At 65.7% G+C, this 57,671-nt stretch carries 34 protein-coding genes and 1 riboswitch (2 of these 35 only partly in view); of the genes, 25 read left to right on the forward strand and 9 right to left on the reverse strand.

The window, feature by feature from the left end; translation table 11 throughout:
* The 4 genes from dop to prcA all read left to right on the forward strand — a co-directional run.
* Positions 1–380, forward strand: partial view of a depupylase/deamidase Dop gene (dop, locus tag CH266_RS13440; RefSeq protein ID WP_027497085.1) — the end only. It extends 1,120 nt beyond the left edge of the window; the window shows 380 of its 1,500 coding nt (coding positions 1,121–1,500); the start codon falls outside the window, past its left edge; it ends in the stop codon at positions 378–380.
* Between the two features lie 195 nt (positions 381–575).
* Positions 576–770, forward strand: a complete 195-nt coding sequence (locus CH266_RS13445) for a ubiquitin-like protein Pup (RefSeq protein ID WP_027497086.1) — start codon at positions 576–578, stop codon at positions 768–770.
* Positions 767–1,708, forward strand: a complete 942-nt coding sequence (prcB, locus tag CH266_RS13450; protein ID WP_094715417.1) for a proteasome subunit beta — start codon at positions 767–769, stop codon at positions 1,706–1,708. The genes CH266_RS13445 and prcB overlap by 4 nt, the downstream gene beginning before the upstream one ends.
* Positions 1,705–2,478: a proteasome subunit alpha gene (prcA, locus tag CH266_RS13455; RefSeq protein WP_094715418.1), complete on the forward strand. Its 774-nt coding sequence runs from the start codon at positions 1,705–1,707 to the stop codon at positions 2,476–2,478. The genes prcB and prcA overlap by 4 nt, the downstream gene beginning before the upstream one ends.
* A gap of 37 nt (positions 2,479–2,515) precedes the next feature.
* Here the strand turns inward: prcA and CH266_RS13460 are convergent, their stop codons facing one another.
* Positions 2,516–3,985, reverse strand: coding sequence for a bifunctional phosphatase PAP2/diacylglycerol kinase family protein (locus CH266_RS13460; RefSeq protein WP_094715419.1), 1,470 nt, complete (start codon positions 3,983–3,985; stop codon positions 2,516–2,518).
* Between the two features lie 76 nt (positions 3,986–4,061).
* Between CH266_RS13460 and pafA the strand changes: the two genes are divergently transcribed.
* The 7 genes from pafA to CH266_RS13495 all read left to right on the forward strand — a co-directional run bounded on the left by pafA (position 4,062) and on the right by CH266_RS13495 (position 12,859).
* A complete protein-coding gene (gene pafA / locus CH266_RS13465) occupies positions 4,062–5,420 on the forward strand; it encodes a Pup--protein ligase (protein WP_174557245.1) in 1,359 nt (452 codons plus the stop codon).
* A gap of 93 nt (positions 5,421–5,513) precedes the next feature.
* Complete coding sequence (locus CH266_RS13470; RefSeq protein WP_027497091.1) at positions 5,514–6,506, forward strand: helix-turn-helix transcriptional regulator; 993 nt, start codon at positions 5,514–5,516, stop codon at positions 6,504–6,506.
* Positions 6,503–7,498 (forward strand): helix-turn-helix transcriptional regulator, encoded by a 996-nt coding sequence (locus tag CH266_RS13475; protein ID WP_094622158.1) that lies wholly within the window; start codon positions 6,503–6,505, stop codon positions 7,496–7,498. Before CH266_RS13470 ends, CH266_RS13475 begins: the two co-directional genes overlap by 4 nt.
* Positions 7,499–7,583: 85 nt before the next feature.
* Positions 7,584–7,850 carry a Sec-independent protein translocase subunit TatA gene (gene tatA, locus CH266_RS13480; protein WP_027497093.1) on the forward strand — a complete coding sequence of 89 codons (267 nt, stop codon included), beginning with the start codon at positions 7,584–7,586 and terminating at the stop codon, positions 7,848–7,850.
* Positions 7,851–7,959: 109 nt separating this feature from the next.
* Entirely contained in the window at positions 7,960–8,931 is a 972-nt protein-coding gene (gene tatC / locus CH266_RS13485; protein WP_094715420.1) for a twin-arginine translocase subunit TatC, read from the forward strand.
* A gap of 27 nt (positions 8,932–8,958) precedes the next feature.
* Positions 8,959–11,733 carry a DEAD/DEAH box helicase gene (locus CH266_RS13490; RefSeq protein WP_094715421.1) on the forward strand — a complete coding sequence of 925 codons (2,775 nt, stop codon included), beginning with the start codon at positions 8,959–8,961 and terminating at the stop codon, positions 11,731–11,733.
* Positions 11,734–11,869: 136 nt separating this feature from the next.
* Positions 11,870–12,859 (forward strand): DUF4333 domain-containing protein, encoded by a 990-nt coding sequence (locus CH266_RS13495; protein ID WP_094715422.1) that lies wholly within the window; start codon positions 11,870–11,872, stop codon positions 12,857–12,859.
* Between the two features lie 6 nt (positions 12,860–12,865).
* Here CH266_RS13495 and CH266_RS13500 read toward each other — a convergent pair whose 3' ends face one another.
* Positions 12,866–13,843, reverse strand: a complete 978-nt coding sequence (locus tag CH266_RS13500) for a 5'-3' exonuclease (protein ID WP_032382133.1) — start codon at positions 13,841–13,843, stop codon at positions 12,866–12,868.
* Between the two features lie 27 nt (positions 13,844–13,870).
* Between CH266_RS13500 and CH266_RS13505 the strand changes: the two genes are divergently transcribed.
* Positions 13,871–15,001: a M24 family metallopeptidase gene (locus CH266_RS13505; protein ID WP_032382036.1), complete on the forward strand. Its 1,131-nt coding sequence runs from the start codon at positions 13,871–13,873 to the stop codon at positions 14,999–15,001.
* Positions 14,998–15,585 carry a nucleotidyltransferase family protein gene (locus CH266_RS13510; RefSeq protein ID WP_032382035.1) on the forward strand — a complete coding sequence of 196 codons (588 nt, stop codon included), beginning with the start codon at positions 14,998–15,000 and terminating at the stop codon, positions 15,583–15,585. The genes CH266_RS13505 and CH266_RS13510 overlap by 4 nt, the downstream gene beginning before the upstream one ends.
* Here CH266_RS13510 and CH266_RS13515 read toward each other — a convergent pair.
* Positions 15,582–15,995: a TIGR03618 family F420-dependent PPOX class oxidoreductase gene (locus CH266_RS13515; RefSeq protein ID WP_032365855.1), complete on the reverse strand. Its 414-nt coding sequence runs from the start codon at positions 15,993–15,995 to the stop codon at positions 15,582–15,584. The genes CH266_RS13510 and CH266_RS13515 overlap by 4 nt on opposite strands.
* 64 nt (positions 15,996–16,059) lie before the next feature.
* Here CH266_RS13515 and CH266_RS13520 point away from each other — a divergent pair, with 64 nt between their 5' ends.
* Genes CH266_RS13520 through CH266_RS13530 form a run of 3 tightly spaced genes read left to right on the forward strand, consistent with a single transcriptional unit; the run spans position 16,060 to position 18,826 of the window.
* On the forward strand, positions 16,060–16,818 hold the full coding sequence (locus tag CH266_RS13520; protein ID WP_032384442.1) for an SDR family NAD(P)-dependent oxidoreductase: 759 nt from the start codon (positions 16,060–16,062) through the stop codon (positions 16,816–16,818).
* Complete coding sequence (cbiE, locus tag CH266_RS13525; protein WP_230591722.1) at positions 16,791–18,083, forward strand: precorrin-6y C5,15-methyltransferase (decarboxylating) subunit CbiE; 1,293 nt, start codon at positions 16,791–16,793, stop codon at positions 18,081–18,083. The genes CH266_RS13520 and cbiE overlap by 28 nt, the downstream gene beginning before the upstream one ends.
* Positions 18,080–18,826: a cobalt-precorrin-6A reductase gene (locus tag CH266_RS13530; RefSeq protein ID WP_032382033.1), complete on the forward strand. Its 747-nt coding sequence runs from the start codon at positions 18,080–18,082 to the stop codon at positions 18,824–18,826. The genes cbiE and CH266_RS13530 overlap by 4 nt, the downstream gene beginning before the upstream one ends.
* Here CH266_RS13530 and CH266_RS13535 read toward each other — a convergent pair.
* The 3 genes from CH266_RS13535 to cobG are packed head-to-tail and all read right to left on the reverse strand — an operon-like array spanning position 18,809 to position 22,110.
* A complete protein-coding gene (locus CH266_RS13535) occupies positions 18,809–20,302 on the reverse strand; it encodes a precorrin-2 C(20)-methyltransferase (protein ID WP_094715423.1) in 1,494 nt (497 codons plus the stop codon). The genes CH266_RS13530 and CH266_RS13535 overlap by 18 nt on opposite strands.
* The gene (locus tag CH266_RS13540; protein WP_027497104.1) at positions 20,299–20,925 is read right to left on the reverse strand and encodes a precorrin-8X methylmutase; all 627 of its coding nucleotides are present in this window, start codon (positions 20,923–20,925) and stop codon (positions 20,299–20,301) included. Before CH266_RS13540 ends, CH266_RS13535 begins: the two co-directional genes overlap by 4 nt.
* 54 nt (positions 20,926–20,979) lie before the next feature.
* Positions 20,980–22,110 carry a precorrin-3B synthase gene (gene cobG / locus CH266_RS13545; RefSeq protein WP_094715424.1) on the reverse strand — a complete coding sequence of 377 codons (1,131 nt, stop codon included), beginning with the start codon at positions 22,108–22,110 and terminating at the stop codon, positions 20,980–20,982.
* Between the two features lie 31 nt (positions 22,111–22,141).
* Positions 22,142–22,371: riboswitch (cobalamin riboswitch) on the forward strand.
* A 20-nt stretch (positions 22,372–22,391) separates the two neighbouring features.
* Between cobG and cobN the strand changes: the two genes are divergently transcribed.
* From cobN to CH266_RS13560, 3 genes are all read left to right on the forward strand, one after another.
* Entirely contained in the window at positions 22,392–25,997 is a 3,606-nt protein-coding gene (gene cobN / locus CH266_RS13550) for a cobaltochelatase subunit CobN (protein WP_032391410.1), read from the forward strand.
* 18 nt (positions 25,998–26,015) lie between these two features.
* Positions 26,016–26,396 carry a PPOX class F420-dependent oxidoreductase gene (locus tag CH266_RS13555; RefSeq protein WP_027497107.1) on the forward strand — a complete coding sequence of 127 codons (381 nt, stop codon included), beginning with the start codon at positions 26,016–26,018 and terminating at the stop codon, positions 26,394–26,396.
* Between the two features lie 88 nt (positions 26,397–26,484).
* Positions 26,485–26,910, forward strand: a complete 426-nt coding sequence (locus tag CH266_RS13560; protein ID WP_094715530.1) for a VOC family protein — start codon at positions 26,485–26,487, stop codon at positions 26,908–26,910.
* A gap of 39 nt (positions 26,911–26,949) precedes the next feature.
* On the opposite strand, the gene CH266_RS13565 is transcribed toward CH266_RS13560, so the two are convergent.
* Genes CH266_RS13565 through CH266_RS13575 form a run of 3 tightly spaced genes read right to left on the reverse strand, consistent with a single transcriptional unit; the run spans position 26,950 to position 30,612 of the window.
* Positions 26,950–28,311 carry a metallopeptidase TldD-related protein gene (locus tag CH266_RS13565; RefSeq protein WP_094715425.1) on the reverse strand — a complete coding sequence of 454 codons (1,362 nt, stop codon included), beginning with the start codon at positions 28,309–28,311 and terminating at the stop codon, positions 26,950–26,952.
* The gene (locus CH266_RS13570; protein ID WP_094715426.1) at positions 28,308–29,834 is read right to left on the reverse strand and encodes a TldD/PmbA family protein; all 1,527 of its coding nucleotides are present in this window, start codon (positions 29,832–29,834) and stop codon (positions 28,308–28,310) included. Before CH266_RS13570 ends, CH266_RS13565 begins: the two co-directional genes overlap by 4 nt.
* 10 nt (positions 29,835–29,844) lie before the next feature.
* Positions 29,845–30,612, reverse strand: a complete 768-nt coding sequence (locus CH266_RS13575; RefSeq protein WP_032370548.1) for a TSUP family transporter — start codon at positions 30,610–30,612, stop codon at positions 29,845–29,847.
* Positions 30,613–30,629: 17 nt separating this feature from the next.
* On the opposite strand from CH266_RS13575, the gene CH266_RS13580 reads away from it, so the two are divergent.
* From CH266_RS13580 to CH266_RS13605, 6 genes are all read left to right on the forward strand, one after another.
* Positions 30,630–31,790: a sensor histidine kinase gene (locus CH266_RS13580; RefSeq protein ID WP_094715427.1), complete on the forward strand. Its 1,161-nt coding sequence runs from the start codon at positions 30,630–30,632 to the stop codon at positions 31,788–31,790.
* A gap of 16 nt (positions 31,791–31,806) precedes the next feature.
* On the forward strand, positions 31,807–32,463 hold the full coding sequence (locus CH266_RS13585; RefSeq protein WP_094715531.1) for a response regulator: 657 nt from the start codon (positions 31,807–31,809) through the stop codon (positions 32,461–32,463).
* 81 nt (positions 32,464–32,544) lie between these two features.
* The gene (locus CH266_RS13590) at positions 32,545–33,081 is read left to right on the forward strand and encodes an FxsA family protein (RefSeq protein WP_032387426.1); all 537 of its coding nucleotides are present in this window, start codon (positions 32,545–32,547) and stop codon (positions 33,079–33,081) included.
* Positions 33,082–33,098: 17 nt separating this feature from the next.
* Complete coding sequence (locus CH266_RS13595) at positions 33,099–34,694, forward strand: amidohydrolase (RefSeq protein WP_094715428.1); 1,596 nt, start codon at positions 33,099–33,101, stop codon at positions 34,692–34,694.
* A complete protein-coding gene (gene lnt, locus CH266_RS13600; RefSeq protein ID WP_094715429.1) occupies positions 34,684–36,261 on the forward strand; it encodes an apolipoprotein N-acyltransferase in 1,578 nt (525 codons plus the stop codon). Before CH266_RS13595 ends, lnt begins: the two co-directional genes overlap by 11 nt.
* A 636-nt stretch (positions 36,262–36,897) precedes the next feature.
* Positions 36,898–57,671, forward strand: the 5' portion of a protein-coding gene (locus tag CH266_RS13605; RefSeq protein WP_176457084.1) for a non-ribosomal peptide synthase/polyketide synthase. The gene runs 5,980 nt beyond the window's last position; only the first 20,774 of its 26,754 coding nucleotides appear in the window; the start codon lies at positions 36,898–36,900; its stop codon lies beyond the right edge, outside the window.

Raw genomic sequence — 57,671 nt, forward strand, 5'->3', positions numbered from 1 at the left:
AGCGTGAGGGCCTCGGCTGGTCCGCTCCGCGACTGCACCTGGTGGACCTGCAGTATTCCGATGTCCGCCTCGACAAGGGGCTCTACAACAGGTTGGTCGCCCGCGGTTCGATGGATCGTCTCGTGACCGAGCAGCAGGTTCTCGATGCGGTCGGCACACCACCCGACGACACGAGGGCCTACTTCCGCGGCGAATGCCTGCGCAAATTCGGTGCCGACATCGCCGCAGCGAGCTGGGACTCGGTCATCTTCGATCTCGGTGGCGATTCGTTGGTACGGATTCCGACGCTCGAGCCGTTGCGGGGAACGAAATCCCACGTCGGTGCCCTGCTGGAGTCCGTGGACAGTGCAGCGGAACTGGTCGACCAGCTCACCACCTGATCGTCCATGGCATTCGAATGGGTCGTTCGGCGGTGTCTTGCCAACCGGCGAGGTCGGACTGTCGGTAGGGTAAAGGTCCGTGCACTTTCGGCGGAACGTTCGGTAGCACTTGCACATCCACGCCGGTGCGCCTCGGATGACCCGGCGACCGTGCAGTAGATCTGTTTTCTCGATACACGGAGGAGGTCGGCGACTATGGCTCAGGAGCAGACACGGCGCTCGGGCGGCGGCGGCGACGACGAGGTCCCAGGCGACACGGGGGCCGGTGGCCAGGAACGGCGCGAGAAGTTGGCCGAGGAGACCGACGATCTTCTCGACGAGATCGACGACGTACTCGAGGAGAATGCCGAGGACTTCGTCCGCGCCTACGTTCAGAAGGGCGGCCAGTGACGGTGGATCGTTCGGACCCACGGTCGGCAGGCGACGGACCGGCGATTCCGCTGGGGTCCAGTAGCTCGTCCTTCTCCGACTACCTCCGGCAGCACGCCCCGCACCTGCTGCCGGAGAGCGGCCTCGCCGCGGACCTGGCGTCCCACGCCGCCAACGGCACCACCGACAAGTCCGGCATCGCTCCGCACGGGACGACGATCGTCGCCCTCACCTACGCGGGCGGGGTGCTGATCGCCGGTGATCGGCGCGCCACTCAGGGCAATCTGATCGCCAACCGGGACATGCAGAAGGTCTACGTCACCGACGAGTACTCCGCTGCGGGCATTGCCGGAACTGCGGGTATCGCAATCGAATTGGTTCGTCTGTTCGCTGTCGAACTCGAGCACTACGAGAAGATCGAGGGCGTGCCGCTCACCTTCAACGGCAAGGCCAACAAGTTGTCGTCGATGGTTCGGAGCAATCTGGGTGCGGCGATGCAGGGACTGGCTGCGGTGCCGTTGCTGGTCGGATTCGACATCGACATCTCCGATCCCGAGAGAGCCGGACGCATCGTGTCGTACGACGTGGTCGGCGGGCGTTACGAGGAGCGGTCGGGCTATCACGCGGTGGGTTCGGGCTCGTTGTTCGCCAAATCCGCGCTCAAGAAGTTGTATCGCCCCGGAATGTCCGAGGACGAGGCGCTTCGGGCTGCAGTCGAGTCGCTGTACGACGCCGCCGACGACGACTCGGCCACCGGTGGTCCCGATGTCACCCGCGGCATCTACCCGACGGCGGTTGCTATCACGAGCGTCGGTGCGGACGACGTCGCGCACGATCGCATATCGGCTGCGGCCAGATCGGTTCTGGCAGAACGAACCGAGAGCGCAGCACACACCGGCGGCACGGACCACCACACCCGAGCCGGCCAGGAAGTCAGCGAAGGGGGTAGCGCGCTATGACGATGCCGTATTACGCATCTGCCGAACAGATCATGCGCGATCGTTCGGAATTGGCGCGCAAGGGAATCGGCCGCGGCCGCAGCGTCATCGTGCTGGCGTATGCCGACGGGGTCCTGTTCGTCGCCGAGAATCGCTCGACCGCGCTGCACAAGGTCAGTGAGCTCTACGACCGCATCGGTTTCGCTGCCGTCGGCAAGTACAACGAGTTCGAGAACCTACGCAAGGCCGGCATCCAGCACGCAGACATCAAGGGATACACCTACGATCGACGCGATGTCACCGGCCGGTCGTTGGCGAAGACCTACGCCCAGGCACTGGGCACCATCTTCACCGAGCAGCTCAAACCGTACGAGGTCGAGATCTGCGTCGCCGAGGTGTCCCATCAGGACGAGCCGATGGCCACGCAGCTCTACCGCATCACGTACGACGGCTCCATCGTCGACGAACAGGATTTCGTCGTCATGGGCGGCACCACCGAGCCCATCGTGGCCGCGCTGAAGGATACGTACCGGTTCGGCCTCGGGTTGGCGGACGCAGTTCGTATCGCCGTCGACGCGCTCACCGCCGGTCCGACGTCGCCTGCGACTGCCGGTGCCGAGCCCGAGAAGAAGGTTCTCGAGGTGTCGGCCCTGGAGGTAGCCGTCCTGGATCAGGGGCGACCGCGTCGAGCGTTCCGGCGTATCGCTGGAGCTGCTCTGGCGGACATGTTGCCCGCATCGGCACCGTCCGCGACCGGCGACGGCTCCTCGGAGCCGGAGACTCCGCAGTAGTCCCCACACTTCGGATCGAGGTCGACGGCCTCGTGCTCTATCGCTTCCGGTAGAGCACGAGGCCGTTCTTGTCGCTGCTGAACTGGAATGTCGTGCCGTCTCCGACGACCTCGCCGTCGGCCGCGAGGGCAACCGGGGCACCGTCCACCTCGACGGTCAGTCGTTTCGCCACACTGCGCACGTAGGCAGGCGACGAGCCGAGCGTTCCGGTGATCGTCGCCCACAGCAGTCGTGTTCTCGATGCCTTGGGCTCCGACGGGAGAAAGCGAACATCGAGGGTGCCGGTATGAATGCTGCTGCGCGACATGGGAACTTGATCGATCGGATCGTAGGTACCGTTGCCGACGAAGAGCATCCACACCGAGTGCGGCACTCCGTCGAGTCGAATGTTCAGTGGCTCTGCAGCCGCGAGCACTCGTGTCATCGCAACCGCAGCGGCCGGCCACTTACCGATTCGCTTCTGCAGCTTCTGCCGTAACCGCACCGAGTCGGGGTAACCCCCGAACGTCGCGGTGTTGACGAACGACACACTGCGGCCGTCGACGTCCACCTCGGCGATGTCGACCAGTTCGGCGGTGCCCGCCTCGACGGCGGCGGCGGTGTCCTCGACTGCGGTCAGACCGGTGTCGCGAGCGAAGTGGTTGAGAGTGCCACCCGGAAACGCGGCGAGTGGCAGGCCGTTACGGGCGGCCGAGGCGGCGACGCTGACGACCGTGCCGTCGCCTCCACACACTCCGAGAGCACGCGGCGTCGTGTTCCGAATTCTCTCTTCCAGTTGCTCGTTGAAGTCCCTTTCGGGATCGGGTACGAAGAGGTCGGCGTCGGGGAGCTCGCGACGGATGGCGTCCGGTACCGCCTCCGAACCGTCACCGGATCCGGGATTGACCAGCACCAACAGTCCCCGTCCGCCCGGCAGTGCCTCGACCTCGACCGGCGAGCCGAGATCGGCGGGCTTCGCCGAACGCACGGCCCACCAGCGGCGGGTCGACAGCGCGACCGCCGAACCGAGCGCCGCTCCGGCGACGACATCGGTGGGCCAGTGGACGCCGACGTGAACCCGGGAATAGCAGACTGCTGCGGCGACCGGAGCCAGCAGCAATCCTGCCTTCGGTGATTCGATGGCGACCGCGGTGACGAAGGCGGCCGCGGACGCCGAGTGACCGGAGGGAAACGACGAGGACACCGGCGGGGCGAGCACCCGGCGCAGTACGGGAACCAGCTCGGTATCAGGCCTCGACCTCGGGAACACCGGCTTGAGCAGACCGTTCGCCACGGCGCTCGCACCCGCCACGGCGATCAGCCCCCGCACGCCGCCGCGTCGGGCCGAGCCACCGGCCGCGCCGAGAAGTGCGGCAGCTCCGAGCCACAGGCGACTGTGATCGGCGGCCGTGCTCAACGCGCGGAGCCCTGCATCCGCCCTGCTCGAGCGCAATGCCGCGCTTCGTGAAACCAGGGACAGGTCCCACGCGTGAACCGAGGCCGCAACAGACGTTGGCGTGGAAGTCATAGGGCCCAGCCTAGGCATGGACGCCATCGAGGCGCTCCGACACATCCATCGGTGGCTTGCGTTGTAGTGTCGAAGTGTGCAGCGACGAATTATGGGCATCGAGACCGAGTTCGGTGTCACATGTACCTTTCACGGACACCGACGCCTGAGTCCGGACGAGGTGGCCCGCTACCTCTTCCGTCGCGTGGTCTCGTGGGGCCGCAGCTCGAATGTGTTCCTCCGCAACGGCGCTCGCCTGTATCTCGACGTCGGTTCGCATCCCGAGTACGCCACTGCCGAATGCGACAGCCTGCTGCAATTGGTCACCCATGATCGCGCAGGCGAGCGAGTACTCGAGGATCTGCTGATCGACGCCGAACAGCGTCTCGCCGAGGAGGGCATCGGCGGAGACATCTACCTGTTCAAGAACAACACCGATTCGGCGGGCAACTCCTACGGTTGCCACGAGAATTTCCTCGTCCAGCGAGCGGGCGAATTCTCGCGCATCTCGGATGTACTGCTACCTTTCCTGGTCACCCGCCAATTGATCTGTGGCGCAGGCAAGGTGCTGCAGACACCCAAGGCCGCGACGTTCTGCCTCTCGCAGCGCGCCGAGCACATCTGGGAAGGCGTGTCGTCGGCCACCACTCGTTCGCGGCCGATCATCAACACCCGCGACGAACCGCACGCCGATGCCGAGAAGTATCGCCGGCTCCACGTCATCGTCGGCGATTCCAACATGGCCGAGACCTCGACCATGCTCAAGGTGGGGACGGCCGCACTCGTACTCGAGATGATCGAGGCAGGCGTCTCGTTCCGAGACTTCGCGCTGGACAATCCGATTCGGGCCATTCGCGAGGTCAGCCACGATCTGACCGGTCGCAGGCCGGTCCGCCTCGCCGGTGGTCGCCAGGCCAGTGCACTCGAAATCCAGCGTGAGTACTACTCCCGGGCCGTCGAGCATCTCCAGACGCGGGAGCCGAATGCTCAGGTGACTCAGGTGGTCGACCTGTGGGGACGCACACTCGATGCCATCGAGTCGCAGGACTTCGCCAAGGTCGACACCGAAATCGACTGGGTCATCAAACGCAAGCTGTTCGAGCGGTATCAGGACCGCTACTCGATGGAACTTTCCGATCCCAAGATCGCTCAGCTCGATCTTGCGTACCACGACATCAAGCGTGGACGGGGAGTGTTCGACGTGCTGCAGCGCAAGGGTCTGGTCAAGCGAGTCACCGAGGACGAGCAGATCGACGAAGCGGTGAATCTGCCGCCGCAGACGACACGCGCGAAGCTGCGCGGTGAGTTCATCACCGCGGCCCAGGAAGCCGGACGCGACTTCACCGTCGACTGGGTACACCTGAAACTCAACGATCAGGCGCAGCGAACGGTGTTGTGCAAGGACCCGTTCCGTTCGGTCGACGAGCGCGTCGAGCGACTCATCGCATCGATGTAGTCCGGACGCGACTCGGCTGGAGGTCGGGTAGCGATCCAGGCAACTCGGGTCGCTACAGCTCCGGCGGGCGGTGAACAACTAGGCTCGACTGTCGTGGCCACCACCAAAGTCGAACGCCTGATGAACCTGGTCATCTGTCTGTTGTCGACGCGTCAGTTCCTGACCGCGGAGTGGATCCGCGAGAGCGTTGCCGGGTACGACGACTCGACGAGCCTCGAAGCGTTCAGCAGGATGTTCGAGCGTGACAAGAACGAACTGCGCGATCTCGGGGTGCCCCTCGAGACCGGCATCGCCACGCGGTTCGGTGGTGTCGAGGGTTATCGCATCAACCGAGATGCCTACGAGCTGCCGGACATCGATCTCACCAGCGAGGAATCGGCTGCGGTCGCGGTGGCCGTCAAACTGTGGGAATCACCGGAACTGACGTCTGCGGCCCAGAGTGCGCTGCTGAAGCTGCGCGCCGCAGGTATTCAGGTCGACCAGAACGAGTCGGCCGCTGCCGTCACGGCCGTTCCGGCCCGAACCCGCGGGTCCGAGCCCGCACTGGGCGCCCTGCTCGCGGCGATCGACGAGGGTAAGTCGGTGCGGTTCGAGCATCGACCCTCGTTGACCGAGCCGTTCGTCACCCGAACCGTCCAGCCGTGGGGCGTTGTGACGTTCCGGGGACGGTGGTACCTCGTTGGACACGACGTGGACCGAGACGACACCCGAACCTTCCGACTGTCCCGGATCGGCGACGACGTCAAAGCCTTCGGATCACCTCAGAGTGTCCGCAAGCCCGACGGTATCGATCTTCAGGACATCGTCCGCCGCGTCGCGGGCACGTCCTCGGTGTCGGGTACCGCCCGAGTGTGGCTTCAGGACGGTCGGGCGACGGAGCTGCGGAGGATGGGCACCGTGGTGGGGGAGCAGACGGTGGGCTCGCGTACCGGAACGGTCGTCGAGGTTCCGGTACGGTCCTGGGATTGGATTTCGCGGCTCATCGCCGGTCACGGTCCCGACGCGATGGTGTTGGCCCCGGCAGAGCTGCGGGCCGATGTCATCTCGACCTTGCAGACTGCAGCCGAACTGGAGAACGAACGATGAGCGCGCGTCTGTCGGTGCGGTTGGCCCGCCTGCTCAACATGGTGCCCTTCTTCATGGCCAATCCGGGGTTGAGCGCCGAGGAGGCCGCTCGGGAACTGGGCGTGACCACCGCGACGCTGATGGCCGATCTCAATCAGCTCTGGATGTGCGGTCTGCCCGGATACGGACCGGGTGACCTCATCGATCTGTCGTTCTCCGAGGAGAGCATCGACGTCACCTTCTCCGCCGGGATCGACCGGCCGCTGCGGTTGACGTCCACCGAGGCCACCGCACTGTTGGTCGCACTTCGGTCGTTGACCTCGATGCCGGGGATGGTCGATCCGTCGGCCGCTCAGCGAGCGATCGCGAAGATCGAGACCGCGGCCGGGTCGGCGGCGGCGAATGTGCCGCTCTCGTCCGACCACGACACGGCCGACGCGGAGGAGGGTCCGGTGTCGAGCACCGTACGGTCTGCGCTCCGAGCCCGGCACGCACTCGAACTCACCTACTACTCGGCGTCGCGAGACGTGCTCACCGAGCGCATCGTCGATCCGATCAGGACCGTGGTGGTCGACGACAACAGCTATCTGCAGGCATGGTGTCGCGGCGCCGAGGGCGTTCGGCTGTTCAGATTCGATCGCATCGATTCGGCCACCGAACTCGACGAACCGTCGTCTCCGCCGGAGTCGGTGCAGGACGAGGACGCGTTCGAGATCTTCAACGACGACCCCTCTCTGTCCCAAGCGCGGTTACGCGTCTCACCTGCGTTCACCTGGATTCTGGACTACTACCCGATGACGCAGGTAGCCGCCGATTCGGACGGGTCCATCGAGGTGACCATGCGTTTCGCGACGCTGCAGTGGATGACCCGGCTGACCCTCGGGTTCGGCGGTGGCGTCACCGTACTGGGACCTGAATCCTTGGTGAATTCCGTCCGCGATCGTGCGCGGTCCGCCCTGAATGCCTACGCGGAGCTCGACGCCACCGACACCGGCGGCGGCCTCACAACATGAACGTGAGGTGAAGCGGTGCGCTCCGTTGCCGAGCGCACCGCCCGCCGTCGGGTACGCTCGATTCATCTGATCTCAGGAGGTTCACATGGGATTCACCAGTCCCTGGCACTGGGCCATCGTTGCGGTGGTCGTCATCATTCTGTTCGGTTCCAAGAAGCTGCCCGAGGCTGCGCGTGGACTCGGACGCTCGTTGCGCATCTTCAAGAGCGAGGTCAAGGAGATGCAGAACGACGGCAAATCCGACACCGATACCGCGACTGCACAGCAGCCGGCCGCACCCGCTCAGCTGCCCTCGCCGGCACCCGTGGCGCAGACCGAGACCACACCCCAGCACGACGCGAAGTCTGCCTGAGCGACGCCGCTCAGCACACCTTCGGTGCCGCGTCGGCACCGAAGGTTCACTGCTGTCGGTGACGGCCTCGTGCCGCCTGCCGACCGAAGAAGGCTGACCGTAGAACACCATGCGCATTCCGTTCGATCCACGGCGCAGTAAGCGTCGAGTCAATCCCGACGGCACGATGTCGTTGGTCGATCACCTGTACGAGCTGCGAACCCGGCTGCTCTGGTCGCTGCTGGCCATCGCGGTGACCACTGCATTCGGATTCTTCTGGTACTCACACACGATCTTCGGCGTCGAAAGCCTCGGCGATCTGCTTCGAGGCCCGTACTGCACCCTGGACCCGAGCCTGCGTGCGGATTTGAGCAACGACGATCAGTGCCGCCTGCTCGCCACCGGCCCGTTCGACCAGTTCCTGCTGCGGTTCAAGGTGGCGTTCACCGCAGGCGTCGTGCTCGCCTGCCCCATCTGGCTGTACCAGATCTGGGCGTTCATCACTCCCGGCCTGTACGCCAACGAACGCCGTTACGCAGTCTCCTTCGTCACCGGTGCCGCTGCGCTGTTCGTGACCGGAGCGATTCTGGCGTACTTCGTCGTCGCCAAGGGCTTGCACTTTCTGCTGTCGATCGGTGACAACGTCCAGATCACGGCACTGAGCGGCGATCAGTACTTCGGTTTTCTGATCAATCTTCTGATCATTTTCGGTGTCAGCTTCGAAATACCGCTGCTGGTCGTCGGGTTGAACTTCGTCGGTGTTCTCACCTACGAACGCCTGAAGGCGTGGCGTCGCGGGTTGATCTTCGGACTGTTCGTGTTCGCGGCGATCGCAACGCCCGGACAGGATCCCTTCTCGATGCTGGCCTTGGCGTTGGCTCTGACGGTGCTCTTCGAGATGGCAGTGCAGATTGCGCGGATTCACGACAAGCGTAAGTTGCGCAAGAGAAGAGACGAATGGGGTGATGTGTCAGATGACGAAGCAACACGCATCGAAGGCGCAAGTTCTATCCAGGCCCCACCCGCTGTCGCACCGACACCGCCGGTGGGCGGTATCGGCACTGCGACCCGAACACAGGCACAGTACGACGACACGATCTGATGTGAGTCCCAGCGACGGGGCGCGACCATGAGCGAGGCTGTTGTCGACACCCGGTCCAGGCCAGAACCCACTGAACTGCAACGGTTTTCCGCGGAGTTGAGTTTTCCGTTGGACCGCTTCCAAGTGGATGCGTGCACTGCATTGGAGAACGGTCACGGGGTGTTGGTCTGCGCCCCGACCGGCGCGGGCAAGACCGTGATCGGCGAGTTCGCGGTGCACCTGGCCCTCGCTGCCGGTCGCAAATGCTTCTACACCACCCCCATCAAGGCGCTCAGCAACCAGAAGTTCGCCGAGTTGACCGCGCGATACGGACGCGAGACGGTCGGCCTGTTGACCGGTGATTCGTCCATCAATCCGGATGCACCCATCGTCATCATGACGACCGAGGTGCTGCGCAACATGCTCTACGCATCCTCCGACGCACTGCGCGGGCTCTCGCACGTGGTGATGGACGAGGTGCACTACCTGGCGGATCGGTTCCGAGGTGCGGTCTGGGAAGAAGTGATCCTGCACCTGTCCGACGACGTGCGTCTGGTGAGCCTGTCCGCAACGGTAAGCAACGCCGAGGAGTTCGGCGCGTGGATGAGTACCGTTCGCGGCGACACCTCGGTGGTCGTGGACGAGAACCGTCCCGTTCCGCTCTCGCAGCACATCATGGTGGGCCGTCGGTTGTTCGATCTCTTCGACACCCGAGCACAATCACCGGACGGCCACCAGAAGGTCGTCGTGGACCGAGACCTGGTGCGGCACGTCAAGCAGCGTCAGTCGCTGGACTCCATGGATCGGTGGCACGCACCGCACAGTCGAGGACGCGGAGGTCGAAGCGGGGGCGGCGGACGCGGCGGCCAGCAGGGAGGCGGAGGTGCCAACCGTCCGCTGGCTCGTCCCGATGTGATCGCCAAGCTGGACGAGGAAGGTCTGCTCCCGGCCATCACGTTCATCTTCAGTCGTGCAGGCTGCGACGGGGCCCTGACTCAGTGCATGCGTTCGCGGCTGGTTCTGACGACGCCTGAGCAGGCCGAAGAGATCAGGTACATCGTCGAGAAGCACACCTCCGAACTCCCACGCGAGGATCTGGAAGTGCTCGGCTTCTGGGAATGGCGAGATGCGCTCGAACGCGGGTTCGCCGCGCACCACGCCGGAATGCTGCCGGTCTTCCGCCACACCGTCGAGGAGCTGTTCGTCAAGGGATTGGTCAGAGCGGTGTTCGCCACCGAAACTCTGGCTCTCGGAATCAATATGCCTGCCCGAACCGTGGTGCTCGAAAAGCTGGTCAAGTTCAACGGTGAGACGCACGCGGAGCTGACACCGGGGGAGTACACCCAGCTGACCGGCCGGGCCGGGCGACGCGGCATCGACGTCGAGGGTCACGCGGTGGTGCTGTGGCAGCCCGGTACCGAACCGACCGAGGTGGCCGGACTCGCGTCGACGCGAACGTTTCCCCTCCGGAGTTCCTTCGCGCCCGCCTACAACATGTCGATCAATCTGATCGAACAGTTCGGGGCAGCGGATTCACGGCAGTTGCTCGAACGGTCCTTCGCTCAGTTCCAGGCCGACCGGTCCGTCGTCGGCATGGTCCGCGGTATCGAGAAGAACATGAAGACGTTGGAGACGCTCGGCGCAACGCTCGGTGGCCCCGACGGGGAGTACTTCGAGTACGCGCGACTGCGCGAGCGTCTGAAGGATCGAGAGAAGACCCTCGAGCGTCAGAACAGGTCCGATCGGCGGGACAAAGCCGTCGACTCGTTGCGTGCGTTGCGCCGCGGCGACGTGATCTCGGTGCCGTCCGGACGGCGCAGCGGACTGGCAGTGGTACTCGAACCGGACGACGATCGCGGCGATCCGCGGCCGCTCGTGCTGACCGAGGACAAATGGGCAGGCCGTCTGTCCGCTGCCGATTTCCCTACGCCGGCAACACCTCTCGGCTCCATGCGATTGCCACGGTTCGTCGATCACCGCACCGCCAAGACCCGTCGGGATCTGGCGGCGGCGTTGGTCACCCGCGGCATATCCCAGCCCTCGGATCGAGTGGGACGAAAGTCGACCGCTGCCGACGACAAGGAGTTGGCAACCCTGCGTCGGGCCATCCGCTCACATCCGGTGCACAGCCGGCCGGATCGTGAGGAACTCACTCGAACCGGCGAACGCTACAACCGGCTGGCCCGGGAAACCGAGTCGATGCGGCAGAAGGTGTCGGCCACGACGAACTCGTTGGCCCGAACGTTCGACCGCATTCTGGCCTTGCTGGCGGACCGCGGCTACGTGACCCCGGGCAAGGATCCCAAGGTGACCGACGACGGTGCTCGATTGAGCCGGATCTATTCCGAATCCGATCTTCTGGTCGCGGAATGCCTGCGAGGCGGACTGTGGCAGGGATTGTCGGCCGCAGAGTTGGCCGCAGTGGTCTCGGCCGTGGTCTACGAGTCCCGCTCCGAGGGAGACATCACCCCACACGGCCCGACCGGACCCATCAGGCACGCGTTGACCGAGACCGTGCGGGTGTGGCACGAGCTGCGGGCCGACGAGGTTCGGCACAAACTGCCACCGACCAGAGAGCCGGACATGGGCTTCGTCAAAGCGATCTACAAGTGGGCTTCCGACCATTCGCTCGTCGACGCACTGGTCGCGGCAGGCGACAACGGCAAGGCGCTGTCCGGTGGCGACTTCGTCCGTTGGTGTCGGCAGGTCATCGACCTGCTCGACCAGGTCCGGCTCGCCGCTCCCGAACCCGAGCTGTCGCGAACCGCCGCCCGTGCCGTCGCCGCGCTGCGACAAGGAGTGGTGGCCGTCGATGCCGCGTGACCGATGCTGCGTGACAGATGCTGCGTGATTGGCGCTGCGTGACGGGCCGAAACCGGACTGCCGGGTCGGTACAGCGGACGCAGCGACAAGCGGGATACTGTACCCCCGACGGATTCGAGATTTCAGTGGAGGCGAGATGAGCGGCCCATACGGTCCGACCGACCCCGACAACAGTTGGTCACGAACGCCGGACCAGGACGGTGCCGCAAAGGACGGGCAGGAAGCATCCACCGGCGAAGCTGCGGCGACGTCCGAATCGCAGACTCCGAGTCCGTCCGCGTGGGGACAGTACGCGCCGCCCACCGGCACCCCGACCACGCAGTACGGCGAACCTTCCGGAGGCGCGTACGGCCAGTCTCCCCAGGGGCAATACCCCCAGGGCGCGTATCCGGCCGGGCCCTACCCCCAGGGCGCGTATCCGGCCGGGCCCTACCCGCAGCAGGGTCAGAATCCTCAGGTTCAGGGTCCGCAGGGGCAGTACCCGCAGGGCTACAACCCGCAGAATCCGACCGCACAGAATCCCACCGCACAGAATCCGACCGCGCAATACCCGGCGGGACAGCCGTACGGGGCACCGTATCCGGGGACCGGACAACAGCCTGCCGGTGACGCCGCCTACCAAAACCCCTACGCACCACAACAATTCGGTGGCAGTGGGCAGTACGGTGCCGGCCAGTACGGTCAGCAGCCTCCCTTCGCGGGCGGACAGAATCCGAATCAGCAGTATCCCGGTCAGCACTATCCCGGACAGCAGTATCCGGGCCAGTACCCCGGGCAGTACCCGGGCCAGCAGCCAGGCCCCGGCCGCAGTGGCGCGCAGTCCAAGAAGCCGCTGATCATCGCGGGCTCCGTCATCGCCGTCGTGGCCGTGGTCGCGGCAGTGCTGTACTTCGCGTTCGGGCGCACGACCACCCTCGATACGACGGCCGCTCAGGACGGTATTCGCACGGTGTTGACCGAGTCCTACGGTGCCACGAACGTCTCGGGGGTGTCGTGCCCGCAGAACATCGAAGTCAAGGCCGGCACCAGCGTCGATTGCACGCTGACGGTCGACGGGGCGTTCAAGAAGGTGACGTTGACGTTCCTCAACGACGACGCCGACTACGAGGTCTCACTCCCGAAATAGCCCCGGTCAATTCCGGGACGCCGTGGCCGCCATCGCCGAGACGAGGCGGTCCACGGCGTTTCTGATTCCCAGGGTCTCCGCGAGCTTGTCGAGTGCCTCGAGATCTGCCGGTTCCGCCGGAATCTCGTCCGACCTCGACAGAACGACGTCGGCATCGGTGACGACCCGCACCACCGGCAGTGCCGCATCGAGGTAGTCGCTGGCGTTGGCCAGCTTCGCCCGAATTCCCTTGGCCATGTCCGACTCCGGATCTAGTGCCGCTGCACGCAGGGCCGCGACGGACTCGTACTGCAGCATGAGTGTGGAGGCCGTCTTCTCGCCGACACCCTTGACACCCGGTAGCCCGTCCGACGCGTCACCGCGCAGAAGCGCCAATTCCGCGTAGGCCGCTCCCGCGCGGTGCAACGGGACGCCGTACCGCTCGGCCACTTCGACCGGGCCGAAGAGTTCGGCCTTGGCCAAGCCTCGACCCACGTACAGCACCCGTACCTCGTTCGGTTCGTCCGCCGCCACCTGCAACAGATCTCGGTCGCCGCTGACCACGACGACGGGATCGCGTCGTTCCTGTGCAGCCAAGGTTCCGAGCACGTCGTCGGCCTCGAGGCCGTCGGCCCCCGCGGTGGCAATTCCCAACGCCGCCAGAACGTCCATGATCATGTCCACCTGTGGCGTCAGGGTCTCGGGAACCTCTTCGCTCTCGGCCACATCCGGCGCGGCGTCGGCAACCCGGTGAGCCTTGTACGAGGGAACGAGGTCCACTCGGAACTGTGGACGCCAGTCGAGGTCGAGGCATACAGCCAATCGGCTCGGTTCGGTTCGCGTGATCAGGGCCGAGATCATGTCGAGGAAACCTCGCACGGCATTGACGGGACGGCCATCGGGCGCCGTAATCGACTCGGGCAGAGCGTAGTAAGCCCTGAACCACAGGCTCGCGCCGTCGAGGAGCAGCAACGGCGACTTTCCGGGGGTGGTCATGGGGCTCATCTTGCCGTACGGCACTAGCCTGGAGGTATGAGTGTCGATTCTTCTCGTTTTCCCAGCGATGTCTACGCCTCCAGGCTCGCGCGCGCGGCCCGCCTGACGTCGGACGCAGGCTTGGACGCCCTGCTGATCACTCCGGGCCCGGATCTGCAGTATCTGATCGGGTCCACGGCCAGCTCGTTCGAGCGTCTCATCGCGTTGGTGGTGCCGGCCGACGGCAGCACTCCCAGCATCGTCGTGCCGCGGCTCGAACTCGCCGCGCTGGGTGACTCCGCCGCCGAGGACCTGTCACTGACTCTCGTCGATTGGGTGGACGGCGTCGATCCGTACGCGCTCGTGGCTGCGGCCGTGCCGGCCGGCAGCAAGACCGCTGTCGCCGACGCAATGCCCGCCCTGCACTTCGTGCCGCTGGCAACGATTTTCGGGACCGTGCCGGTGCTGGCGACAGACGTTCTGCGCCAGCTGCGGATGATCAAGGACGACGCCGAGATCGATGCTCTGCGTCGAGCCGGTCATGCCATCGACCGGGTTCACGCCCGGATGGGCGAGTGGCTCCGAGTGGGCCGAACCGAAGCCCAGATCGCGGCAGACATCGCGACGGCGATCGTCGAGGAAGGCCATACCGCACCGGAATTCATCATCGTCGGCTCCGGTCCGCACGGTGCCGATCCGCACCACGAGGTCTCCGATCGTGTCGTCGAGGCCGGCGACGTGGTCGTCGTCGACATCGGTGGACCCGTTGCGCCGGGATACAACTCGGACTCCACTCGCACCTACAGTCTCGGCGAGCCTTCGGCCGAGGTCGCTACCCGGTACGCGGTACTGGAGCGAGCTCAGCAGGCCGCAGTCGACGCCGTGTCGCCGGGAGTCAGCGCGGAGTCCATCGACGCAGCCGCACGCGAGGTGTTGGTCGAAGCCGGTCTGGGAGAGGCGTTCCTGCACCGCACCGGACACGGTATCGGCCTGTCGGTGCACGAGGAGCCGTACATCGTGGCGGGCAACGACATCACTCTCACCGAGGGAATGGCGTTCAGCATCGAACCGGGCATCTATTTCCGTGGGCAGTGGGGTGCCAGGATCGAGGACATCGTCGTCGTGACGGCGGACGGGTGCGAATCGGTCAACCTCCGCCCCCACGGTCTCGCCGTGCTGCCGGTGTGACCGACGGCCGCCGAGCCGAGTTCGTCTCCGTCGTCAGGACGAATCCGATTGTGGCCGAGGTACTTCGGCGTGCGCCGCAGCTCGGGCTTTCGGGTTGGTACCTGACGGCGGGCGGTCTGTTCCAAACCGTGTGGAATCACCTCGCCGACCGAGATCTCGGGGCCGGAATTCGCGACTACGACTTCTTCTACTTCGACGACACGGATCTGTCGTACGCCGCCGAGAACGACGTGATCGAGACCGCGGCCGACGTGTTCGCCGACCTCGGGGTCGACGTCGAAGTGCGTAATCAAGCGCGTGTACACCTGTGGTACGAGCAGCATTTCGGAGCGACGTTGGCTCCGTACCGAAGCTCCGAGGATGCCATCGACCACTTCGTGTCGACCACGTGCTGTTTCGGGATCACCGTGGACTCCCACGGTACGGACCGCGTCTATGCCCCACACGGCTTCGAAGACCTATTCGCCGGGATCGTCCGGCCGAATCCGCGATTACCGATGCGGCACGTCTACGAGGCGAAGGCCGCGCGGTGGACCACCGAGTGGCCGAACCTGACCGTTCTACCCTGGCCGACGGACGACTAGCGTCGCAGCAGCGAGCGGCTGCCCAGTACCCGCCGCACCGCTATCTCGACGACGACGCGGGTCGGATTCTCCCGCGGCACTCGATAGCGTCGGGCATAGCGGTTCTCCGCATCGGCGACCGACTCGTGGTCGTCACGAACGGTGGCCGGACCCTCCAACGTCAGCCAGCGGGCACCGTCGATCTGGGTGACGGCCGCGTAGGCACCGCGGCCGGCGTTGATCGCCTTCTGCGACACGTTGTTGGTGATGACACGGGCGACGTGGGCGTCCGCGTCGTAGGTGAACCCGACGGCGACGACATGGGGCGTGCCGTCCGGACGCAACGTCGTCAGCGTGGCGAGGTGCCGTTCGGTGAGGAATTCGATCGCCTCGTCGGTGAGGGCAGTCGCGTCAGCGGGGGTAGCGGCCATGACTCGACTGTAGTGACGTGCCCCGACTGCCACGAGCGGGGCTCGATCGGAGAGACTGTTCGGCGTGAGCAGACGATCTGAACCCGCCTCGGGAACGTTGTTGTTGCTCGGCGGCCGAAGCGAGATCGGTCTCGAGGTCGCCACTCGGCTGGCACCGGGACGAACCGTCGTACTGGCCGCTCGGCGCAGTTCCGACCTGGCGACGCAACGGTCACGTGTGCTGCAGGCAGGCGCGACGACCGTCGATGCGGTCGAGTTCGACGCGAACGCCATGGACACCCACGAGGAAATCCTGCGCTCCGTCGTGGAACGGCACGGGCCCATCGGAATCGTGGTGTTGGCGTTCGGGATTCTGGGGGATCAGACGCGCGCCGAGGACGACGCCGGGCATGCGCTGGAGGTGATCACGACCGACTTCCTGGCCCAGGTTTCCGTCCTCACCCACGCCGCGAAGGTACTGCGGGCGCAGAAGAGCGGCGATCTGGTGGTCTTCTCGTCCGTCGCGGGTGTCCGGGTCAGGCGGGCCAACTACGTCTACGGCTCGGCCAAAGCGGGTCTGGACGGCTTCGCCAGCGGACTGAGCGATTCCCTGCACGGCAGCGGCGTTCATCTGTTGCTCGCGCGCCCAGGGTTCGTCATCGGTTCGATGACCGAGGGCATGGACCCGGCACCGATGTCCAGCACACCCGATCAGGTGGCCGCCGCGGTGGTGGCTGCGCTGCGCAGCCGGAAGTCGACGGTGTGGATCCCCGGCACTCTTCGGCCGGTGTTCTTCGCGATGAGACTGCTTCCGCAATGGCTGTGGCGCAGGATGCCGCGCTGATGGCGGAGCCCAACCCTCAGCCCATCGCAGTGGTGGGAATCGGCGCGGACGGTTGGGACGGACTGTCTGCTGTCGCACGTGTCGTGGTCGAGCAGGCAGATGTCGTCTTCGGGTCGGCGAGGCAGCTTGCCGGCGTGGGGGACAGGTGCGCCGACGCCCGCGCGTGGCCCAGTCCGTTGCTGCCGAGCCTGCGGCCGATGATCGACTCCTGTGACGGCCGGACCGTGTGTGTGCTGGCCAGTGGCGACCCGATGTTTCACGGTATCGGTGTGAGCCTGGCTCGCGAATTCGGCGCCGAACGTCTGAGGGTGTATCCCGCACCGTCGTCGGTTTCGCTCGCCTGTGCGCGTCTGGGCTGGTCGCTTGCGCACACCACGACGGTGTCGTTGGTGAACAGCCCGGTCGAGACCGTCCTTCCGGAACTCGGCCACGGTCGTCGACTTCTCGTACTGAGCCGAGGCAGCTCGACACCGAGTGACGTGTGTGCGCTCCTGCGTGACAACGGTTTCGGTGCCAGCACGGTGATCGTGCTCGAACAACTCGGCGGCCCGGCCGAACGCGTCGCCCGGGGGACGGCATCGGACTCGACGTTCGCCGACGCCGACCCGCTGAACGTCGTCGCGCTCGAATGCGTTCGAGATCGCAGCGCCATCAGACTCACTCGCGTTCCGGGCCTGCCCGATTCGCAGTACACCGGCGACGGTCAGATGACCAAGCACGAAGTGCGCGCACTGACGCTGTGCGCGTTGGCGCCCGGACCCGGCGAAGTCCTGTGGGACGTCGGCGGGGGCTCGGGGACGATCGCCATCGAATGGATGCGCACCGATCCATCCTGTCGTGCAGTGACATTCGAGTCGTCCGGGGATCGTCGACACCAGATCACGACCAACGCACAACGGCTGGGGGTGCCCGGGTTGGCCGTGCTCGGCACTGCGCCCGGAGCTTTCGACGAGGTCCCCGGCAGTGCAGGCGTTCCGGACGCGGTGTTCGTCGGCGGCGGGGCGACCGAGCCGGGCATGATCGAGCGGTGCTGGGCGGCCGTGCGTCCGGGTGGTCGATTGGTCGCCAATTCGGTGACCGCAGAATCGGATTCATTGCTGCTCTCGGCAGCTGCACGATACGGCGGCAGGCTGCGCCGGTTCCAGATCTACCGGGGTGAGCCGTTGGGCTCCTTCACCACCTGGCGACCACAACTGCCGGTCACCCAGTGGTGCGTGACGAAACCCTGGGGTGCGCCCGACGGGGCGGATGCGGACGAGCAGTGAAGGTCCTGCTTCTGGGCGGCACGTCCGAATCCCGGCAACTCGCCGCCGCCGTGGCCGGCGTCCCCGGGATCGAGTTGATCACCTCGCTGGCCGGGCGCGTCGCCGAGCCGGCGCCGGTGTCGGGCCATACCAGGGTCGGCGGTTTCGGCGGTGCCGACGCATTGGCACAGTGGATTCGAGACAACGCCGTCGACGCACTGGTCGACGCAACGCATCCGTTTGCCGCCACCATCACCGCGCATGCCGACTACGCTGCTCGGACAACCGGTGTCGCTTATCTCGTGCTGACCCGGCCGCCGTGGAGCGCGTCGACGGACGACCAGTGGACCACCGTGGCATCCCTACCCGAGGCGGCCGCATCGATAGAACCGGGTAGTCGGGTGTTCCTCACCATCGGCAGGCAAGGCGTTCACCATTTCGCCGGAGTCGCCGATGCGTGGTTCCTGATTCGTTCGATAGATCCACCGACCGGTGCCGTTCCCCCTCGCGCCACCCTCGAGCTCGGCCGCGGGCCGTTCGACCTCGCGCACGAGTCGGCAATGCTCGCCGACAACCGAATAGACCTGCTGGTCACCAAGAACAGCGGCGGCACGATGACCCGCGCCAAGCTCGACGCGGCGCGATCGGCCTCGATTCCCGTTCTGATGATCTCGCGACCCACCGTCGACACCTCGGCATCGACGGTCGAGGAGGTCGATGCCGCCGCTCGGTGGTTGATCAAACGCCTACGCGTCACTCCCTGACGGGTAGCGCCGCGACGTGAACACTTTCGGACCGCTTCCGGTCTCCACCACCGTCGTCATCGAGGAGCCGATGATGAGCAGGCACCGCATGTCGATCGACTCGGGATCGAGTTCGCCGAGGGTCACGGTGCGCACCGATTCCTGCGCACTGCCTACCGCCCGCCCGATCACCACCGGCGTCTCCGATGAACGATGTTCGAGCAGAACATCTTTCATGGCCGCGACCTGCCAGGTGCGGGTCTTCGACGCCGGGTTGTAGATCGCGATCGCCATGTCGGCTTCGGCCACTGCCGAGAGTCGTCGGGCCACCACGTCCCAGGGCTTGAGTCGATCGGAGAGGGAGATGACGGCGTAGTCGTGTCCGAGCGGCGCGCCGACGCGGCTGGCAACAGCATTGGCTGCCGTCATTCCCGGGACCACGCGTACCGGTACCGAACTCCACTGCTGTTCGGCTGCAACCTCGATGACCGCTGTCGCCATCGCGAACACACCCGGATCACCCGAGGACACCACAGCGACGCGGCGGCCCTGTTTGGCGAGGTCGAGGGCGAATGCCGCGCGCTCGGATTCGACCTTGTTGTCGCTCGCATGCCGAATCTGGCCGGGTTGCTGCGGAACTCGATCGATGTAGGTGATGTACCCGACCAGATCGGTTGCTGCCGCGAGTTCGGCTCGCACTTCGTCCGTCGTCCACACGTCGTCGCCCGGACCGAGACCGACCACGACCACTTCGCCCGTACTGGTGGGAAGTTCGGTTCGATTCGACGGACTCGGCACGACGATCATCGAGAAGTACGGCACGTTGTCCGCGTCGGCGGCATCGAGGACGCGTTGCTCGGCTGTACTGGCCCGCTCGACGTACCGCGCTTCGTCGAGCCTGCCGGATCGTTCCAGTGCATCGAGCACGGTCGGATAGGTTCGACCGAGTTTCATGATGACCGCGGCGTCGGTGCCGCGGAGTCGGCGAGTGAGTTCGTTCACCGGCAAGGTGCCGGGGAGGACGGTGAACACCTCGTCGCGCTCCACCAGTGGAGTCGCCAGCGCGGCCGATGCAGCACTCACCGAGGTCACGCCGGGAACCACCTCGACCTCGAACCGGTGTGCCAGGCGTTTGTGCATGTGCATGTACGAGCTGTAGAACAGTGGATCGCCCTCGGCCAGAAGCACAACCGATCGGCCGGCGTCGAGATGAGCGGCGAGCCGTGCGGCAGCGGACTCGTAGAACTCGTCGATGGCACCCTGGTACCCACCGGGATGAGCCGTCGCCTCGGTGGTCACCGGATACACCAGGTGTTCTTCGATCTGCCCGTCGCGCATGTAACCGGCCGCGAGGGCACGCGAGATGCTGCGACCGTGCCGAGCACTGTGGAACGCGACGACATCGGCCTCGCCGATCACGCGAGCGGCCTTGACGGTCAACAACTCCGGGTCGCCCGGGCCGACGCCCACTCCCCACAACTTTCCGCTGGAGCTCATTCTTGTTCGCTCGCAATGGCATTGACCGCGGCGACGGTGATGGGGCTGCCACCGCGTCTGCCCCGGACGACCAGATATTCCACGCCGAGGTCGGCGGCTATCAGATCTTCCTTCGACTCCGCCGCGCCGATGAATCCGACCGGGCCGCCGACGATGGCTGCGGGCTTCGGAGCTCCGGCCGCGAGCATTTCCATCAGGTGGAACAGGGCGGTCGGCGCGTTTCCGATCGCGACGACGGCACCGCCCAGCTTGTCACCCCACAACTCCAGCGCGGCAGCGGTTCTCGTGGTGCCCATACTCCGAGCCAAATCCGGCACCCGAGGATCGGACAGGGTGCACAGCACCTCGTTGTCGGCCGGCAGACGGCGACGAGTGATACCGGCGGCAACCATGTTGGCGTCGCATAACACGGGTGCCCCTGCGCGCAGAGCAGTTCGGGCGGACTCCACCACGTCGGGCGTGAAGCCGATCGTCTCGGTCAGGTCGATCTCACCGACAGCGTGAATCATGCGCACGACGACCTGGGCGACGTCCGGGGTGAACCGAGACAGATCCGCTTCGGCACGGATGGTTGCGAAAGACTGGCGGTAGATCTCCGCGCCGTCACGGATGTAGTCGTGCATGCGTGTCACGATAGGGGAGAGGGACCCCTCAGCCGGAAGCCGGTCTCCAGGTGCTCAGGACACCTGGTAGCCGATTCCCGTCGCGATGACGTCGGTCACCTCGCCTTTGGGTCGGCCGCATCGACGCTCGCAACCGGACCAATGCTGCCGCTCGTCCCGTGGCGTCATCCGCGCGTCGACCGCGGCCGCGAGGTCGGCTCGGACGTCGGCGAGGGACTTCTCGCAACCGGGAGATCCGGTGCAGGCACTGACTCGGATCCACGGTGACGCGGCGTCGAAGATCAGGCCCATGGGTGCGAGAACTCGAACGACCTGTTCGGCCGGTTCCTCGTCCAGATCACCCACGATCAGCGATCGCCACGGCGTCACGATCAGCGGACGATCGACGGCCGCGAGGAATTCGGCCAACCGCGCGCCGAGGACGCCGTTGGCCAGGCCGGCGCCGAGCGCAACGTGGCCGTCGTCCTGATCGAGCCAGCCGATCGGTGGCACCTCGACCGGCGCGGGCATGGCCAGTACCGGTCCGGCCTGGAACCCGAGCACGTCGACGATGCGCTCGGCACCGCCGTCCAGTTCGGCCAGTCGCCATTCCTTGTTTCGCAACCGGACGAAGGCATCCGCGCAGTCGAGCAGAGTCGAGACCACGTGCTCGCGGTCGACGCGTACACCGCTGTCGCGTCCTGCCAACAGCACTGCGAACGACCCGTCGGCCTGGGCGTACACCCCGAAGTCGGGTTCGAGTCCGCACAGATCCCCACGGCCGTCGTCCAGGGCGAACAATGTTCGGCCGGGTAGTTCGGCGAGCTCGGGGCGAGCGCACACGGCAGCGTCGAGCTCGCCGACGAGACCGCGGACGTCGGTGAGTCCGCCGACCCGGCCCGACAGCGGCGAGGCGAGGATGTTGCGCACGCGCTCGTGCGTCGGAGACGGCAGCAACCCGGCCGCGGCCAACCTGTTCGCGAGCTCGTCCGGGTCCGAGACCGCACGAACCTGGATGTTGCCCCTCGACGTGAGTTCGAGCGAGCCGTCACCGAGCTCGGCCGCGGCCTCGGCCAGGACCTGCATCTGCTCCGGCAGCACGAGGCCGCCCGGGAGCCGGATTCTGGCCAACGGACCGTCCGCCGCGTGGTGCGTCGACAGAGCTCCGGGGCAGCCGTCGGGCACGGACCTACTGGGCGAACTCATGTTCACCAGGCTACAAGTGCGACGGGTGGCCCGATCTCGTCCCGGCACCGGTAGCATTCGATGTTCACGGCTCCGGCCGAGAGGAAACCGGTGAAATTCCGGTACGGTCGCGCCACCGTGACCGCCCTGTAGTTCGTCGAGAGCAGCTCGTCGGGAATGGTTCATGGGACCTGTTCTCGAGGATCGTGCCTTCGGGACGGGGCGGGAGTCGGACCCTCTCACCGACGAGCTAGGACGATTCACCGATCCAGGGGCGCGAAACCCCGAGGAGGGCGTTACCCGTGTTTCTGTTGCTGTCCACATCGGACACCGATCTGCTCAGTGCCCGCGCCAGTGGGGCCGATTTCACGTGGGGCAACCCGTCCCGCCTGCTGGCGGAAGACATCCCGTCGATGGCCGAATCGGCCGAGCTGATCATCGTCCGCATTCTCGGATCGCGTCGCTCGTGGGAGTCGGGCATCGAGGCCGTCCTGGCCACCGGTTTGCCCGTGGTCGTGCTGGGCGGCGAACAGGCCCCGGATGCGGATCTGATGGAGATCTCCACGGTGCCCGCCAACGTCGCCGCCCAAGCGCACAACTATCTGGCCGAGGGCGGCTCGGGCAATCTGCGGCAGTTGTACAACTTCCTGTCCGACACAGTGCTGCTCACCGGTCACGGTTTCGACGCACCTCGACACCTGCCGACGTGGGGCCACCTCGAGCGGAACTCCGCCCAGCACTCGGACGGCCCGACCGTGGCGATTCTGTACTACCGCGCTCAGCATCTCGCCGGAAATACCACCTACATCGATGCCCTCGCCGCCGCAGTCGAGAACGCCGGGGCGAACGCACTGCCGATCTACTGTGCGTCACTGCGTACGGCGGAAGCCGACCTGCTGGAGACGCTGAAGTCGGCGGATGCCTTGATCGTGACCGTGCTGGCTGCGGGCGGCACCAAACCCGCCGGTGCTTCGGCAGGCGGCGACGACGAAGCCTGGGATGTCGCCGAGCTCGCCGCCCTCGACGTTCCGATCCTGCAGGGTCTGTGCCTGACGAGTTCCCGCGCGACGTGGTCCGAGAACGACGACGGACTGTCGCCATTGGACGTGGCCACGCAGGTCGCGGTCCCGGAATTCGACGGCCGCCTCATCACGGTTCCGTTCTCGTTCAAGGAGATCGACGACGACGGCCTGACCACGTACGTTCCGGACCACGAGCGAGCAGCACGCGTTGCCGGCATCGCCGTCCGCCATGCGCGGCTCCGACACATCCCGGCCGCCGACCGCCGAATCGCCCTGATGTTCTCGGCGTATCCCACCAAACATGCCCGCATCGGCAATGCCGTCGGCCTCGACACTCCCGCCAGCGCGATCGCGTTGATGTCGGACATGCGTGAGGCCGGCTACGACCTCGGACCGCTCGAGGGCCCGGATTCGGTGCCCGGTCTGGCGGCCCGAGACGGCGACGCACTGATCCACGCCTTGATCGCCCGTGGCGGTCAGGACCCCAACTGGCTCACCGACGCCCAGCTCGAGGGCAATCCCATTCGCATTTCGGCGGCCCGGTACCGAACCTGGTTCGAGCAGCTTCCCGACGACCTTCGCGAGGGAGTGATCGAACATTGGGGACCGGCACCGGGTGATCTCTACGTCGATCGTTCCGCTGATCCCGACGGTGAGATCGTCATCGCAGCAATGCAATTCGGCAATGTGGTCATCATGGTTCAGCCGCCGCGCGGATTCGGTGAGAAGCCGGTTGCGATCTACCACGACCCGGATCTGCCGCCGAGCCATCACTATTTGGCCGCCTACCGGTGGATCTCTGCAGCCCGCGAGGACGGCGGCTTCGGGGCCGACGCGATGGTTCATCTCGGTAAGCACGGAAACCTGGAATGGCTCCCCGGCAAGACCCTCGGCATGTCCGCCTCCTGCGGCACCGACGCTGCACTGGGCGACTTGCCGCTGATCTATCCCTTCCTGGTCAACGATCCGGGGGAGGGCACACAGGCCAAGCGGCGAGCCCACGCCACTCTCGTCGATCACCTCATCCCGCCGATGGCGCGAGCGGAGAGCTACGGTGACATCTCTCGGCTCGAACAGCTGCTGGACGAACACGCGAACATCTCGGCTCTCGATCCGGCCAAGCTGCCGGCCATTCGCCAGCAGATCTGGACACTGATGACCGCGGCACAGATGCACAAGGACCTCGGACTCGATGAGCGTCCCGACGAGGAAGTGTTCGACGACATGCTGCTGCACGTCGACGGATGGCTGTGCGAGATCAAGGACGTGCAGATCCGCGACGGGCTGCACATCCTGGGCCAGGAGCCCGTCGGCGATGCCGAGGTCGAGTTGGTGCTGGCGATGCTGCGCGCTCGGCAGATGTGGGGCGGCGAGCAGACGGTGCCCGGTCTGCGCGAAGCTCTCGGGCTCAGCGAGGACGGCGACGAGGAACGCACGCGCGTCGACAGCATCGAGGCCGTCGCGCACGGACTGGTCGCGGCAATGCAAGCGACGCAGTGGAATCCGGCCGAGGCCGAGCGGGTTGCGGGCGAACACGGTGACGTGGTCGCAGAGATTCTGAGGTTCGCCGCCGCCGAGGTGGTACCGCGTCTACGCGGAACTTCCCGCGAGATCGAGCAGGTGTTGCACGCTCTCGACGGCGGGTTCATCGCGGCGGGTCCGAGCGGTTCACCGCTGCGCGGCCTGATCAACGTGCTTCCTACCGGCCGCAATTTCTACTCGGTCGACCCGAAGGCCGTGCCGTCGAAACTGGCGTGGGAGACCGGTCAGGCGATGGCAGAATCCTTGCTCGCACGCTACCGCCAGGATCACGGCGAGTGGCCGAAATCCGTCGGTCTCTCGGTGTGGGGCACCTCGGCCATGCGCACCTCGGGCGACGACATCGCCGAGGTGTTCGCTCTGCTCGGAGTCTCCCCGGTGTGGGACGAGGCCTCGCGCCGGGTGACGCGCCTCGAGGTGATCGACCTCGACGAGCTCGGCCGCCCTCGCATCGATGTGACGGTTCGGATCAGTGGATTCTTCCGTGACGCGTTTCCGCACGTGCTCGCCCTTCTCGACGACGCGGTTCGGATGGTGGCTGCGTTGGACGAGGAGCCCGAGCAGAACTACGTCCGTGCACACGCGCAGGCCGATCTGGCCGAACACGGTGACGAACGACGTTCTACGACACGCATTTTCGGGTCGAAGCCAGGAACGTACGGTGCCGGGTTGCTTCAGCTGATCGACAGCAAGACGTGGCGCAGCGACGACGACCTCGCTCAGGTGTACACCACCTGGGGCGGCTTCGCCTACGGCCGCGGACTCGACGGAGTACCCGCGTCGGACGACATGCGCACTGCGTACAAGCGTATTGCCGTGGCCGCCAAGAACACCGATACACGTGAGCACGACATCGCCGATTCCGACGACTACTTCCAGTACCACGGAGGCATGGTCGCGACGGTGCGCGCGCTGACCGGAAAGTCGCCCGAGGCATACATCGGTGACAGCACGCGGCCGGAATCGGTTCGCACGCGCACACTCTCGGAAGAAACCGCCCGCGTCTTCCGCGCTCGGGTCGTCAACCCTCGGTGGCTCGAAGCCATGCGCAGGCACGGCTACAAGGGTGCGTTCGAGATGGCGGCGACCGTGGACTACCTGTTCGGTTACGACGCCACCACCGATGTGGTGCAGGACTGGATGTACGAGAAGTTGGCCGAGACCTATGTGCTCGACGAGCAGAACCAGAAGTTCATGCAACAGTCCAATCCCTGGGCACTGCACGGTATTGCCGAACGACTGCTCGAGGCCGCGGAGCGCAAGATGTGGGCCGAGCCGGACAAGCAGGTTCTCGACGGCTTGCGCCAGGTGTACCTGGAAACCGAAGGTGAGCTCGAGGGGGAGTAGCGACGTACCCTTCTCGGTATGACTGCCACCTTCGAGGACATTGCCAAGGGCAAGTACGTACTGCTGACGACGTTCAAGAAGGACGGCACCGCCGTACCGACCCCGCTCTGGGGTGCGCTCGACGGTGATCGTCTGCTCGTGTGGACGGTGTCGGATTCGTGGAAGGTCAAGCGCATTCGCCGTAACTCGAAGGTTCTGCTCGCACCGTGCGACATGCGCGGCAAACCCCAGGGCGACGCAGTCGACGCGACAGCCGAGATCCTCGATGCAGCCGGCACCGAGAAAGCGCGCGCGGCGATAGTGTCGAAGTACGGCATCCTGGGCTGGCTCACCGTGAAGGGCAGCGTTCTTCGAAGGGGCAAGAGCGGCTCGGTCGGGCTCGCGATCACTCCCGCGTAACCGGTCTGCACGACGACACCATCGTTGGTATGCGCAGTTCCGAATGCTTCATGAGGCGGCTTCCCCTGCTGCCGGAACGGAGCACCACGTGCCTATTGCAGTGACCGATTACAACCATGTCCGACTCACCGTCAGTGACATCGACCGATCCCGATCGTTCTACGACTCGGTGTTCGGCTTCGAGGTGGCCTACGCCTGGGATCCCGACGCGGACGAGGAGACCAAACAAGCCCTGTGGTTCCTCTTCGGCGGCGTGATCTACAAGTTCGGCGGGGGTTTGCTCGGTCTGCGCCCGGTCGCGCCGAGCGACGACACCTTCGCCGAAGATCGTTGTGGGCTGGACCACCTCAGCTTCACCGTCGATACCCGTGCCGCGCTCGAGGATGCAGTCGAGACGCTCGATGAGCTCGGCATCGCGCACGAGGGCATCAAGGACGCAGGGCCCGGACTGTCCATCGTGGAGTTCCGCGACCCCGACAACATCGCTCTCGAGTTGTCCGGACCCGACAAGTAACGGTCGGACGCAGGGCCTGCGGGAACGACCCCGCAGACCCTATTGCGCGGCGCTGACCGAGGACATGTGAAAGTCCGGAATGCGCAGCGGCGGCATTGCCGTGCGAGTGAACCAGTCCTTCCACTCGCGCGGCAGTGTCGCCTCGGTCCGTCCGGCCTCGGTGACACGTCGCAACAGATCCAGAGGACTCTCGTTGAACCGGAAGTTGTTGACGGCTCCGATGATCCGGCCGTCCTCGATGGCGTAGACACCGTCGCGGGTGAGACCCGTGAGCAGCAACGAGGTGGGATCGACCTCTCGGATGTACCACAGTGTCGTCAGTAACAGCCCGCGCTCGGTCGACGCGACCATCGCGTCGACCCCGGTGTCGCTGCCGCCGGTGAGGATCAGATTCTCCCCGGGGACGGCAACGGGTACCTCGAACTTCCGGGCTCCGGCGCGGGTATAGGCCAGTGTTGCGATCGCGCCGTCCCGGATCCAATCGACCCGGTCGATGCCGAGACCGTTGTCGAACACCGACACCGCATCACTGGAGGAGCCCGCCGCAACGAACGGCGCGTACCCGAGACCGGGCTCGCGAGGGTCGGAGTGCAGCGTCAGCGGCAGCTCGGTGAGCTTCTCGCCGACTCGGGTGCCACCGGCCCGCGAGAGTGCGGTGCGACCCTCCTGGGCCCCGCGCCCCTCCATGGTCCACATCAAGTAGATCATCAGATCGGCCACGGCGGAGGGCGGCAATACCGTGTCGTACCGACCGGCGGGACGCTCCACGGTGTTCTGCGCCCAGCCCAGCCTGGTGGACAATTCGTCGAGCATCGATGCCGCCGACACGTCGCGGAAATCGGCTGTACCTTTCCCCACCCAGGCACTCGCACCGGACCGCTTTCCGTTGATCTCGATCGACCCGGTCGGCTGTGTGAACGTGCGTCGCACACCGGTCGAGGTTCCGAGCCACACGTTGTCGACGCGATGCTCGGCGAATCCGTACAACGTGTCTCGGCCGTCGAATCCGACGTTCAGTTCCGTTGCCAGCGAACCGAACACGTCGATGGACGTGGCCTGCGCGTGTCGATCCCAGCCGTCCGGCTCGGAATCGGGGGTCAGCAGCGGCATCGCGTCGTCCGCAGGCTCGGCGGCGCGGGCCGCTGCTTCACTGGCACGCACGACGTCCGCGATCTCGTTCGGATCGACACTGGTGGACGACACCGAACCCACCCGCGCCACGTCCCCGTTCCGGACGATGGATACCACCACCCACTGCCTCGAAGTGGAGACGCCGTTCGTGGTCATCGAATTGCCCGCCCACCGAAGCGTCGCGTCGCTGGAGTCGGTGACGAGGACGACGGTGTCGTCGACGCTCGCACACGCCAACGCACGTTCGATCACCTGCTGCGGCTCGATCATCGACCTGCCTCCGATCGGGTGTTGAGGACGTTGACCCCGCGGAACAGTGCGACCGGGCAACCGTGACTGACCGCGGCGACCTGACCGGGTTGGGCCTTGCCGCAGTTGAACGCCCCACCGAGTTTCCAGGTGGAGCGACCTCCGAGCAGTTCCATCGAACCCCAGAAATCCGTCGTCGTCGCCTGATAGGCGACGTCGCGCACCTGGCCGTCGAGCACACCGTTTCGAATCCGGTAGAAGCGTTGTCCGGTGAACTGGAAGTTGTACCGCTGCATATCGATCGACCACGATTTGTCGCCGACCACGTAGATACCGTCCTCGACCGCGGCGATGACCTCCTCGGTCGACCGGTCGGTGTCGGGATCGGGCTGCAACGACACGTTCGCCATGCGTTGGATCGGAACGTGATGTGCGGAGTCGGCGTAGGAGCATCCGTTGGACCGTTCCAGTCCGAGCCTCAGGGCGAAGACCCGATCGAGTTGGTAGCCGACGAGTGTTCCGTCGCGAACCAGATCCCACTTCTGCGCGGCCACGCCGTCGTCGTCGTAGCCGATACTGGCGAGACCGTTCACCTCGGTCCGGTCTGCGGTGACGTGCATGATGGGTGAGCCGTAACGCAAGGTTCCGAGCTGATCGGGTGTGGCGAAGGACGTCCCGGCGTAGGCGGCCTCGTACCCGATCGCTCGGTCGTATTCCGTTGCGTGTCCGATGGATTCGTGGATGGTGAGCCACAGGTTGGTGGGATCGATGACGAGATCCGTCGGACCTGCCACCACCGACGGGGCCTTGACCTTCTCGGCCAGCCACTCCGGGATGCGCGCGAGTTCGTCCGCCCAGTCCCACGTGCTGTGTTCACCGAGGTATTCCCAGCCACGTCCGACGGGCGGTGCCAATGTCCGCATCGAATCGAACGCACCGGCCGCTCGGTCCACGGCAGTGGCCTCGAACTGCGGGTGTAGTCGTACCCGTTGCTGAGTGATCGAGCTGCCCGCCGAATCGGCATAGAACGACTGTTCCTTGAACTGCAGCACCGAGGCCGTGACGTGGTCGACGCCGTCGGAGGCGGACAACCTGGCCGAGTACTCGGCCAGCAGCGCCACTTTGTCGGTGGTGGGAACGTCGAACGGGTCGATCTCGTACTGCGAGACCCAGACCGCGTCCGAGTACACCGGTTCGGGCGCGAGTTCGACCCGTTCGCGGTTGAGCACGCGTAACGCCGTCGCCACCTCGGCCGCACGGAGCGCCGTGGTGGCAGCCGCGTCGGTACTCAGCTCGGCGTGAGAGGCGAAACCCCAGGTGCCGTCGACGACCACCCGCACCGCCAACCCGATTTCCCCGGCGTCGACGGCGGATTGCACCGAGCCGTCGCGCAGTGAAATCGACTGGGTCGTCAGCCGCTGCACCCGGAAGTCCGCATGCGAGGCTCCGGCCGTGCGCGCCGCGCTCAGGGCCGCGTCGGCAAGTTCTCGCAGGGGGAGGGCGAGGAAATCGGCGTCGACCGACCGGTCCGATGGTGTCGTCACGACTGTGACGCTAGCCGAATTGTTGCCAGCCGAGGCGTAGGACCATGCCGATCACGACGACGAGCAACACGATCCTGACGAAGCCTGCGCCCCTGGCGACCGCCGTCCTCGAACCGAGTACCGCACCGACGACATTGCAGGCGGCCATCGCAGCACCGAGTTGCCAGTACACACTGCCGGTGAATGCGAAGTAGGTCAGCGCACCGACATTGGAGCCGACGTTGATCACCTTTGCCATCGCGGCGCTGCGGACGAATTCGGTGCCCAGCATCGTCGCGAAGACGATGATGAGGAAGGTGCCGGTGCCGGGTCCGAGGATGCCGTCGTAGAACCCGATGCCGGCTGCGGCGAGGCCGATCACGATCAGAACTTTGCGATGGGTCGGGGGCGACGGTGCCGCGGTACGACCGATGGTCGGTCGGCAGGTCACCAGTACCGCAACACCGACCAGCACGACCATGATGATCGGCACGAAGAGGTCGCGGTCGATCAACGACACCGCGGCAGCGCCCGCCGCCGAGGTCGTCGCCGCGATCGCGCCGGCAGGAACGAGCACCTTCCAGTCGAGCGAGACCTTGCGGGCGAACGTGACGACGGCGGCGACTGTTCCGAAGACTGCGGTCGCCTTGTTGGTCGCGAGGGCTGCCTGCTGTGTCAGTTGCGGTGCCACGAGCAAGATCGCCGGCAACAGAATGAGACCGCCTCCGCCGACCACGGCGTCGACCCATCCTGCTGCTGTCGCGGCGGCCATCAACAATCCCCAGTCCGCGACAGTCATACGGCAAACTCAATCACATGCGTCGATTCAGCCTGTGGCTCCGTGGCCAACCGTTCGTGGCCGACGCACTGCTCGCCGGTGGGCTTTTCGTCATCGAGATTCTCGTTTTCGTGAGTTCGGCCGACGGCCCGAACGGACCGTTGTTTCTGGCATTCTCGGTGGTCCTGACCGTTCCCGTCGCGTGGCGGCGTCGGTTCCCCAGGTCCGTGGCGGCCGTGGCGCTCGTGTCGACGTTCGTCGCCGACGTGTGGGGAGCCATGGTCGGGGATACCTCCAACGGCCATCCGGCCGCACTGGCGTTGCCGATCATGCTCTACACCCTGGTGGCCTACGTCGGCCGCGCACAGGGGGCCGTCTACGCCGCCGGTGTGGCCGCCTACTCGGTGTCGTCGTTGTTGCTCTTCCACCAGCCGTTGTTCACGACGCTGCTGTTCAGCGCTCTGCTGTACGCACTGTCGTGGGTCGCTGCCGAATTCCTCGGTGCCCGACGCGCATACGACGAGGCGATGGAGGCCCGACTGATCGTGGCCGAGTACGACCGGGATCGCCGCGCCGAGGAGGCCGTGCTCATGGAAAGAACACGTATCGCGCGCGAGCTGCACGATGTCGTCGCCCACGGGGTGAGCGTGATGGTGGTCCAGGCCGACGGGGCGTCGTATGCCATCCGGCGCAACCCCGAACGTGCCGAGCAGGCGGTGGCCAACATCTCGGCGACGGGCCGACAGGCGCTGGCCGAACTGCGTAGGACGGTCGCGCTGCTGCGGACGACCCCCGACGCGGACGACATGCCCGAGTACGGCACGGCCGGTCTGGCCCGCGTCGTGGAAATGATGAGTCGAGCCGGCCTGAACGTCGAGTTGGAACAGACGGGCAATCTCGACGACATCAGCCCGGCGATCAGTCTCGGCGTCCACCGACTCGTCCAGGAATCGCTGACGAACGTTCTTCGGCACGCCGGCCATGCCCCGCGAGCCGTCGTGCGGGTCGCACGCGAAGCAGACACCGTCACCGTCGAAATCTCCGACAACGGCACCGGCAGTGCGGCACCACCGACCGGTGGCGGAGGACACGGACTCGTGGGGATGCGGGAGCGAGTCGCGGTGTTGCAGGGCACGTTGCAGGTCGGTCGTACACCCCAGGGCTCATGGCTCGTGCGGGCGAGACTGCCGATCGAGTAGGCGTTAGGTTGTGTCGGTGCCGATCACCGTTGTCGTCGTGGACGACCAGGAACTGATGCGAATGGGCCTGAACATGGTGCTCGAAGTCCAGGACGACATCGAGGTGATCGGTGAAGCGTCCGACGGCTCCGGTGCTATCGAAGCCGTGGCACGGCTGGCGCCCGCCGTGGTCTTGATGGACGTCCGCATGCCCGGGATCGACGGGGTCTCCGCCACTCGAGCGATCACCGAATCAGGATCGGACACCAGGGTTCTGGTCATGACGACGTTCGATCTCGACGAGCACGTACTCGGTGCGCTCAGGGCAGGAGCCAGTGGATTTCTGCTCAAGGACACGCCGCCCGAGGATCTGGTATCCGCGATTCGGAGCGTGGCTGCGGGTGACGCCGTCGTATCACCGAAAGTCACGAAGAGGCTGTTGTCGCGGTTCGTCGAGCGCACCGAGCCGGCCGTCGACCCATCGGTACTGGACGGCCTGACCGGGCGTGAGCGAGAGGTCATGGCGCACCTGGCAACCGGGCTGTCCAATGCCGAGATCGCGACGGTGTTGCACCTGTCCGAGGCGACCATCAAGACCCACATCGGCCGAATACTGACCAAACTGGGAGTACGTGACCGAGTGCAAGCCGTCGTACTCGCCTACGAATCCGGCCTAGTCAGACCTGGATCCTGAGAATCTCCCGGCAAACAGGACTCATCGGGAGAAAAACGACTGTGCCGGACGTTGTACGGACCAAGCGAAGAAAGGACCGTCATGCTCGCTCTGTTCGTGCTCTACGTCGTGGTCGAGGTTGCAGCCCTGGTCGCTGTGGGCAGTGCACTCGGTGTGCTGTGGACCGTGGTGTTGCTCATCGCCGGATCGTTGGTCGGTTCGTTGCTGGTCCGTTCGCAAGGCCGGCGGGTACTGGACGGCCTGCGACGCGCATCGCAGGGTGAACGCTCGGCCGAGGGAGCCGTGGCCGACGGCGCACTCTTCGCCGCAGGGTCGGTGGCCATGTTCGTGCCCGGCCTAGTGACCACGGTGGTAGGTCTGTTGCTGTTGATCCCACCGACTCGCTGGCTGCTCCGGCCTGCCGTGCTGTGGGCGGCCGCGCGGTGGCTGCCCCGAGTCGCGGCGTCCACTCGGCGCATGCGCCCCACGGTCATCGACGGTGAGGTACTCGACGACCGTACGGCCGGCGAGAATCGCGGACCACGAACCACCGGACCGTCGCTCGTTCTCGAGGGTGAGGTGATCGACCCGGGCCGCGTCGATCCCGCTGCCGGGGATTTCCCCAAGTCCCACCGGTAGGGGCAGACTGGTCGCTCGTGACCACCGAATTGTTCTGCGGCGGACGGATCTACAGTCCTTCGGCTCCCGATGCCACCGCCATGGCCGTGACCGACGGAATCATCAGCTGGATCGGTGAGGATCGCACCGGACGAGCCTTGCATCCCGGCGTTCCCGTCACCGATCTGGCCGGTACTTTCGTCGCTCCGGCCTTCGTGGACACGCACGTTCACGTGACCGACCTCGGACTGTCGTTGATCGGCCTGGACCTGAGCCGGTCCACGTCGGTCGAGGACTGCGTACGCATGGTGCGAGAACATGCGGCATCCTCGGAAGACGACCTGATCTGGGGTCACGGTTGGGACGAGTCCACCTGGTCCGAACAACGTCCTCCCACCACCGCCGAACTCGATGCGGCTGCTCCCGGACGAGCGGTGTACCTCACCCGTGTCGACTCGCATTCTGCCGCCGTATCCACCCGCTTGCGGTTCGCCGCGTCCGCTGCCGACGCCACCTCCGGCTACTCCGAACAGTCTCCACTGACCGCAGACGCGCACCATCGTGCTCGGCAGACCGCTCGCTCGCTGCTCACCGCCGATACCCGACGCCGGGCGAGGGCTGCTGCGCTGGACGACGCCGCGGCGCACGGAATCGTCGCGGTCCACGAATGTGCAGGACCGGTGGTGTCGGGCATCGTCGATTTCCGAGAACTCATGAACATCGAGCACGGCGTCGAAGTACGCGGCTACTGGGGCGAGCTGGCAGATACCGCCGAACGCGCCCGTGAATTGCTCGAAGAGACCGGTGCCCACGGATTGGCAGGCGATATCTTCGTCGACGGATCCCTCGGGTCGCACACCGCATGGTTGAGCTCGCCGTACGCCGATGGTCCCGGAACCGGGGTGTCTTACGCAGATGTCGACGCGATAGCTGCACACATCGCCGCCTGCACGACGGCCGGAATTCAGGCCGGCTTCCACGTCATCGGCGACGCCGCTGTATCGGCCGCCGTCACTGCATTCGGCCGGGTGGTCGCCGATCTGGGTACGCCCGCCGTCGCGTCCTGCGGACACCGGCTCGAGCACGTGGCGATGGTGTCCGCGCAGCAAGCCGACCTGTTGGCGTCGTGGGGCGTCATCGCCAGCATGCAGCCGGCGTTCGACGCGGCGTGGGGCGGAGCCGACGGCCTCTACGCCGCGCGTCTGGGTGCCGAGCGCGCTGCCGAACTCCACCCGTTCGCACGCCTGGCGTCTGCGGGAGTCTCGCTGGCGTTCGGCTCCGATGCGCCGGTGACGTCCCTCGATCCGTGGGCGACGGTCCGCGCTGCGGCGAACCACCGCACTCCGGGGAGCTCGGTGTCGCCCCGTGCGGCATTCTCGGCTGCGACGCGCGGTGCATGGCGGGCGGGGGGAGTGCGCGACGGTTTGGCCGGAACACTGGTGCCGGGCGCCCCCGCGTCCTTTGCGGTGTGGGACGTGGACGAGCTCGTCGTGCGAGCACCGAAGGACAGCGTTCAACGGTGGTCGACCGACCCCCGTGCGGGCGTGGCACCGCTGCCCAGCCTCGAGGCGTCGTCCGTCGGTCCCCGCTGCTCGATGACGGTGCACCGTGGACGGGTCGTTCATGAGCAGTGAGAACCCCTCGACCGCGCGACTGACCCGGCTGTACGGACCCGCGCTGTCGACCGTCCTGGCTGCCGTTGCCGGCGCGCTCGTCTTCGCCAGTTTTCCGCCGCGAACGCTCTGGTTTCTGGCACCCATCGGCATCGCAGTACTGGCACTGGTTCTGACGGGGTTCGGCGGTCGCCGATCGGTGTCGCTGAAAGGCGGATTCGGATACGGCTACGTGGCCGGCCTCGCCTTCTTCGTTCCTCTGCTCCCGTGGATCGGCGTCTACGTCGGCCCGGTGCCGTGGCTCGCGCTGGCCGCAGCCGAATCGGTGTTCCTCGGTCTGTTCGGTTTGACGGCCGTGCTGGTTGCGCGGAGCGCGTGGTGGCCGCTGTCGATGGCCCTGATGTGGAGCGCCGCCGAGTGGCTTCGGTCGAGCGTTCCTTTCGGAGGGTTTCCATGGGGCCGGCTGGCGTTCGGACAACCCGAGGGCTGGTTGCTTCCGTTGGCGAGCATCGGAGGCGCACCGCTGCTCAGTTTCGGGGTCGCGCTCACCGGTACCGGACTGGCCGCGCTGGTGCTGACACTCACGCGTCGCGTCACCGCCCGATCGCTCGTCGGACCGGTCGTGACCACGGCGATCGCATCGATCACTGCGGTGTCGCTGATCCCGACTCTGCACACGAACGACACCGGGGACGGCGATCGCACGGCGACGATCGCTGCCATTCAGGGCAGTGTTCCTCGCCTGGGGCTGGACTTCAACGCGCAGCGCCGCGCGGTACTGGACAACCATGTGCGCGAAACGATGGCGTTGGCCGCCGATGTCGACGCGGGCAGACAACCCGCGCCGGATCTCGTCGTGTGGCCGGAGAACGCGTCGGATATCGACCCGCTGCGCAACTCCGACGCTGCGACGCTCATCACGCAGGCGTCGGTTGCCGTCGGTGCCCCGATTCTCGTGGGCACCGTCCTGGTCAACGCGAACAACACGAACACCAATTCCGTCATCGCGTGGAACGGTGCCGACGGACCAGGGGAGCGGCACGACAAGAAGATCATTCAGCCCTTCGGCGAATACTTGCCGTACCGGAGTTTCTTTCGGCTGTTTTCGGAATACGCCGATCGAGCGGGTTATTTCGTTCCTGGAAATGGAAACGGTGTCGTACACGCTGCAGGAATAGCGGCCGGAATAGCCACGTGCTACGAAGTCGCATTCGATCGAGCCCTCGACGAGTCCGTTCGTTCGGGTGCGCAATTCATCGCGATCCCCACCAACAACGCCACGTTCGGCGATACGGAAATGACGTATCAACAGCTGGCGATGTCGCGGGTGCGAGCCGTCGAACACGGACGCACCGTCGTGGTTGCGGCGACGAGCGGCGTCAGTGCCATAGTCGGACCCGAGGGGAACGTCCTGCAACAAACCCCGCTGTTCGAGCCGGATGTACTGGTATCGACGGTCGAACTGCGGAGCTCGCTCACACCGGCAACGCGCATCGGTTTCGGCGCGGAGCTGGCGCTGATTCTGGCCGCGGCAGTGGGGTTGATCGCGACGCTCGTCGACGTCCGACGTCGACGGCTTCGGGAATGAAACAGTCGTCAAGTTCGTTCGGGTCGGTATTCAGCGCATCGACGGTCCGAATCACTATCATTCGTTCGATGTAAAGACGGCGGTCGGGTGGCGCACACAAGCGATCCTGTAACAAGCTTCTCCGAACAATCGATGCCCACTAGGACTACCGCACAAAAGAACTTCGCCGATGTTGTATCTTTGTAAGCCGCTGGAGGTGTTGGAGGTCCAGGATGCGGCCGCCGTCGTACCCCCGAACGCCGCCTCGGTCACGATGTCAGGGGAGCGAACAATCGGCATCGATGCCGCGTCCGGATCGAGCGCCTGACAGGGAGGGGGAACCGTGTTCCTGAGTTCACGGACACCGTCGATCGGCTCTACTTCGCGTGAGGTTCCCGCGATGCAGCCCGCCCGGTGAAAACGGGGTTCTTCCCTGTTTCAATCCGACAAGCTCCAGGCGACGAATCCAAACAGCCCCACAACCGCCATCGAGTGTGTGTGGACCGATACGAACGCAGACCAGAACGGACGCCAGAATTGCTCAATCGCGCGCAGACGCCGCCGTGGCCGGAGATCTCTCACCAGGCCGAAGGCTCCGATTCCACGGGTTCGACGTCGGCTTTTGCCGATGCCTCCGTCCCGCCGAAAGGCAAGTGAATGCGCGCAGTGACCACCGGTGGCTCTCAGGTCCCGCCGACCGGAACAGGGTTCGACAATTCCTTCCCGCTGTCCTCGGCGCAGCGCGGAATGTGGTTTGCGCAACAACTCGCGCCTGACGTCGCTGTCTGTATCGCCCAATACGTCGATCTGCGCGGACCACTCGACATAGCGGTTCTCCAGGAGGCGTCGGCCCGCGCCGGGCACGAGTTCCAGTCGGCCTACCTGCGCCTGGCCCAGGTCGACGGGGAGCCGGTTCAGACGGTCGACCACGGCATAGATCAATCGGTGCATTACCTGGATCTTCGCGGCGAAGACGATCCGATGGCGTCCGCGCTGGCGTGGATAGACGAGAACTACGTCAAGCCGGTCGACATGGAGAACGATCCGCTCGTCGACAGTTGGATCCTTCAGGTCGAGGACGAACGCAACCTCTGGTACAGCAAGATCCACCACGTCGCCCTGGACGGCTACGGTGCCATGACACTGGTCCAGCGCACCGCCGCGCTCTACACCGCAGCGGTCGAGAATGTCGAACCCGAGCCGAACAAGGCAGCCGAACTTCGGCGACTGTACGACCTCGATCAGGAGTACCGGACGTCCACTCGTTTCGAGACGGACAAGGAGTACTGGACATCGAGGGCCGCGGGCATCCACGACGGTGCCACGCTGTCCAACACACCCGGTCGTACCATCGCGGCCAGCAAGCTGCGCAGTGTCGCACTGCCCGATGACGTCGTCACCGAACTCGAAGCGTCGGACTCGACGAAGGGCGGGACGGCCGCCGCGGTGTTCATCGCTGCATTCGGCTGTTACCTCTCGCGCATGACCGGGCGAGAAGACGTCCTGGTCAATATCCCCGTGTCCGCGCGCACCACGGCCCTCCTCCGTCGATCCGGCGGAATGTTGGTCAACGTCGCACCCATTCCGATGCGCGTCTCCGAGAAGGCCACCGTCGGTGAACTCGTACAGCAGGTACAGCTCGAGCTGATGGGTGCGTTGCGGCACCAGAGGTTCAGCATCGAAGACATCCGGCGCGAGTTGGCAGCCACGGGAAGCGACAAACAACTCGCCGGCCCGATGGTCAACATGATGCTGTTCCATCAGCAGATTCAGCTCGGCTCGATCGTCGGCGAATTCAACATCGTCACGTCCGGCCCGGTCGAGGACCTCCTCGTCAACGTATACCAGAGTGGTACTCCCGCACGAACATTCGTCGATTTCCGGGCAAACCCCAACCGCTACGACGACAACGACCTGACGACGCATCACTCCAGTTTCGTCGACATGGTCACCGAATTCATCGCGTCCGGCCCGGACGTGCCCGTCCTGCAAGTTCATCCGGACAGCGCCCTCGAAGGTCGCCGCCGCCGCCGCGCTGCGGCGCACGTAGCCCACTGGGTCGATCGACTGGCCGATGCACCGGACCTGCTCGCGCTGCCGACCGACCGCCCCCGGCCTTCGCGCATCGGGCATGTTCGCGCATCGCACGAGGTTGCCCTCGGGTCCGCAGCGTGGGATGCCGTGAGCCGACTCGCCGACGACAGCTCGACCACCCCGTTCGTCGTGCTCGAATCCGCTGTGGCCGTTCTTCTTTCGCGTCTCGCATCCACCGACGACGTCTCGATCGCAGTACCCTCCGGCCGTGGCGAGACGGTTGTTCTGCGCACCCGCCCCGACGGCCGTCAGTCGTTCTCGGACTTCGTCGGCACCACCGCGGCAGAGTTCGTAGATGCGTCGGCCCACGCCGATGCCACCTTCGCCGAGATAGCCCGAGCACTCGGCTCGGCCGAAACCGGCTCGCACAACCCCCTCGCCCAGGTCGCGCTCCGCTTCGGGGAGTCTCCGCTTCCGCGCGACGGAATAGATTTCGATCTCGTCGTCACGGTTCACGAGTCCGAATCTCCGCATGTCGTCATCGATTACGCCACAGAACTGTTCGATGCCGGCAGTGTCGCTCAGATCGGTCGTCGTCTGGTGCGCATCGTCGACGCACTGACGAGTGACCCACAGCGTGCCGTCGGTGACGTGGAGTTGCTCTCCACCGCCGAACGTGCGCGCCTGGCTCCGGTTCGTGGTCCGCGTTCTGTTGCGGGTGTGGTGTTGCCGGAGTTGTTGGCTGGTGCGGTCGGTGTTGCTGGTGTCGGTGGTGTTGCGGTGGTGTCGGGTTCGCGGGTGCTCTCGTATGGGGAGTTGGATGCGGCGTCGTCGCGTGTGGCGCGGGTGTTGATGTCGTGTGGTGTGGGTCCGGGGTCGTTCGTGGCGTTGGCGTTGTCGCGGTCGGTGGAGTCTGTGGTGGCGGTGTGGGCGGTGGCGAAGGCCGGTGGTGCGTTCTTGCCGGTGGATCCGAATTATCCGGTGGATCGGATCGAGCACATGTTGGTCGATTCCGGTGCTGTGGTGGGTGTGACGTTGGGTGCGCATCTGGATGCGGTTGCGGGTGTGGGTGGGGTGTCGTGGGTGGTGCTCGACGATGCCGATGTGGTGGCGGATCTGGCGTTCGCTTCGCCTGCTCCGGTGTTGGATGCCGAGCGTTCGGGTGTGTTGCGTCTCGATGATGCGGCGTATCTGATCTATACCTCGGGGTCCACGGGTGTGCCCAAGGGGGTGGTGGTCACTCATCGTGGTGTGGGGAACTTGGCTGCCGAGGAGCGGGTTCGGTTCGGTGTGGGGCCGTCGTCTCGGGTGTTGGCGTTCGCGTCGCCGAGTTTCGATGCGTCGATTCTCGAGTTCGTGTTGGCGTTCTCGGGTGGGGCGACGATGGTGATTGCGCCGGCGATGGTGTTCGGTGGGGTGGAGTTGGCGTCGTTGCTCGCCGAGGAGCGGGTCACGCATGCGTTCGTGACTCCGGCGGCGTTGGCGTCGGTGGATCCGGTGGGGTTGGATTCGGTGGAGGTCGTGGTCACCGGTGGTGATGTGTGTGCGCCGGAGTTGGTGGCGCGGTGGGCGCCGGGTCGGCGGATGTTCAATGCGTACGGTCCGACGGAGGCGACGATTTTCTCGTCGATTTCGTCGGCGTTGGTGGTGGGGGAGTCGGTCGATATCGGTTCGCCGACGATCGGTTTCGCGGAGGTGGTGTTGGATGCGCGGTTGAATCCGGTGCCCGTGGGTGTGGTGGGTGAGTTGTATCTGGCGGGTCCGGCGTTGGCTCGTGGGTATCACGCGCGGTCGGGGTTGTCGGCGGAGCGGTTCGTGGCCAATCCGTTCGGTGGTGCGGGTTCGCGGATGTATCGCACCGGTGATGTGGTGCGGTGGAATGCCTCGGGTGCGTTGGAGTATGTGGGGCGCAGCGATTTTCAGGTGAAGGTGCGTGGTTTCCGCATCGAGTTGGGTGAGATCGATTCGGTGTTGGCGGCGGTGTCGGGTGTCGATTTCGTGGTCACTGTGGGGCGTGAGTCCGCGGCGGGGTCGACGGTGTTGGTGTCGTATGTGTTGCCGGTGGCCGGTGCGTCGTTCGATGCCGGTGTGCTGCGGGATCATGCGGCGTCGGTGCTGCCTGCGCACATGGTGCCCTCGGCGTTCGTGATGTTGGAGTCGATCCCGTTGACTCCGGCCGGCAAACTCGACCGCAAAGCCCTCCCCGAACCCGAGCTCGGTTCGCAGAGCACCACGGAGTCGCCGGAAACCGAGTACGAGGCGGCTGTGGCTGCCGTGTTCTGCGACGTACTGGAGCTCGATCGTGTCGGCGTCACCGACAGCTTCTTCGATCTCGGCGGAAACTCCCTTGTCGCAACACGTTTGATCGCCCGCGTCAACGCAGCTCTGGGTACGGATCTGCGGGTTCTCGATCTGTTCGAGGCATCGACGGTCCGCACCCTCGCCGACCGTGCGGAGTCGACGGGCGCATCGCTGCACCGTCGCCCGGCACTGGTTCCCGCCGATCGGCCGGAGTCCGTTCCGCTGTCGCTGGCGCAACAACGCATGTGGTTCATCAATCAGTTCGATGCATCCTCGCCTGCGTACAACATTCCTCTCCTCGTTCGTCTGTCGGGCCGGCTGGACGTCGATGCGATGTCCGCTGCCGTCGGCGACGTGCTGACTCGACACGAGTCGCTGCGCACGGTGTTCCCCACAGTGGGCGACCTGCCGAATCAGGTGATACTTCCGCCCGAGAACGTCACCGGACCGAACCTTCCGCTCCGCGTCGTCGACGTGGCTGCCGATGCCGTCGACGCGCTCGTACGTAGCTCCGCCACAACGGGATTCGACGTCACCGTCGATCTGCCTTTCCGGGCGGTTCTGTACCGCACCGGCCCGGAGAGCTTCGTGCTCTCGATCGTGGTCCATCACATCGCTGCCGACGGCGCCTCGATGGCACCGCTCGCCCGCGACGTCATGGTCGCCTACAGTGCTCGATCCGCGGGTTCGCGCCCGGCGTGGACGCCACTGCCGGTGCAGTATGCAGACTTCGCGCTGTGGCAGCACGACGTGCTCGGCGACGAGAACGATCCCACGTCCGTGGCAGCACGCCAGATCGAATTCTGGAAGTCCGCGCTGACCGACCTTCCCGACGTACTACCGATGCCGCTCGACCGACCACGCCCCACCCGTCAGTCGATGCGCGGCAGCGTCACACCGTTCACCATTCCGGCCGATGTCGCAGCTCGCCTGTCTTCGGTTGCTGCCGAACACGAGTCCACTCTGTTCATGGTGGTGCACTCCGCTCTGGCCGTGCTCCTCGCGCGCCTGAGCGGCACCCAGGACATCGCCATCGGCACCCCGATCGCCGGCCGAGGGGACGCAGCACTCGACGATCTCGTCGGAATGTTCGTCGGAACCCTCGTTCTCCGCACGCAGGTCGAGCCACAGGCCAGCTTCGCCGAACTGCTCGCCGGCGCTCGTAGCTCCGACCTCGCGGCCTTCGACAACACCGACATTCCGTTCGAACGGCTCGTGGACGTACTCGATCCCGCCAGGTCGACCGATCATTCACCCCTGTTCCAGGTGCTCCTCGAATTCCAGAACAACGCCACCGCCGTGCTCGAGCTACCCGAACTCGTCGTCGAATTCGAGGAGATCGGTACCGACACTGCGAAATTCGATCTGCAGCTTCGCGTCGACCAGGAACCGGTCGACGAGTCCGGTGCCCTGTCGGCGTCGTTCACGTACGCAACGGATCTGTTCGATCCCGAGACCATCGACCGTTTCGTCGACCGGTTCCTGAGGATCGTCGCGACCATCGGCAGCTCGACGGACGTTCGTACCGGCGACATCGACATTCTGTCCCCGACCGAACGAGAACTCGTACTGTTCGAGTGGAACGACACCGCACGTCTCATCGAGGATCCGGTCCACCGGCAGCTCCACACCGGGGCCGTCGACATGACTCTCAGCAGTCTGTTCGACCGTCAGGTGCTGCGTAGTCCGTACTCGACCGCCCTCGTCTTCGAGGACGAGCACATCACCTACCTGGAGCTGGACGAGCGCGCCAATCAGCTTGCACGGCATCTCATTTCACTGGGTGTAGGGCCCGAGTCCCACGTCGGGCTCGCGATCCGACGTTCGATCGATCTGCTCGTGGGTATGTACGCGATCGTCAAGGCCGGCGGTGCCTATGTACCGATCGACCCCGATCACCCGGTCGAGCGGTCGTCCTACGTGCTGTCGAGCGCTCAGCCGGTGTGCATTCTCACCACGAGCCGCGATTGGATCGACATCGCGGTCGCCACTCCCGTTCTCGCGGTGGATCTCCTCGACGTCTCCGATCGCGACCGCTCCTCGATCACCGACCAGGACCGCCTCGGAAGCCTGCACGGAGCCAACACCGCCTACGTGATCTACACCTCCGGCTCCACCGGCCGACCCAAGGGCGTCGCCGTCACGCACTCGGCCATCGTGAACCGACTGCTGTGGATGCAGGACGAGTACCACCTCGCGCCCGCCGACACGGTGTTGCAGAAGACCCCGGCCACGTTCGACGTATCGGTGTGGGAGTTCTTCTGGCCCCTGCAGGTCGGTGCCAAGCTCGTCGTGGCGGAGCCCGACGGCCATCGCGACCCGGTGTACCTGTCGAAGATCATCGCGGCCGAACACATCACCACCGCGCACTTCGTGCCGTCGATGCTCGCGGTGTTCGCAGCCGGAGCTCGGGCTGCGGACTGTGTGTCACTACGGCTCGTCTTCTGCAGTGGCGAAGCACTTCCGCCCGCCACCGCCGCGCAGTTCGCGCAGTTCTCCCAGGCCGAGCTGCACAACCTCTACGGTCCTACCGAGGCCGCCGTCGACGTCAGCTACTACCACGTCACCGGCCACGACGGCGTGTCCATTCCCATCGGTTCGCCGGTCTGGAACACCCGTCTGTACGTGCTCGACGCGTCGCTTCGACCGGCCCCGATCGGTGCTCCCGGCGAGCTGTACCTGGCCGGAGTTCAGCTCGCTCGCGGCTATGTCGGCCGCGGCGATCTCACCGCCGATCGTTTCGTCGCCGATCCGTTCGGCGAGCCGGGTGAACGTCTCTATCGCACCGGCGACCTGGTTCGTTGGCGCGCCGACGGCGAACTCGAGTACATCGGCCGTACCGACTTCCAGGTGAAGCTGCGTGGTCTGCGTATCGAGCTTCCCGAGATCGAAGCGGTGCTGCTGCGCTCGGAGTCCGTCGCCCAGGCAATCGCTCTGGTGCACAAGGATCCGAACACCGGCGAGACGTTGGTGGCCTACGTGGTCTCCGCGTCCGGTCACGCGGTCGACTCGGCCGAGGTGATCGCCGAAGCCGGACGCCGGCTGCCGGGGTACATGGTGCCCTCGCATGTGGTCGTACTCGACTCACTTCCTCTCAATGCCAGCGGCAAGCTCGACCGAAAGGCACTGCCGGCCCCCGAGTTCACCGTTGCTGCGTCCGAATTCGTCGGACCGGAGAATCCGGTCGAAGAGATCGTCGCGGGCGTCTTCGCGGATCTGCTCGGCGTCGCACAGGTCAGCGCGACCTCGAGCTTCTTCGAGATCGGCGGCAACTCGCTGATCGCGATGCGCCTCGTCGCACGCGTCAATGCCGCCCTCGGAACCGACATCGGCATCCGAGATCTGTTCGATTCACCGACTGTCCGATCGCTGTCCGCGGGCATCGACGTCAGCACACAGGACTCCGCACCGACGCCTCGGTTGGTGCCTCAGGAACGACCCGCGGTGGTGCCGCTGTCGCTGGCACAGCAGCGGATGTGGTTCATCAATCAGTACGACACCGAGTCGGCTGCCTACAACGTCGCGTTCGCGATGCGCCTGAGCGGCATCCTCGACGTCGACGCGATGCGCTCGGCCATAGCCGACGTGCTCACACGCCACGAGTCTCTTCGAACGATGTTCCCGCTCACCGACGACGGCCCCGTGCAGTCCGTCCTCGACGTGGCATCGGCCGTTCCGGACCTGACTCCGGTTCCCGCAGAGAACGACCGGCAGGTCGCCGAGCTCATCGGCGCCGTCGCCGGTGCCGGCTTCGACGTCGTGGCCGATGTTCCGTTGCGCGTCCGCCTGATCCGTCAGGACGAGAACGAACACGTACTCGTCATGGTGGTCCATCACATCTCGTCCGACGGCTTCTCCGGCGCGCCGCTCGCCCGCGACCTGATGGTGGCGTACAGCGCCCGAGCTGCAGGTCATGCGCCGAGCCAGGAACCGTTGCCGGTGCAGTACGCCGACTACGCGCTGTGGCAGCGCCGATTCCTCGGCGAGGAATCCGATCCCGACTCCCTGATGGCGAAGCAGGTGACGTACTGGGTCGACGCGTTGGCGGGTAGCCCGGAGGTGCTGCCGTTGCCGACCGATCGTCCGCGTCCGGCAGTGGCGTCCTTGCGCGGCGACACCGTCTCGTTCGCGATCGATCCCGCAGTGCATGCTCGGCTCGTCGCCGTTGCTGCGCAGCACAATTCGAGCTCGTTCATGATCGTGCACGCCGCTCTGGCCGTGCTGCTGGCACGGCTGTCCGGTACCGAGGACATTTCGGTCGGCACACCGATCTCCGGTCGAGGCGATGCCGCACTCGACGAGCTCGTCGGCATGTTCGTCAACACGCTCGTCCTCCGCACCCAGGTGCCCGGGTCGACTCCGTTCGAGGATCTGTTGGCGGATGTGCGCACCGTCGACCTGGCGGCCTTCACCCACGCGGACGTGCCGTTCGAGCGGGTCGTCGACGCAGTCGACCCCGCCAGGTCCACCGCTCACGCCCCGTTGTTCCAGGTGATGCTCGAGTTCCAGCACACCGATCGACCGACGGTGACCTTGCCCGGGCTGTCGATCGAGGGCATCGAACTGCCCAACGACATCTCCAACTTCGACCTGCAGCTCACGGTCTCCGAGGAGTTCGACGCTTCCGGGAACCCGGTCGGCATCGAAGCCAGCTTCCGTTACGCCACAGAACTGTTCGATGCCGACACCGTGCGTGTCATGTCCGATCGTCTGGTGCGGATCCTCGACGCTGTGACGGCCACGCCGTCCGTTCGCGTCGGCGACATCGACATCCTCTCGAGCGACGAGTACTCGGCGTTGGCTCCGGTTCGTGGTCCGCGTTCTGTTGCGGGTGTGGTGTTGCCGGAGTTGTTGGCTGGTGCGGTCGGTGTTGCTGGTGTCGGTGGTGTTGCGGTGGTGTCGGGTTCGCGGGTGCTCTCGTATGGGGAGTTGGATGCGGCGTCGTCGCGTGTGGCGCGGGTGTTGATGTCGTGTGGTGTGGGTCCGGGGTCGTTCGTGGCGTTGGCGTTGTCGCGGTCGGTGGAGTCTGTGGTGGCGGTGTGGGCGGTGGCGAAGGCCGGTGGTGCGTTCTTGCCGGTGGATCCGAATTATCCGGTGGATCGGATCGAGCACATGTTGGTCGATTCCGGTGCTGTGGTGGGTGTGACGTTGGGTGCGCATCTGGATGCGGTTGCGGGTGTGGGTGGGGTGTCGTGGGTGGTGCTCGACGATGCCGATGTGGTGGCGGATCTGGCGTTCGCTTCGCCTGCTCCGGTGTTGGATGCCGAGCGTTCGGGTGTGTTGCGTCTCGATGATGCGGCGTATCTGATCTATACCTCGGGGTCCACGGGTGTGCCCAAGGGGGTGGTGGTCACTCATCGTGGTGTGGGGAACTTGGCTGCCGAGGAGCGGGTTCGGTTCGGTGTGGGGCCGTCGTCTCGGGTGTTGGCGTTCGCGTCGCCGAGTTTCGATGCGTCGATTCTCGAGTTCGTGTTGGCGTTCTCGGGTGGGGCGACGATGGTGATTGCGCCGGCGATGGTGTTCGGTGGGGTGGAGTTGGCGTCGTTGCTCGCCGAGGAGCGGGTCACGCATGCGTTCGTGACTCCGGCGGCGTTGGCGTCGGTGGATCCGGTGGGGTTGGATTCGGTGGAGGTCGTGGTCACCGGTGGTGATGTGTGTGCGCCGGAGTTGGTGGCGCGGTGGGCGCCGGGTCGGCGGATGTTCAATGCGTACGGTCCGACGGAGGCGACGATTTTCTCGTCGATTTCGTCGGCGTTGGTGGTGGGGGAGTCGGTCGATATCGGTTCGCCGACGATCGGTTTCGCGGAGGTGGTGTTGGATGCGCGGTTGAATCCGGTGCCCGTGGGTGTGGTGGGTGAGTTGTATCTGGCGGGTCCGGCGTTGGCTCGTGGGTATCACGCGCGGTCGGGGTTGTCGGCGGAGCGGTTCGTGGCCAATCCGTTCGGTGGTGCGGGTTCGCGGATGTATCGCACCGGTGATGTGGTGCGGTGGAATGCCTCGGGTGCGTTGGAGTATGTGGGGCGCAGCGATTTTCAGGTGAAGGTGCGTGGTTTCCGCATCGAGTTGGGTGAGATCGATTCGGTGTTGGCGGCGGTGTCGGGTGTCGATTTCGTGGTCACTGTCGGGCGTGAGTCCGCGGCGGGGTCGACGGTGTTGGTGTCGTATGTGTTGCCGGTGGCCGGTGCGTCGTTCGATGCCGGTGTGCTGCGGGATCATGCGGCGTCGGTGCTGCCTGCGCACATGGTGCCCTCGGCGTTCGTGATGTTGGAGTCGATCCCGTTGACTCCGGCCGGCAAACTCGACCGCAACGCCCTCCCCGAACCCGACTGGTCCGCTCAGGTCACCTCGGGACGCGACGCAGACAATGCCGTCGAGAAGACGCTCGCCGGTTTGTTCGCCGAGGTCCTCCGCCTCGACCGCGTCGGAGTCGACGACTCCTTCTTCGCGCTCGGCGGAGACAGCATCATGTCGATTCAGCTCGTCTCCCGCGCGAAAGCGGCAGGGCTGGCTCTGTCGCCGCGAGATGTGTTCGAGCACAAGACAGTTGCCGCACTGGCCGAGGTCGTCGCCGCCGGCGACGGGACCGTTCCGCTCGTGCTGGACGAGCTGCCCGGCGGCGGCGTCGGAGACGTCCCGCTCACCCCGATCGTGCACTGGATGCTCGACCGCACGTCGGTACTCGACAAGCACACACAGACTGCCGTGCTGACACTGCCGTCCGATATCGAGCTCGACGTTCTCGAAGCAACCGTTCAGACCGTCCTCGATCACCACGACATGCTCCGTGCAGTTCTGCACCGCGCCGGAGAGCCGTCGATGGAGGTGCTCCCGATCGGTTCCGTGACGGCGCAGTCCGTCGTCCGCCGGGTGGAGTCGAACAGTGTTCGGGGACCGGAGTTCTCGGATCAGGCCAGGTCGGAAGCCGCTGCAGCAGTGGATCGTCTGGCACCCGATGCCGGTGTCATGATTCAGATGGTCTGGTTCGACGCCGGCTCCGAAGGAAGCCGACTGCTCGTCGTCGCGCACCACCTCGTGATCGACGGCGTCTCGTGGCGAATTCTCGTGCCCGACCTCGCGTCGGCGTGGGCTCAGATCATCGGCGGCAGCACACCGGAACTGGCCCCGGTCGGTACCTCGATGCGTCGTTGGGCGCACGGCCTGCGTGAGGTCACCGCAACGCGTTCGGACGAGCTCGCAGTATGGCGCGACGCGCTCGCCGATCCCGATCCGCTCATCGGTTCACGCGCACTCGACCGCGAGATCGACGTCTATCGAACGGTGGACAAGGTCGAGGTCACTCTGTCGACCGATGTCACCGAGGGCCTGTTGACGGCTCTGCCCGAGGCGTTCCACGGCAGCGTCAACGACGGTCTACTGGCCGCTCTGGCCCTGGCTACAGCCGTGTGGCGACGAAACCGCGGTGTCGTCGTGTCCGACGCACTGATCTCCCTGGAGGGCCACGGCCGTGAGGACCATGTGGTTCCGGGAGCCGATCTCAGCCGCACCATCGGTTGGTTCACCACCATCTACCCACTTCGACTGACGCTCGACGGGATCGACCTCGACGACGCTCTCGCCGGCGGGGACGCGGCAGCAGCGCTGGTCAAGTCCGTCAAGGAGCAGCTGCTCGCCGTTGCCGATCACGGCATCGGGTACGGCATGCTCCGCTACCTGGACGAGGAGGCCGGTGCGACACTGCGTGACTTCCCGGCACCCCAGGTCAGTTTCAACTACCTCGGTCGATACAGCACCGACGTTCCGGACGAGCTCCGCGGACACGGGTGGCTGCCGGTCGACGACTCCGGCGTCGGTGATTCCCAGGACGAGGACCTGCCGGTCGCCGCTGCACTCGACATCAACGCGGTCACCACGGCCACACCGACCGGACCGCGGTTGGAGGCGACCTTCGCATTCCCGACGGGCGTGCTCGACGCCGACGAGGTCACCGAACTCGCCCAGTTGTGGAAGCAGGCTCTCACCGCGCTGACGCAGCTCGCTCAGCGACCGGGCACCGGCGGGTTCACCCCGTCCGATCTCGATCTGGTGAGCCTCGACCAGAAGTCCATCGACGATCTCGAGCGGGTGTACCCGACTCTCGACGACATCTGGTCGATGACGCCTCTGCAGGCCGGTTTGCTCTTCCATGCCGAACTGTCGGACCAGGCCGTCGACGCCTACATCGTGCAGCTGGTGCTCGACCTCCGCGGGGACGTCGACGAGGCTCGCTTCCGCCGCGCTGCCCAGGCTCTACTGCGGCGCCACGCGAACCTGCGCACGGCGTTCGTGCACAACAACGACGGCGAATCCATCCAGATCGTCCATCACGACGTCGATGTGCCGTGGACCTCGGTCGATCTGTCGTCGCTGAGCGTCGACGATCGCGCAGCCGAGCTCGAGCGGATCGAACACGACGACCGCGCAACGCGATTCAACATGGCACAGGCGCCGTTGTTGCGCTTCATGCTCGTGACGCTGGCCCCGGGCGAGTGGCGTCTGGTGATGACCAACCACCACATCCTGCTCGACGGATGGTCGACGCCGCTGCTCCTCAAGGACCTGCTCACGCTCTACGTCGTGGACGGCGACGACGCCGTTCTTCCGCGCGTACCTGCGTACCGCGACTACCTGTCGTGGTTGTCGCGGCGTGATCACTCGGCAGCTCGTGCGGCATGGACGGAAGCGCTCGCGGGTCTCGCCGAACCCACCCTGCTGACGCCGGTCGAGAGCCGTCGCCAGGAGTCGACCTTGGCCGGCCGCGCGTTGGTTTCCCTGGACACCGAGCAGACCGAACGACTGCGCAGTCTCGCCCGGGCACGCGGCATCACGATGAACTCGATGGTGCAGGCTTCGTGGGCGATGGTGCTGGGCACGTTGACCGGTCGCACGGACGTAGTGTTCGGTGCCACCGTCTCGGGACGTCCGCCGGAGGTCTCGGATATCGAGTCCATGGTCGGTCTGTTCATCAACACGCTGCCGGTGCGCATCGTGCTGGATCCAGCCGAAACACTCGGCCAGTACCTCGATCGGGTGCAGGCCGAACAGGCTTCGCTGCTCGATCACCACTACCTGGGCCTGACCGATATCCAGCGTGCCGTCGGTCCCGCGGTCGCGTTCGACACGCTCACCGTGTTCGAGTCGTATCCGATGGACCGAGCGGGTCTGTCGGCCGAGACCGATCTCGCCGGCATGCGGGTGCACGACGTGCACGACGGCAGCGACACCGCACAATATCCGCTGACCCTGGTCGCGATGGTCGACGACCGATTGCACATCGAAGCCAAGTACCTGCCCGAGCTGTTCGAGCACAGTGTCGTCGTCGCCACCGTCGATCGAATCGTGCGTGTTCTCGAGGCGATCGCGACCGACACCGACCAACGGGTCGCATCGCTGTCGCTGCTGTCCTCGGAGGAATCGAACAGGCTGGCCCCGGTACGTGGTCCCGCTTCCACGACCGAGCGCCTCCTGCCGGACATCCTCACCGATGCTGCTGCCCGCAACCCCGGTGGCACGGCAGTGTGGAGCGCAGGTCGGACACTGACCTACACCGAATTGGACACTCGGTCGTCTGCGCTGGCGCGTGCGTTGATCGCCCGCGGAGCAGGTCCGGAAACCGTTGTGGCACTTGCTTTGCCGCGCTCCATCGAATCGGTTCTCGCAATCTGGGCCGTGGCCAAGACCGGTGCGGCCTTCCTGCCGATCGATCCGAGTTACCCCCGTGATCGAGTCGAGCACATGCTGGTCGACTCCGGCGCGTCCATCGGCGTCACGTCGACCGAACACGTCGGTGCCGTCGAGGGTCTGGGCTCGGCTACGTGGTCCGTCCTCGACCGCGACGACACTCGCCGCGATCTCGGAAACCGTTCGACCGCACCGGTTCTCGACTCCGACCGTACTCGACCGGTACACATCGACCAGGTCGCGTACTTGATCTACACCTCCGGCTCCACCGGAGTTCCCAAGGGCGTCACCGTCACTCATCGCGGCCTGGCCAACCTGGCCGAGGAAGAACGGTCTCGTTTCGAGGTGACTCCGAACGCTCGGGTTCTCGCGTTCGCGTCACCGAGCTTCGATGCATCCATTCTCGAGCTGGCCATGGTGATCTCGGGTGCCGCCACGATGGTGATCGCACCCACCTCCGTCTACGGCGGCGTGGAGCTCGGCGAGCTCCTGGCGCAGCAGCACGTCACGCATGCGTTCGTGACTCCCGCGGCCCTCGCCTCGGTGGACCCCGACGGTCTGACCGAACTGAGCGTCGTTGCAACCGGTGGCGACGTGTGTCCGCCCGAGCTCGTCGCACGGTGGGCACCGGGCCGGCGCATGTTCAATGCGTACGGCCCCACGGAGGCCACCATCTTCTCCTCCGTCAGTGACCAGCTGCACGTGGGCTCGCCCATCGATATCGGCGCGCCGACAATCGGTTTCGGCGAAGTAGTGCTGGATTCGCGTCTGCATCCGGTACCGGTCGGTGTCGCAGGAGAGCTCTACCTCGCCGGCCCCGCCCTGGCGCGTGGCTACCATTCGCGATTCGGTCTGACGGCGGAGCGGTTCGTCGCGAATCCGTTCGGCGAGCCCGGCGAGCGTATGTACCGAACCGGTGACGTCGTGCGGTGGACCGAGTCGGGCACCCTCGAGTACGTCGGACGCAGCGACTTCCAGGTCAAGGTGCGCGGTTTCCGTATCGAGCTCGGCGAGATCGACGCGGTGCTGACCGATGATCCGACAGTCGAATTCGCTACGACGATCGGTGTCGACGGACCTGCCGGAAACACGATCCTGGTCGCCTACGTTCTTCCGCGGCCCGGCCACGAAATCGATGTGACGACGCTGCGCACTCGGGCGTCGAGTTCGCTTCCGACACACATGATTCCGACGGCGTTCGTTGCCCTGGAGTCGATCCCGCTCACGCCCGCGGGCAAGCTCGATCGACAGGCGCTGCCCGCCCCGGATCTGCACCTCGGCAGCGACTCGCGCGCTCCTCGCAACGAGACCGAGCGAATCATCGCCGACATCTTCGGCGAGGTTCTCGGCGTAGGCAGCGTCGGCATCGACTCGAGCTTCTTCGATCTCGGTGGAGACTCGCTGAGCGCCACCCGCCTCACCGCTCGGGTGAATGCAGCCCTCGACACCGCTGTCAGCGTTCGTGCGTTGTTCGAGGCACCCACGGTCGAGTCGTTGGCGGTGCGAGTGCACAGCAACCCGGCCGGTGCCGCGCGCCGTCCGGCGCTCACTGCGAAGCCTCGCCCGAGCTCGATTCCATTGTCGATGGCTCAGCAGAGAATGTGGTTCATCAACCAGTTCGACGTCGACTCGGCCGCCTACAACATCCCGCTCGCGGTTCGATTGACAGGCCGTCTCGACATCGAGGCAATGAACGCTGCGATCGGTGACGTGCTGGCGCGGCACGAGTCGCTGCGCACCGTGTTCCCCTCGCACGGCGATCGCCCCGAGCAGCACATTCTCGGCACCGACGCGGCAACGACCGATCTGCACGTCGTCGACGTCGATGCCAACGAGATCGTCACCGCGATCTCGTCCGCTGCCGCCCGCGGATTCGACGTGTCGAAGGACCTGCCCTTCCGGGCCGTTCTGTACCGGACGGCACCCGAGGATTTCGTGCTGTCGATCATCGTGCATCACATTGCCGCCGACGGCGCGTCCATGGCACCGCTGGCCCGAGACGTCATGGTGGCGTACGGATCTCGCGTGTCGGGAGTAGCCCCGATGTGGGCGCCGCTCGACGTTCAGTACGCCGATTTCGCGATGTGGCAACGCTCGGTCCTCGGCGACGAGTCCGACCCGAGCTCGGTGGCAGCACAGCAGCTGGAGTTCTGGAAGTCCACTCTCGCGGATCTACCCGAGCTGCTGCCGCTTCCGCTCGACCATCCTCGCCCGGCACGGCAGTCGATGCGCGGCAACAGTGTTCGGTTCGAGATCGAGCCAGACGTCCACGCCGGCCTGGTGGACCTCGCCCGCGCGAACGACGCGACCGTCTTCATGGCCATGCATGCAGCATGGTCGATCCTCATGGCTCGTCTCAGCGGGACCGAGGACATCGCAGTCGGCACGCCCATCGCCGGGCGTGGCGACGCGGCGCTCGACGATTTGGTCGGCATGTTCGTCGGGACTCTGGTTCTGCGCACCGAGGTAGCGCCCGATCTCTCGTTCACCGAGCTGCTCCGCCGGACCCGTACCGCGGACCTGGCGGCGTTCGACAACACCGACGTGCCGTTCGAGCGTCTCGTCGACGTCCTCGATCCGGCCCGTTCCACCGATCACTCGCCGTTGTTCCAGGTACTGCTCGAATTCCAGAACAACACCTCGGCGGCACTGGAGCTACCCGAACTCACCGTCGAGGCAGTCGACATCGACGCCCACGTCGCGAAGTTCGACCTCCAGCTGACCGTCGCGGAACGGTTCGACGACTCCGGTGCTCCGGCAGGTATGACCGCTGCGATCACCTATGCGGTCGACCTGTTCGACGAGATCTCCGTGGACGAGTTCTCGACTCGATTCGGTGCCGTCCTCGCCGGCGTGACCACCGATCCCGATCGTGCTGTCGGCGACATCGACATCCTGTTGCCGGGTGAACTCGACGCCATGGCCCGGCAGTGGAACCACGACGGACACACGGCGACCGATGCGACACTGGCCGACCGCTTCGCCGCTGCCGCTGCGCAGTTCCCCGAAGCACAGGCAGTCGTGTTCGGCGATCGCTCGCTGACCTACGCCGAGCTGGACGACCGCTCGAACCGACTCGCACGAGTCCTCGTGTCGCGGGGCGTGACGGCGGAGTCCCTGGTGGCGGTTGCGATGCCGCGCACCGAGGAGCTGATCGTTGCTCTGCTGGCGGTCGTCAAATCCGGCGGCGGCTACCTCCCGATCGATGTCGGCTACCCGGCCGACCGGCTCGCCTTCATGCTCGACGACGCGTCACCGGTCTGTGTGATCTCCACCGTCGCCGACAGTGCATCGGTGCCTGCTTCCGATGTCGAGATGCTGCTGCTCGATGCACCCGAAGCGGTCGACGAGATGGCAAGCGCGTCCGGAGCCCCACTGACCGACACCGACCGCATCGGCACCACCGATGCCGATTCGATCGCCTACGTCATCTACACCTCCGGCAGTACCGGACGTCCCAAGGGTGTGCAGATCGCGCACCGTAACGTCGCGACGCTGTTCGCGAACACCACGGATCTGTTCCACTTCGACGACCGCGACGTGTGGACCATGTTCCACTCCTACGCGTTCGACTTCTCGGTGTGGGAACTGTGGGGACCACTGCTGCACGGCGGCACTCTCGTGGTCGTCGACTACTACACCGCACGCTCGCCGGAACTGTTCCGCGAGTTGCTGATTCGTGAGAAGGTCACGGTCCTCAACCAGACGCCGACGGCGTTCTACCAGTTCGCCGAAGCCGATCGTGTGGCAACCGCCGCCGGTGGATCCGCCGACGGATCGGACGCACTGTCGCTGCGGTACGTCATCTTCGGTGGAGAAGCACTCGATCTCGGGCAGCTCGGTCGCTGGTACGCACGGCACGAGGAGACCTCTCCGACCCTGGTCAACATGTACGGCATCACCGAGACGACGGTCCACGTGAGCCACCTGGCTCTGACCGAGCAGTTCGCGGCGTCCGCTTCGGCCAGCGTCATCGGCCAGGCGATCCCGGCGCTGCGTGTCGCCGTACTCGACACCCGCCTCAATCCTGTTCCGCCCGGCGTGGTCGGGGAGATGTACGTGTCCGGGGCACAGCTCTCTCGCGGATACCTCGGCCGAGCAGGGCTGTCCGCAACACGTTTCGTTGCCGACCCCTCCGGCGATGCGGGTGCGCGTATGTACCGCACCGGTGACACCGCCAGGTGGAATCGCGATGGGGCTCTCGAATACCTGGGGCGAAGCGACATGCAGGTCCAGTTGCACGGCTTCCGTATCGAACTGGGCGAAATCGAAAGCGCGCTACTGGCATTCGACGGGGTAGCGGCTTCCGTGGTCGCCGTCCGCGACGACGGTTTCGGTGATCGCCTGATCGGCTACGTCGTGGCCGAGGCCGGTCGCGCACTCGACCATGCGGCCGTTCTCGACTTCGTGGGCAACTCGTTGACCTCGTACATGGTGCCCGCAGCGTTGATCGTCCTGGACGAGCTGCCGCTGACCGCCAACGGCAAACTCGATCGCCGTGCACTCCCGGCACCGGACTTCTCGGCAAACGTCACCGAAAGTCGTTTGCCCGCAACCGAAGTCGAGTCGATCCTGGCTGGTCTGTTCGCGGACGTTCTCGGGCTCGATACCGTCGGCGTCGACGATTCGTTCTTCGCACTCGGCGGCGACAGCATCATGTCGATCCAGTTGGTCTCGCGCGCCAAGGCCGCCGGGCTGGTGCTGGCTCCCCGCGACATCTTCGAGCGCAAGACCGTGGCCGCTCTCGCGGAGGTCGCTGTTCTCGGCGGCGACGCCGTGGTGCTCGAAGAACTCGACGGTGGGGGAGTCGGCCCGATGCCGCTCACCCCGGTCGTGCGGTGGATGTTGGACCGCAGCACCGAATTCGGCCGTTACACACAAACAGCGCTGCTTCAGCTTCCGGTCGGCATCGAGCGCGAGACGCTCGAACGCACGGTGGCAGCGGTGCTCGATCGTCACGACATGCTGCGTGCGCGCCTCTACCAGGACGCGGACGGGGAGTGGCACGAGGAAGTGTCTCCGGTCGGAACAGTCTCGGCTGCGAGCGTCCTTCACGCGGTCTCGGTCGAATCCGTCGACGGCCCCGAATTCTCCGTCGTTGCCGCGGCCGAGCTCGACGCCGCTGCCGATCGTCTGGTTCCGGCCGACGGCGTCATGGTGCAGATGGTGTGGTTCCAGAGCCCCAATGGCTCGGGTCGACTGCTCGTGGTCGCCCACCACCTCGTGATCGACGGCGTGTCCTGGCGCATTCTGGTTCCCGACCTCGCCACGGCATGGAGTCGGATCGTCGCCGGCCAGGAGCCTGAACTGGCTCCGATCGGTACCTCGATGCGTCGGTGGTCCACCGGACTCACCGAGGTCACGGCCGCCCGAACCGACGAGCTCGGACTGTGGCGTCGGATCCTCGACGGAGCCGACCCGACAATCGGTTCTCGCCCGCTCGACAAGAGAATCGACGTCGACGCCACCGTGCAGCGTGTCCGCACGTCCCTGCCGGTCGAGGTCACCGAGCGCCTGTTGACCACTGTCCCGGACGTGTTCCGCGGCAGCGTCAACGACGGCCTGCTGGCCGGTTTGGCTCTGGCCCTGACGGCGTGGCGTCGCGAACGCGGCGATGCGGTGCGGGACGCTCTCGTGACTCTCGAGGGCCACGGCCGCGAGGACGCGGTGGTGCCCGGTGCCGATCTCGGTCGGACCGTCGGCTGGTTCACCACCATCTTCCCCGTACGTCTCGATCTCGGGTCGCTCGACGTCGCCGACGCTCTGGCGGGCGGCGCGTCGGCCGGTGCCCTGGTCAAGACCATCAAGGAACAGCTGCTCGAGATCCCCGATCACGGCATCGGCTACGGCATGCTGCGGTACCTCGATTCCGCTGCTGCCGAGGCACTGTCCGGCTTCGCCGCACCACAGGTCAGCTTCAACTACCTCGGCCGGTTCTCCACCGGATCCACCGAAGGCATGGACGACGTGGGTTGGATCCCGGTGGCCGACGCAGAGCTCGGCGACGCGCAGAATCCGGATATGCCGGTGCCTGCGGCGCTGGACATCAACGCTGTCACCACCTCGACCCCCGACGGCCCGCAGCTCGACGCGACGTTCGCCTTCCCCGCGGGCGTTCTCGACGCCGACGAGGTCGGCAGGTTGATCGAACTGTGGACGCAGGCCCTCACCTCGATCACCGAGCACGCCTCGGCCGACGGTGCGGGCGGCTTCACGCCGTCGGATCTCGAGCTGGTCGACATCGATCAGACATCCATCGATGCTCTGGAAGAGCAGTTCCCGAATCTCGACGACGTGTGGTCGTTGTCGCCTCTGCAGGCCGGCTTGCTGTTCCACGCTCGCCTGGCCGGCGAGATCGGCAGTGCCGGTTCGGGTGTCGACGCGTACATGGTTCAGCTGGGGCTCGAGCTCCGGGGGACTGTCGATGCGACGCGGATGCATGCTGCCGTCGACAAACTGGTCTCTCGCCATCCCAACCTGCGAGCAGCGTTCGTACACAACAGCAACGGCGAGTCACTGCAGATCGTGCAGAGTTCGGTCACTGTTCCGTGGTCCGAGATCGACCTTCGGGGGGAGCCCGATGTCGAGGTGGCCCTCGAGGCAGTTCTCGAGGCCGACCGTGCGGTGCGCTTCGAGATGGACCGGGCACCGCTGCTGCGGTTCACGCTCATCACCCTGGCCGACGATCACTGGCGTCTGCTGCTGACCAACCACCACATCCTGTTGGACGGATGGTCGACGCCGCTGGTCGTCAAGGAACTCATCACGCTCTACGTCACCGAGTCCGACGACTCGATGCTGCCGCGCATTCCTGCCTACCGGGACTACCTGGCCTGGATGCGCCAACGCGACGTGGCGATCTCCACCGCGCAATGGGTCAGTGCCATGGCCGGCGTGGAAGAACCCACGCTGTTGGTCACCGACGATCGTGGCCGGCAACTGTCCACCGTGTCGCAGGAGACCGAGCGGTCGTTGTCGGTCGAGACCACCGCGGCACTGCGTGACTTCGCTGCTCGCCGTGGATCGACCCTCAACACCCTCGTCCAGACCGCATGGGGCGTAGTGCTGGCCACCCTCACCGGACGCGAGGACGTCGTGTTCGGTGCGACGGTGTCGGGTCGTCCGCCGGAGGTTCCGGGTATCGAGGGCATGATCGGGCTGTTCATCAACACCCTGCCCGTCCGTGTCACGCTCGACCGGAGCGAAACGCTGGGTGCACTGGTCGATCGGGTTCAGGCCGAGCAGGCATCGCTGTTGGATCACCACTACCTCGGCCTGACCGATATCCAACGCGCAGCGGGTGCAGGCGTGGCTTTCGACACCTTGACGGTGTTCGAGTCGTACCCCGTCGACCGGGCCGGCGCTTCTGCGGCAACCGATTTCGCCGGTATGCAGGTCACCGACATTCTCGGAACCGA

It is taken from the genome of Rhodococcus sp. 06-1474-1B, from assembly GCF_002258885.1.
Classification (GTDB): Bacteria; Actinomycetota; Actinomycetes; order Mycobacteriales; family Mycobacteriaceae; genus Rhodococcoides; species Rhodococcoides fascians.

What these genes read in the sequence shown, in the direction of transcription:
- CH266_RS13445 (WP_027497086.1), top strand. Translation starts at nt 576, where the DNA reads ATGGCTCAGGAGCAGACACGGCGCTCGGGCGGCGGCGGCGACGACGAG.
- prcA (WP_094715418.1), top strand. Translation starts at nt 1,705, where the DNA reads ATGACGATGCCGTATTACGCATCTGCCGAACAGATCATGCGCGATCGT.
- CH266_RS13460 (WP_094715419.1), bottom strand. Translation starts at nt 3,985, where the DNA reads ATGACTTCCACGCCAACGTCTGTTGCGGCCTCGGTTCACGCGTGGGAC.
- CH266_RS13475 (WP_094622158.1), top strand. Translation starts at nt 6,503, where the DNA reads ATGAGCGCGCGTCTGTCGGTGCGGTTGGCCCGCCTGCTCAACATGGTG.
- tatA (WP_027497093.1), top strand. Translation starts at nt 7,584, where the DNA reads ATGGGATTCACCAGTCCCTGGCACTGGGCCATCGTTGCGGTGGTCGTC.
- tatC (WP_094715420.1), top strand. Translation starts at nt 7,960, where the DNA reads ATGCGCATTCCGTTCGATCCACGGCGCAGTAAGCGTCGAGTCAATCCC.
- CH266_RS13490 (WP_094715421.1), top strand. Translation starts at nt 8,959, where the DNA reads ATGAGCGAGGCTGTTGTCGACACCCGGTCCAGGCCAGAACCCACTGAA.
- CH266_RS13495 (WP_094715422.1), top strand. Translation starts at nt 11,870, where the DNA reads ATGAGCGGCCCATACGGTCCGACCGACCCCGACAACAGTTGGTCACGA.
- CH266_RS13500 (WP_032382133.1), bottom strand. Translation starts at nt 13,843, where the DNA reads ATGAGCCCCATGACCACCCCCGGAAAGTCGCCGTTGCTGCTCCTCGAC.
- CH266_RS13505 (WP_032382036.1), top strand. Translation starts at nt 13,871, where the DNA reads ATGAGTGTCGATTCTTCTCGTTTTCCCAGCGATGTCTACGCCTCCAGG.
- CH266_RS13515 (WP_032365855.1), bottom strand. Translation starts at nt 15,995, where the DNA reads ATGGCCGCTACCCCCGCTGACGCGACTGCCCTCACCGACGAGGCGATC.
- cbiE (WP_230591722.1), top strand. Translation starts at nt 16,791, where the DNA reads ATGGCTGTGGCGCAGGATGCCGCGCTGATGGCGGAGCCCAACCCTCAG.
- CH266_RS13535 (WP_094715423.1), bottom strand. Translation starts at nt 20,302, where the DNA reads ATGAGCTCCAGCGGAAAGTTGTGGGGAGTGGGCGTCGGCCCGGGCGAC.
- CH266_RS13540 (WP_027497104.1), bottom strand. Translation starts at nt 20,925, where the DNA reads ATGCACGACTACATCCGTGACGGCGCGGAGATCTACCGCCAGTCTTTC.
- cobG (WP_094715424.1), bottom strand. Translation starts at nt 22,110, where the DNA reads ATGAGTTCGCCCAGTAGGTCCGTGCCCGACGGCTGCCCCGGAGCTCTG.
- CH266_RS13555 (WP_027497107.1), top strand. Translation starts at nt 26,016, where the DNA reads ATGACTGCCACCTTCGAGGACATTGCCAAGGGCAAGTACGTACTGCTG.
- CH266_RS13565 (WP_094715425.1), bottom strand. Translation starts at nt 28,311, where the DNA reads ATGATCGAGCCGCAGCAGGTGATCGAACGTGCGTTGGCGTGTGCGAGC.
- CH266_RS13575 (WP_032370548.1), bottom strand. Translation starts at nt 30,612, where the DNA reads ATGACTGTCGCGGACTGGGGATTGTTGATGGCCGCCGCGACAGCAGCA.
- CH266_RS13580 (WP_094715427.1), top strand. Translation starts at nt 30,630, where the DNA reads ATGCGTCGATTCAGCCTGTGGCTCCGTGGCCAACCGTTCGTGGCCGAC.
- CH266_RS13590 (WP_032387426.1), top strand. Translation starts at nt 32,545, where the DNA reads ATGCTCGCTCTGTTCGTGCTCTACGTCGTGGTCGAGGTTGCAGCCCTG.
- lnt (WP_094715429.1), top strand. Translation starts at nt 34,684, where the DNA reads ATGAGCAGTGAGAACCCCTCGACCGCGCGACTGACCCGGCTGTACGGA.